The 55,573-nt window shown below is 70.9% G+C and carries 53 protein-coding genes, 1 other RNA gene and 1 pseudogene (1 of these 55 running past the window's edge); 34 read left to right on the top strand and 21 right to left on the bottom strand.

Features of this window, described 5'->3' with window-relative positions; genetic code table 11:
- On the top strand, window positions 1-256 hold the 3' end of the coding sequence (locus ACFYPH_RS08675; protein ID WP_387180561.1) for an FAD:protein FMN transferase. 467 nt of this gene lie to the left of the window's left edge; the window shows 256 of its 723 coding nt (coding positions 468-723); its start codon lies off the left edge, out of view; its stop codon occupies window positions 254-256.
- 320 nt (window positions 257-576) lie between these two features.
- On the opposite strand, the gene ACFYPH_RS08670 is transcribed toward ACFYPH_RS08675, so the two are convergent.
- Complete coding sequence (locus tag ACFYPH_RS08670) at window positions 577-1,248, bottom strand: bifunctional DNA primase/polymerase (RefSeq protein ID WP_354856687.1); 672 nt, start codon at window positions 1,246-1,248, stop codon at window positions 577-579.
- A gap of 249 nt (window positions 1,249-1,497) precedes the next feature.
- On the opposite strand from ACFYPH_RS08670, the gene ACFYPH_RS08665 reads away from it, so the two are divergent.
- From ACFYPH_RS08665 to mctP, 7 genes are all read left to right on the top strand, one after another.
- Window positions 1,498-2,727: a helix-turn-helix domain-containing protein gene (locus tag ACFYPH_RS08665; RefSeq protein WP_355064271.1), complete on the top strand. Its 1,230-nt coding sequence runs from the start codon at window positions 1,498-1,500 to the stop codon at window positions 2,725-2,727.
- A 16-nt stretch (window positions 2,728-2,743) separates the two neighbouring features.
- The gene (locus tag ACFYPH_RS08660; RefSeq protein WP_354856600.1) at window positions 2,744-3,316 is read left to right on the top strand and encodes a flavoprotein; all 573 of its coding nucleotides are present in this window, start codon (window positions 2,744-2,746) and stop codon (window positions 3,314-3,316) included.
- A 94-nt stretch (window positions 3,317-3,410) separates the two neighbouring features.
- Window positions 3,411-4,283 carry a Nif3-like dinuclear metal center hexameric protein gene (locus tag ACFYPH_RS08655; RefSeq protein ID WP_387180242.1) on the top strand — a complete coding sequence of 291 codons (873 nt, stop codon included), beginning with the start codon at window positions 3,411-3,413 and terminating at the stop codon, window positions 4,281-4,283.
- Window positions 4,273-5,010 (top strand): C4-type zinc ribbon domain-containing protein, encoded by a 738-nt coding sequence (locus ACFYPH_RS08650; protein WP_354856603.1) that lies wholly within the window; start codon window positions 4,273-4,275, stop codon window positions 5,008-5,010. The genes ACFYPH_RS08655 and ACFYPH_RS08650 overlap by 11 nt, the downstream gene beginning before the upstream one ends.
- Window positions 5,011-5,013: 3 nt before the next feature.
- On the top strand, window positions 5,014-6,174 hold the full coding sequence (locus ACFYPH_RS08645) for a bifunctional RNase H/acid phosphatase (RefSeq protein ID WP_355064275.1): 1,161 nt from the start codon (window positions 5,014-5,016) through the stop codon (window positions 6,172-6,174).
- A 176-nt stretch (window positions 6,175-6,350) separates the two neighbouring features.
- The gene (locus ACFYPH_RS08640) at window positions 6,351-6,593 is read left to right on the top strand and encodes a DUF3311 domain-containing protein (protein ID WP_354856610.1); all 243 of its coding nucleotides are present in this window, start codon (window positions 6,351-6,353) and stop codon (window positions 6,591-6,593) included.
- Window positions 6,593-8,242: a monocarboxylate uptake permease MctP gene (mctP, locus tag ACFYPH_RS08635; RefSeq protein ID WP_387180238.1), complete on the top strand. Its 1,650-nt coding sequence runs from the start codon at window positions 6,593-6,595 to the stop codon at window positions 8,240-8,242. The genes ACFYPH_RS08640 and mctP overlap by 1 nt, the downstream gene beginning before the upstream one ends.
- A 94-nt stretch (window positions 8,243-8,336) precedes the next feature.
- Here mctP and ACFYPH_RS08630 read toward each other — a convergent pair whose 3' ends face one another.
- The gene (locus ACFYPH_RS08630; protein WP_363940961.1) at window positions 8,337-8,792 is read right to left on the bottom strand and encodes a MarR family transcriptional regulator; all 456 of its coding nucleotides are present in this window, start codon (window positions 8,790-8,792) and stop codon (window positions 8,337-8,339) included.
- A 54-nt stretch (window positions 8,793-8,846) separates the two neighbouring features.
- Between ACFYPH_RS08630 and ACFYPH_RS08625 the strand changes: the two genes are divergently transcribed.
- The gene (locus ACFYPH_RS08625) at window positions 8,847-10,079 is read left to right on the top strand and encodes an MFS transporter (RefSeq protein WP_387180236.1); all 1,233 of its coding nucleotides are present in this window, start codon (window positions 8,847-8,849) and stop codon (window positions 10,077-10,079) included.
- A gap of 124 nt (window positions 10,080-10,203) precedes the next feature.
- On the opposite strand, the gene ACFYPH_RS08620 is transcribed toward ACFYPH_RS08625, so the two are convergent.
- A complete protein-coding gene (locus ACFYPH_RS08620) occupies window positions 10,204-10,965 on the bottom strand; it encodes a sulfite exporter TauE/SafE family protein (protein ID WP_354856618.1) in 762 nt (253 codons plus the stop codon).
- 127 nt (window positions 10,966-11,092) lie between these two features.
- On the opposite strand from ACFYPH_RS08620, the gene rnpB reads away from it, so the two are divergent.
- Window positions 11,093-11,510: RNase P RNA component class A (gene rnpB, locus ACFYPH_RS08615), an RNA gene on the top strand.
- 547 nt (window positions 11,511-12,057) lie between these two features.
- Here the strand turns inward: rnpB and ACFYPH_RS08610 are convergent.
- From ACFYPH_RS08610 to ACFYPH_RS08595, 4 genes and pseudogenes are all read right to left on the bottom strand, one after another.
- Complete coding sequence (locus ACFYPH_RS08610) at window positions 12,058-13,188, bottom strand: hypothetical protein (protein ID WP_355064281.1); 1,131 nt, start codon at window positions 13,186-13,188, stop codon at window positions 12,058-12,060.
- 70 nt (window positions 13,189-13,258) lie between these two features.
- Complete coding sequence (locus ACFYPH_RS08605; RefSeq protein ID WP_355064350.1) at window positions 13,259-13,747, bottom strand: GNAT family N-acetyltransferase; 489 nt, start codon at window positions 13,745-13,747, stop codon at window positions 13,259-13,261.
- Window positions 13,748-14,324: 577 nt separating this feature from the next.
- Window positions 14,325-15,173: an IS3 family transposase gene (locus ACFYPH_RS08600; RefSeq protein ID WP_355064283.1), complete on the bottom strand. Its 849-nt coding sequence runs from the start codon at window positions 15,171-15,173 to the stop codon at window positions 14,325-14,327.
- A pseudogene (locus ACFYPH_RS08595) lies at window positions 15,170-15,457 on the bottom strand (transposase); the annotation flags it as partial. The pseudogene ACFYPH_RS08595 and the gene ACFYPH_RS08600, both read right to left, overlap by 4 nt.
- A gap of 154 nt (window positions 15,458-15,611) precedes the next feature.
- Here ACFYPH_RS08595 and ACFYPH_RS08590 point away from each other — a divergent pair.
- The 3 genes from ACFYPH_RS08590 to ACFYPH_RS08580 all read left to right on the top strand — a co-directional run bounded on the left by ACFYPH_RS08590 (window position 15,612) and on the right by ACFYPH_RS08580 (window position 19,272).
- Window positions 15,612-15,845, top strand: a complete 234-nt coding sequence (locus ACFYPH_RS08590) for a hypothetical protein (RefSeq protein WP_355064285.1) — start codon at window positions 15,612-15,614, stop codon at window positions 15,843-15,845.
- Between the two features lie 319 nt (window positions 15,846-16,164).
- Complete coding sequence (locus ACFYPH_RS08585; RefSeq protein ID WP_355064287.1) at window positions 16,165-17,838, top strand: DUF6119 family protein; 1,674 nt, start codon at window positions 16,165-16,167, stop codon at window positions 17,836-17,838.
- Between the two features lie 891 nt (window positions 17,839-18,729).
- Window positions 18,730-19,272 carry a hypothetical protein gene (locus tag ACFYPH_RS08580; protein ID WP_387180230.1) on the top strand — a complete coding sequence of 181 codons (543 nt, stop codon included), beginning with the start codon at window positions 18,730-18,732 and terminating at the stop codon, window positions 19,270-19,272.
- Between the two features lie 93 nt (window positions 19,273-19,365).
- Here ACFYPH_RS08580 and ACFYPH_RS08575 read toward each other — a convergent pair whose 3' ends face one another.
- The 3 genes from ACFYPH_RS08575 to ACFYPH_RS08565 all read right to left on the bottom strand — a co-directional run bounded on the left by ACFYPH_RS08575 (window position 19,366) and on the right by ACFYPH_RS08565 (window position 20,658).
- The gene (locus tag ACFYPH_RS08575; RefSeq protein ID WP_355064293.1) at window positions 19,366-19,557 is read right to left on the bottom strand and encodes a DUF397 domain-containing protein; all 192 of its coding nucleotides are present in this window, start codon (window positions 19,555-19,557) and stop codon (window positions 19,366-19,368) included.
- A gap of 116 nt (window positions 19,558-19,673) precedes the next feature.
- Entirely contained in the window at window positions 19,674-19,865 is a 192-nt protein-coding gene (locus ACFYPH_RS08570; RefSeq protein WP_355064295.1) for a DUF397 domain-containing protein, read from the bottom strand.
- The gene (locus ACFYPH_RS08565; protein ID WP_355064297.1) at window positions 19,852-20,658 is read right to left on the bottom strand and encodes a helix-turn-helix transcriptional regulator; all 807 of its coding nucleotides are present in this window, start codon (window positions 20,656-20,658) and stop codon (window positions 19,852-19,854) included. Before ACFYPH_RS08565 ends, ACFYPH_RS08570 begins: the two co-directional genes overlap by 14 nt.
- Before the next feature lie 275 nt (window positions 20,659-20,933).
- On the opposite strand from ACFYPH_RS08565, the gene ACFYPH_RS08560 reads away from it, so the two are divergent.
- Together ACFYPH_RS08560 and ACFYPH_RS08555 are read left to right on the top strand one after the other, a co-directional pair.
- Window positions 20,934-21,206: a hypothetical protein gene (locus ACFYPH_RS08560; RefSeq protein ID WP_355064351.1), complete on the top strand. Its 273-nt coding sequence runs from the start codon at window positions 20,934-20,936 to the stop codon at window positions 21,204-21,206.
- Window positions 21,203-21,469, top strand: a complete 267-nt coding sequence (locus tag ACFYPH_RS08555; protein ID WP_355064299.1) for a hypothetical protein — start codon at window positions 21,203-21,205, stop codon at window positions 21,467-21,469. The genes ACFYPH_RS08560 and ACFYPH_RS08555 overlap by 4 nt, the downstream gene beginning before the upstream one ends.
- Window positions 21,470-21,537: 68 nt before the next feature.
- On the opposite strand, the gene ACFYPH_RS08550 is transcribed toward ACFYPH_RS08555, so the two are convergent.
- Both ACFYPH_RS08550 and ACFYPH_RS08545 read right to left on the bottom strand, forming a co-directional pair.
- Window positions 21,538-24,333 carry a TIM-barrel domain-containing protein gene (locus ACFYPH_RS08550; protein ID WP_355064301.1) on the bottom strand — a complete coding sequence of 932 codons (2,796 nt, stop codon included), beginning with the start codon at window positions 24,331-24,333 and terminating at the stop codon, window positions 21,538-21,540.
- A 168-nt stretch (window positions 24,334-24,501) separates the two neighbouring features.
- Window positions 24,502-24,903: a hypothetical protein gene (locus ACFYPH_RS08545; RefSeq protein WP_355064303.1), complete on the bottom strand. Its 402-nt coding sequence runs from the start codon at window positions 24,901-24,903 to the stop codon at window positions 24,502-24,504.
- 34 nt (window positions 24,904-24,937) lie between these two features.
- Between ACFYPH_RS08545 and ACFYPH_RS08540 the strand changes: the two genes are divergently transcribed.
- On the top strand, window positions 24,938-25,348 hold the full coding sequence (locus ACFYPH_RS08540) for a hypothetical protein (protein ID WP_387180224.1): 411 nt from the start codon (window positions 24,938-24,940) through the stop codon (window positions 25,346-25,348).
- A 114-nt stretch (window positions 25,349-25,462) separates the two neighbouring features.
- Here the strand turns inward: ACFYPH_RS08540 and ACFYPH_RS08535 are convergent, their stop codons facing one another.
- On the bottom strand, window positions 25,463-26,386 hold the full coding sequence (locus ACFYPH_RS08535; protein WP_387180221.1) for an expansin EXLX1 family cellulose-binding protein: 924 nt from the start codon (window positions 26,384-26,386) through the stop codon (window positions 25,463-25,465).
- Window positions 26,387-26,642: 256 nt separating this feature from the next.
- On the opposite strand from ACFYPH_RS08535, the gene ACFYPH_RS08530 reads away from it, so the two are divergent.
- The 4 genes from ACFYPH_RS08530 (at window position 26,643) to ACFYPH_RS08515 (ending at window position 30,761) form a co-directional block, all read left to right on the top strand.
- Complete coding sequence (locus tag ACFYPH_RS08530; protein ID WP_355064309.1) at window positions 26,643-27,869, top strand: epoxide hydrolase family protein; 1,227 nt, start codon at window positions 26,643-26,645, stop codon at window positions 27,867-27,869.
- Window positions 27,870-28,931 (top strand): redoxin family protein, encoded by a 1,062-nt coding sequence (locus ACFYPH_RS08525; protein ID WP_387180218.1) that lies wholly within the window; start codon window positions 27,870-27,872, stop codon window positions 28,929-28,931.
- Window positions 28,932-29,193: 262 nt separating this feature from the next.
- Window positions 29,194-29,769 carry a GNAT family N-acetyltransferase gene (locus tag ACFYPH_RS08520; RefSeq protein ID WP_387180216.1) on the top strand — a complete coding sequence of 192 codons (576 nt, stop codon included), beginning with the start codon at window positions 29,194-29,196 and terminating at the stop codon, window positions 29,767-29,769.
- A gap of 125 nt (window positions 29,770-29,894) precedes the next feature.
- Window positions 29,895-30,761 carry a helix-turn-helix domain-containing protein gene (locus ACFYPH_RS08515; RefSeq protein WP_387180214.1) on the top strand — a complete coding sequence of 289 codons (867 nt, stop codon included), beginning with the start codon at window positions 29,895-29,897 and terminating at the stop codon, window positions 30,759-30,761.
- Window positions 30,762-30,771: 10 nt separating this feature from the next.
- On the opposite strand, the gene ACFYPH_RS08510 is transcribed toward ACFYPH_RS08515, so the two are convergent.
- Window positions 30,772-31,269: an NUDIX domain-containing protein gene (locus tag ACFYPH_RS08510; protein ID WP_387180211.1), complete on the bottom strand. Its 498-nt coding sequence runs from the start codon at window positions 31,267-31,269 to the stop codon at window positions 30,772-30,774.
- Between the two features lie 59 nt (window positions 31,270-31,328).
- Complete coding sequence (locus tag ACFYPH_RS08505; protein WP_387180557.1) at window positions 31,329-32,594, bottom strand: M48 family metallopeptidase; 1,266 nt, start codon at window positions 32,592-32,594, stop codon at window positions 31,329-31,331.
- A gap of 208 nt (window positions 32,595-32,802) precedes the next feature.
- Between ACFYPH_RS08505 and ACFYPH_RS08500 the strand changes: the two genes are divergently transcribed.
- The 5 genes from ACFYPH_RS08500 to ACFYPH_RS08480 all read left to right on the top strand — a co-directional run bounded on the left by ACFYPH_RS08500 (window position 32,803) and on the right by ACFYPH_RS08480 (window position 36,772).
- Window positions 32,803-33,006: a hypothetical protein gene (locus ACFYPH_RS08500; RefSeq protein WP_354856657.1), complete on the top strand. Its 204-nt coding sequence runs from the start codon at window positions 32,803-32,805 to the stop codon at window positions 33,004-33,006.
- Window positions 33,007-33,088: 82 nt separating this feature from the next.
- Complete coding sequence (locus tag ACFYPH_RS08495) at window positions 33,089-33,991, top strand: histone (RefSeq protein ID WP_387180208.1); 903 nt, start codon at window positions 33,089-33,091, stop codon at window positions 33,989-33,991.
- Window positions 33,992-34,077: 86 nt separating this feature from the next.
- Window positions 34,078-35,508 carry an RNB domain-containing ribonuclease gene (locus tag ACFYPH_RS08490; protein WP_387180205.1) on the top strand — a complete coding sequence of 477 codons (1,431 nt, stop codon included), beginning with the start codon at window positions 34,078-34,080 and terminating at the stop codon, window positions 35,506-35,508.
- Window positions 35,509-35,601: 93 nt separating this feature from the next.
- Window positions 35,602-36,300, top strand: coding sequence for an NADPH-dependent F420 reductase (gene npdG, locus ACFYPH_RS08485; protein WP_354856662.1), 699 nt, complete (start codon window positions 35,602-35,604; stop codon window positions 36,298-36,300).
- Window positions 36,301-36,421: 121 nt separating this feature from the next.
- Window positions 36,422-36,772 (top strand): hypothetical protein, encoded by a 351-nt coding sequence (locus ACFYPH_RS08480; protein WP_387180202.1) that lies wholly within the window; start codon window positions 36,422-36,424, stop codon window positions 36,770-36,772.
- Window positions 36,773-36,972: 200 nt separating this feature from the next.
- On the opposite strand, the gene ACFYPH_RS08475 is transcribed toward ACFYPH_RS08480, so the two are convergent.
- From ACFYPH_RS08475 to ACFYPH_RS08465, 3 genes are all read right to left on the bottom strand, one after another.
- Window positions 36,973-38,223, bottom strand: coding sequence for a DUF222 domain-containing protein (locus tag ACFYPH_RS08475; protein ID WP_387180200.1), 1,251 nt, complete (start codon window positions 38,221-38,223; stop codon window positions 36,973-36,975).
- Window positions 38,224-38,629: 406 nt separating this feature from the next.
- On the bottom strand, window positions 38,630-39,475 hold the full coding sequence (panB, locus tag ACFYPH_RS08470) for a 3-methyl-2-oxobutanoate hydroxymethyltransferase (protein WP_387180198.1): 846 nt from the start codon (window positions 39,473-39,475) through the stop codon (window positions 38,630-38,632).
- Window positions 39,476-39,627: 152 nt separating this feature from the next.
- Window positions 39,628-41,385 (bottom strand): NAD+ synthase, encoded by a 1,758-nt coding sequence (locus tag ACFYPH_RS08465; RefSeq protein WP_387180195.1) that lies wholly within the window; start codon window positions 41,383-41,385, stop codon window positions 39,628-39,630.
- Window positions 41,386-41,623: 238 nt separating this feature from the next.
- Here ACFYPH_RS08465 and glnA point away from each other — a divergent pair, with 238 nt between their 5' ends.
- The 4 genes from glnA to ACFYPH_RS08445 all read left to right on the top strand — a co-directional run bounded on the left by glnA (window position 41,624) and on the right by ACFYPH_RS08445 (window position 44,750).
- Window positions 41,624-42,973 (top strand): type I glutamate--ammonia ligase, encoded by a 1,350-nt coding sequence (gene glnA / locus ACFYPH_RS08460; RefSeq protein WP_387180192.1) that lies wholly within the window; start codon window positions 41,624-41,626, stop codon window positions 42,971-42,973.
- A gap of 87 nt (window positions 42,974-43,060) precedes the next feature.
- Window positions 43,061-43,486, top strand: coding sequence for a DUF350 domain-containing protein (locus ACFYPH_RS08455; RefSeq protein ID WP_354856673.1), 426 nt, complete (start codon window positions 43,061-43,063; stop codon window positions 43,484-43,486).
- A 66-nt stretch (window positions 43,487-43,552) separates the two neighbouring features.
- The gene (locus ACFYPH_RS08450; RefSeq protein ID WP_355135025.1) at window positions 43,553-44,245 is read left to right on the top strand and encodes a YafY family protein; all 693 of its coding nucleotides are present in this window, start codon (window positions 43,553-43,555) and stop codon (window positions 44,243-44,245) included.
- Between the two features lie 127 nt (window positions 44,246-44,372).
- Window positions 44,373-44,750, top strand: coding sequence for a VOC family protein (locus tag ACFYPH_RS08445; RefSeq protein ID WP_387180189.1), 378 nt, complete (start codon window positions 44,373-44,375; stop codon window positions 44,748-44,750).
- Window positions 44,751-44,929: 179 nt separating this feature from the next.
- On the opposite strand, the gene ACFYPH_RS08440 is transcribed toward ACFYPH_RS08445, so the two are convergent.
- Entirely contained in the window at window positions 44,930-45,412 is a 483-nt protein-coding gene (locus tag ACFYPH_RS08440) for a hypothetical protein (protein ID WP_354862339.1), read from the bottom strand.
- Window positions 45,413-45,633: 221 nt separating this feature from the next.
- On the opposite strand from ACFYPH_RS08440, the gene ACFYPH_RS08435 reads away from it, so the two are divergent.
- Window positions 45,634-45,807 carry a hypothetical protein gene (locus ACFYPH_RS08435; RefSeq protein ID WP_355064328.1) on the top strand — a complete coding sequence of 58 codons (174 nt, stop codon included), beginning with the start codon at window positions 45,634-45,636 and terminating at the stop codon, window positions 45,805-45,807.
- 157 nt (window positions 45,808-45,964) lie between these two features.
- On the opposite strand, the gene ACFYPH_RS08430 is transcribed toward ACFYPH_RS08435, so the two are convergent.
- Window positions 45,965-46,900, bottom strand: coding sequence for an LD-carboxypeptidase (locus tag ACFYPH_RS08430; RefSeq protein WP_387180184.1), 936 nt, complete (start codon window positions 46,898-46,900; stop codon window positions 45,965-45,967).
- 153 nt (window positions 46,901-47,053) lie between these two features.
- On the opposite strand from ACFYPH_RS08430, the gene ACFYPH_RS08425 reads away from it, so the two are divergent.
- A complete protein-coding gene (locus ACFYPH_RS08425; protein WP_354862345.1) occupies window positions 47,054-47,821 on the top strand; it encodes a type 1 glutamine amidotransferase in 768 nt (255 codons plus the stop codon).
- Complete coding sequence (locus tag ACFYPH_RS08420; protein ID WP_387180180.1) at window positions 47,821-50,859, top strand: bifunctional [glutamine synthetase] adenylyltransferase/[glutamine synthetase]-adenylyl-L-tyrosine phosphorylase; 3,039 nt, start codon at window positions 47,821-47,823, stop codon at window positions 50,857-50,859. Before ACFYPH_RS08425 ends, ACFYPH_RS08420 begins: the two co-directional genes overlap by 1 nt.
- Before the next feature lie 6 nt (window positions 50,860-50,865).
- Here ACFYPH_RS08420 and ACFYPH_RS08415 read toward each other — a convergent pair whose 3' ends face one another.
- Window positions 50,866-52,524: a hypothetical protein gene (locus ACFYPH_RS08415; RefSeq protein WP_355064334.1), complete on the bottom strand. Its 1,659-nt coding sequence runs from the start codon at window positions 52,522-52,524 to the stop codon at window positions 50,866-50,868.
- A 44-nt stretch (window positions 52,525-52,568) separates the two neighbouring features.
- Between ACFYPH_RS08415 and mptB (ACFYPH_RS08410) the strand changes: the two genes are divergently transcribed.
- Together mptB (ACFYPH_RS08410) and mptB (ACFYPH_RS08405) are read left to right on the top strand one after the other, a co-directional pair.
- Window positions 52,569-53,969: a polyprenol phosphomannose-dependent alpha 1,6 mannosyltransferase MptB gene (mptB, locus tag ACFYPH_RS08410; RefSeq protein ID WP_355064336.1), complete on the top strand. Its 1,401-nt coding sequence runs from the start codon at window positions 52,569-52,571 to the stop codon at window positions 53,967-53,969.
- 56 nt (window positions 53,970-54,025) lie between these two features.
- Window positions 54,026-55,528: a polyprenol phosphomannose-dependent alpha 1,6 mannosyltransferase MptB gene (gene mptB, locus ACFYPH_RS08405; protein ID WP_355064338.1), complete on the top strand. Its 1,503-nt coding sequence runs from the start codon at window positions 54,026-54,028 to the stop codon at window positions 55,526-55,528.
- Window positions 55,529-55,573: the final 45 nt, after the last annotated feature.

Genomic DNA, 55,573 nt, shown 5'->3' with positions numbered 1-55,573 from the left:
GGCCGTGGCCACCTCGGGGGTCTACGAGCGGGGTCGGCACGTGCTGGACCCCCGTCGGGGCGCGCCGGCCAGCGGGCTGCGCTCGGTGACCGTGGTCGGCAGCGACCTCGGCGTCGCCGACGCCTACGCCACCGCCGCCCTGGCCATGGGGGCGGCGGGGATCGGCTGGCTGGACCGTGTCGGCGACCACACCCACGCGGTCGTCACCGACGACGCCCGCCAGTTCCACTCCACCGCGCTTCCGCTGACGGTCTAGACGCGTGTCTTCTGGATCCGGGCGCGAGCCGGCGACGATCCGGAGAGACGGTCTAGCGCAGCGGGCGACGGGTGCCGGCGGGGCGGGTGCCGGTGGGGCGGGGCCGCCCGGGGCGCGAGCCGGCCGGGCGGGTGCCCGCCCAGCGGTGCCGCGGATAGCTGCGACGGGGCGGTTCGGTGCCGCCGGGATACGGCGACCTGTCGTCCGTGGACATCGTTCCCCCGTTCGTGGCGCGCGTTCGCGCTGTCACCTGCTCAACGAGCACCGGCCGTCCGGCGACGCTGTCGGTCACCGGATCGAATCGTCGGCCGGGGCCCGGGTCACCTGCCCCGGCGGGGCAGGGGCAGGTGACCCGGGAGCAGGTCGGGGGCGAGCGTCACCCCGCTGGCCCGTAGCGCCTCGATCAGGGTGTTCTGCACCAGGTAGGAGTCCGGAAGCCGCCAGCGTGCCTGCTCCGGGGCGACCGCCCAGCGGACGGTCCCCTCGGGCAGCCGGGTGGGCGGCGCCGGGATCCACGAGCCCGGCCCGTGCCGGACGACGTGGAAGCAGTGCTCCAACTCCGGTCGGAGCGGGTCGCCCGGGCGGACCAGGAACATCCACCGGCCGGTGGGGGTGACCAGCACGGGCCCGCGTACGCCGGTGCCGGCCGGGTGGACCTGCACGGCGTCGAGCACGTGCCGGCCGAGGTGGGCCGGCACCTCCAGCACGTCGAAGGTCCGGCCGGTGGGCAGCAGCACGCCGTGCGGGCGGGTGCGCCACCAGGTGGCCACCCGGGCCGGATCGGTGGTGGCGGCCAGCTCCCAGTTCTCCAGGGCGGGGTGGCAGCCCACCGTGGGGCAGCCGGCCCGACCGCACACGAACCGGCTGCGGGCGAGGCAGGCGCCGGGGGTCACCTCCCAGCCGTGTACGGCGTACCGGATGGCGACCCGGCGCAGCCGGACGCGTTCCAGCGGCGACAGTTCGGCGACGCGCGGTACGACGTTCCCCCACATGTGTGCCATCTCCCCTCGTCGGGCCCGGCGAACGCCAGGTCGCATGTCGAGCACCGTCACTGCCGTAACCCACGATCGTTGAGGTTGACGAACGGCTCGTGCAACTTGCACGAAAAGTACGAGGACTGGCTGTCCGGCTGACGTACAGGCTGTGCGACCAGCGAAAACTGCAAGACGAACGACGGATCGCCGCACCCGCGGACATCGCCGCCAACCGATGGGTGGCGGCGGCAGGGGAGGGATGGGGAGATGGACGAGCTACCCATTGGACGGCGAGTGGCCTACTGGCGGGGGCGACGCAAGATGTCGCAGCAGGTCTTCGCCGACCGTCTGGGCAAGTCGAAGAGCTGGGTGGACAAGGTCGAGCGGGGCGTCCGCCGGCTGGACAAGTTCTCCGTCCTCTACGAGATCGCCGACATCCTGCAGATGGACGTGCAACTGCTGCTGGGCCGTGACCCGGAGCGGCGTACCGACGCGCTGAACTGCATCGACCAGGTCGAGGTGCAGGAGATCCGGGCCGCCCTGGAGCGGTACGACTCGATGAGCGCCTACTTCGACGCCGTGCCGTACCCGCCTCCGCTGGACGACATGCGCAAGGCCGTCAACCACGCCTGGCTCACCTACCAGTACGGCCGCTACGGGATGCTCACCCGGGCGCTGCCCAAGCTGCTGCGCGACGCTCAGGCGGCCGACGCCGCCTACGGGGGAGCGCAGGCGCCGGAGGCGGCCCACCTGCTCGGGCAGGTCTACCAGATCGCCTCGTCGGTGCTGCGCAAGCTCGGTGAGTGCGAGCTGGCCTGGCTGGCCGCCGACCGGTCGATGGCGGTGGCCCAGCGGGCCGACGACCCGCTGCTGGCCGGCATCGCCACCACCCGGGTCTGCAACGCCCTGGTCGCCATGGGGCGGGCCCGGCCGGCGCTGGAGCTGAACGTCCAGATCGCCAACCGGCTGGCTCCCGGCGGCAGCAACGAGGTCTCCCCGGCCCGGCTGTCGGTCTACGGGATGCTGCTGTTGCAGGGGGCCATGGCCGCGTCCCGGATCGGTGACTCGGCAAGCGTCGACGACCTGATCAACTGCGCGCAGGAGGCCGCCACCCTGCTCGGCGGCGACCACAACCACTACTGGACCTCGTTCGGCCCGACGAACGTCGAGTTGCACCGGGCCGCCGCCGCCGTCGAGTTGGGTGACGGGGGCCGCGCGGTGGAGGTGCACCAGGTACGCATCGTGGAGCCCGCGTTCAACGCGTTGCTGCCCGAGCGCCGCGCCCACCACCTGCTCGACATCGCCCGGGGGTACGCCCAGATCGGCGACGTGGCGAACGCCGGCGAGATGCTGCTGCTCGGCGATCGGCTCGCGCCGTCGGAGATCCGCTGCCGGCCGATCGCCCACGAGGTGATGTCGGACGTCCTTCGTCGCACACGTGGTGCGCCGCCTTCTCCGGTAGCGGAGTTGGCTGAGCACATGGGAGTAGGGGTATGAGCGCGGAGCCGGCTTGATGACCGGCGCACCACACACCAGCGAGCACCGTGCGGTGCTCTACGTCATCGCCTGCGGTTCGCCGCTGGCCCGCCACGTCGGCCGTCTGGTCGAGCTGGCCCAGTCGGATGACTGGGACGTCTGCGTGATCACCACGCCGGACGGCGCCAAGTTCGTCGACCGGCCGGCCCTGGTCCGGCAGACCGGCCACCCGGTGCGGACGCACTACAAGAATCCCGGCGACCCGGACGTGCTGCCGCCGGCCGACGCCATGATCGTCTGCCCGGCGACCGTGAACACGGTCAACAAGTGGGCGGCCGGCATCGCCGACACCCTCGCTCTCGGGCTGCTCGTCGAGGCGCAGGGCAAGGGCGTTCCGATCGTCGCGGTGCCGTACACCAATGTCGCGATGGCCGCCCACCCGGCGTTCCGGGCCGGTGTGGCCCGGCTGGCCGACTGGGGCGTCACGGTGCTCTTCGGTGATCATGTGGTCGCCCTGCACCCGCCCGGGACGGGTGAGCAGCACCTGCACGCGTTCCCCTGGCAGATGCCGCTGGCCGCGCTGCGGACCGTCGCGTACCGGGCCGCCTGAGCGCCCGCCGGTCGCCTCCCACGGGTCGACAGACCGGCGCGGCCGGGCCGGGCGTCGCCGCCCGAAGGTCCCCGCGCCGGTAAGCTGGCCCGCCGTGAGCATCAGCGCATCCACAGCCACGGTGACGGACGTCGTCGCCGAGTTGGAACGGCGCTATCCGCCGAGCTGGGCCGAGGAGTGGGACCGCGTCGGCCTGGTGCTCGGCGAGCCGAGCGCCCCGGTCCGCCGGGTGCTCTGCGTGGTCGACGTGGTGCCCGAGACGGTCGCCGAGGCGCTGACCGTCGGCGCGGACATGATCGTCGCGCATCACCCGCTGCTGCTGCGGGGGGTCTCCTCGGTCGCTGCGACGACAGTCAAGGGGCGGATCGTCCACCAGCTGATCCGGGCCGGCGTGGCGCTGTACGTGGCGCACACCAACGCCGACGTCGCGTCCCCCGGCGTCTCCGACGCCCTCGCCGCCCGGTTCGGCCTGACCGGCCTGCGCCCGTTGCAGCGGCCGGCGGCCGGCTCGGCCGCTCACGGCGACGACCGGGGCATCGGCCGGATCGGGGAGTTGCCCCGCCCGATGACCCTCGCCGAGCTGACCCGGCACGCCGCCGCCGTGCTCCCCGTCACGTCCTGGGGAGTTCGCGCCGCGGGGCATCCCGGGCGTAGGGTTCGTACCCTCGCCGTCAGCGGTGGGTCGGGGGACAGCTTCCTCGGCGCCGCGACCGCCGCCGGGGTGGACGCGTTTCTCACCTCCGACCTGCGGCACCATCCGGCCAGCGAGCACCTCGCCGCCGATGGTCCCGCCCTGATCGACGCCGCCCACTGGGCGACCGAACGACCGTGGCTGGACGACCTGGCCGCCCTCCTGCGAGAGGCGCCGGGCGTCGAGACGCTGGTGTCCGACCTGGACACCGATCCGTGGACCATGCACGCCGCCGCACCCGTTGTGGACGACAAGGAGCCCGACCGTGAAGGCTGACCCCCAGGTCCAGCGCCGCCTGCTCGACCTTCAGGCGATCGACACCAACCTCGCCCAGCTCGCGCACCGCCGCCGCTCGCTGCCGGAGCGGGCCGAACTGGAGGCGCTGGCCCGGGAGCTGTCGTCGCTGGAGGACGAGCGGGTTCGCGCCCAGGTCGCGGTCGACGACCTGGACCGGGACATCGCCCGCCTGGAGAAGGACGTCGAGCAGGTGCGGGCCCGCAAGGAGAAGGACCAGAACCGACTCGCCGCCGGCACCGGCCCGGCCCGGGAGTTGGAGGCGCTCCAGCACGAGCTGGCCTCGCTCAACCGGCGCCAGGGCGACCTGGAGGACGCCGAGCTGGAGCTGATGGAGCAGCGGGAGACCGCGCAGGGCGTGCTGGACGGCGTGGAGCAGCGGCTGGCCGACACCCGGGAGAAGCGGGCCGCCACCGAGCAGCGCCGTGACGACGCGCTGGCCGAGATCGCCAAGGACGAGGAGTTCAAGCGGGGGGCCCGGCAGCCGCTCGCGGCCGACCTCCCGGCCGAGCTGGTCACCCTCTACGACAAGATCCGCGCGGACACCGGGTTGGGCGCGGCGCTGCTCACCGCGGGCCGCTGCGGCGGCTGCCGGCTGGACCTCTCCGGCGCCGACCTGGCCCGCATCCGCAAGGCGGCCCCGGACGACGTGGTCCGCTGCGAGGACTGCCGGCGGATCATGGTCCGTACCAACGAGTCGGGCCTGTAGGTCGTGGCGCCGCGCGTGGTCGTCGTCGAGGCTGACGGCGGGTCCCGGGGCAACCCCGGGCCGGCCGGCTACGGCGCGGTGGTGCGCGACCCGGAGACCGGCGAGGTGCTCGCCGAGCGCTCCGAGTCGCTGGGTACGGCGACCAACAACGTCGCCGAGTACCAGGGCCTGATCGCCGGTCTGCGGGCCGCCGCCGAGCTGAATGCCGCCGAGGTGGACGTCCGGATGGACTCCAAGCTGGTGGTCGAGCAGATGTGCGGCCGGTGGCAGATCAAGCACCCGGGCCTGCGGCCGCTCGCCGCCCAGGCGGCCACGCTGGTGGGCCGCTTCGGCGCGGTCCGCTTCACCTGGATTCCCCGCGAGCAGAACCGGCACGCCGACGCGCTGGCCAACGCCGCCATGGACGCCGCCGCCGGCCGGCCCACCCCGCCGCCGGCCTCCCTCGGCGCACCGGCCTCGGCCAGCGCCCCGGCCGGGGGCGCCACGACGGGCAGCGACCCGGCCACCGCGCCGGCCTCCTGGGAGCCCCGCCCGAGCTTCACGGCCACCCGCCTGATCCTCGTGCGGCACGGCGAGACCGCGTACACCGAGCAGGGCCGCTACTCCGGCCGCGGCGACGTGCCGCTCTCCGAGCGCGGCCGGGCCCAGGCCCGCGCCACCGGCGCCCGGGTGGCCGCGCTGGCCCCGTCCGTCGCGGCCGTGCTCAGCTCACCCCTGTCCCGGTGTACGGCCACCGCCGCGGCGATCGCCGGGGCGCTCGGTGACGTGCCGGTCCGCACCGAGACCGACCTGATCGAGTGCGACTTCGGGCAGTGGGAGGGGCGCACCTTCGCCGAGGTACGCCAGGAGTGGCCGGGGGAGATGGACGCCTGGCTCGCCTCGCCACGGATCGCCCCGCCGGGCGGCGAGTCGTTCACGCAGGTGGCCGAACGCGTCCACCGGGTCGTCAACGCGCTGCCGGCGGCGTACCCCGGGGAGACCGTGGTGGTCGTCTCGCACGTCTCGCCGATCAAGCTGGCGCTGCGCGACGCCCTCGCCGCCAGCGACGCCTTCCTGCACCGGCTCTTTTTGGACGCGGCCGGCATCTCGGTGCTCGACATGTGGCCCGACGGCGGCATCGCGGTCCGCACGGTCAACGACACCGCGCACCTGCCCGCCGCCTGAGCCGCGCCCCTCCGGCACCGGTCGCACCTCGCCCGCCAGCGGAACTGTCGCGCCGTTCGGCGCAGCCGGTGCGCCGTTCGGCGCAGAGCCGTCCGGGCGCTGATCGTGACGGCGGTCACAGAGTCGTAGCCTCCGGCCGTTACATCGAGTGCCTCGACTCCCCGGAGGTGTGTCAGATGCCTGCACCGGAACCGGAGGCGCCCACCACGGCGCCAACCCGGGCGAAGGACCACAGTCCCTGGAACTGGTTGCTCTTTCTCCCCATCGTGGTGCCGCTGATCCCGGCGTTCTTCAACGGCGACGCGCCCCGGATCTTCGGGTTCCCGCGCTACTACTGGCTGCAACTGGCCTGGATCCTGCTCGGTGTCTCCACGACGACGCTGGTCTACCAGATGACCAAGAAGCGGGGTGAGCACTGATGTGGCGTGACCATCTCACCGAGATCATCGTCTTCTCCCTGCTGTTCCTGCTGGTCAGCGCGATGGGCTTCGTGGCCGCGCGGTGGCGGCGGCCGAAGGACATGGCGCACCTCGACGAGTGGGGCCTGGGCGGGCGCAGCTTCGGCGGCTGGATCACCTGGTTCCTGGTCGGCGGTGACCTCTACACCGCGTACACCTTCGTGGCGGTGCCGGCGTTGATGTTCGGAGCCGGGGCGGCCGGGTTCTTCGCGGTGCCGTACACGATCGTCGTCTACCCGCTGGTCTTCCTGGTGCTGATCCGGCTCTGGTCGGTCTCGCACCGGCACGGCTTCGTCACCCCGGCCGACTTCGTCCGTACGCGGTTCGACTCGCCGGTGCTGGCGCTGCTGATCGCGATCACCGGCATCGTGGCCACGATGCCCTACATCGCGCTGCAACTGGTCGGCATCGAGGCGGTCCTCAAGACGATGGGCGTCACGGGTGAGAGCACCCTGGCCCGGCACCTGCCGATCATCATCGCGTTCGCGATCCTGGCGGCGTACACCTACCAGTCCGGGCTGCGCGCTCCGGCGCTGATCGCGTTCGTCAAGGACAGCCTGATCTACATCGTCATCCTGGTGGCGGTCATCTACCTGCCGTACAAGCTCGGTGGCTGGGGCGACATCTTCGACGCGGCGGACGCGAAGTTCCAGGCGTCACCGAACCCGAACGACGGCATCCTGCTCAACGGCAACAACCAGCTGCAGTACGTCACGTTGGCGTTCGGCTCGGCGCTGGCGCTGTTCCTCTACCCGCACAGCATCACCGGCGTGCTGGCCAGCCGGAACCGCGACGTGATCAAGCGCAACATGTCGGCGCTGCCGGCGTACAGCCTGCTGCTCGGTCTGATCGCGTTGCTCGGCTACATGGCCATCGCGGCCGGGGTGAAGCCGCTGGCGGGGGCGAAGGCGGGCAGCGTCGACAACAACACGATCGTGCCGCTGCTGTTCGACAAGCAGTTCCCGGACTGGTTCGCCGGGGTCGCGTACGCCGCCATCGGCATCGGCGCGCTGGTGCCGGCGGCGATCATGTCGATCGCGGCGGCGAACCTGTTCACCCGCAACATCTACAAGGAGTACCTGAAGCGGGACGCCTCCCCGGCGCAGGAGGCGAACGTCTCGAAGATCGCCTCGCTGGTGGTCAAGGTCGGGGCCGTGGCCTGCATCGTGTTCCTCGACCCGCAGTTCTCGATCGACCTCCAGCTCATCGGCGGCGTGATCATCCTGCAGACGCTGCCGGCCGTGGCGCTGGGCCTCTACACCCGCTGGTTCCACCGGACCGCCCTGATCGCCGGCTGGGTCGCCGGGATGGGGCTCGGCATGTGGATGCTCTACCAGGTGGCCAGCCCCACCCGGAAGCACTTCGGCGGGTCGGCGTTCCCGCTGGAGAAGTTCGGGTTCGACACGCCCAAGACGATCTACGTCGGCATCGTGGCCGTGCTGGTCAACCTGGCGGTCGCCGCGCTGTTGACGCTGGTCCTGCGGGCCGCCAAGGCGCCCGAGGGAGTCGACGGCACCACGCCGGACGACTACTTCGCCGACGAGGGCGACCCCCGCATCACCCCCGGCGCCGACCGCGACGCCGACTCGGCCCGCGAACCGGTCGCCTGACCCCGTTCCCCGGGCGCCCGCCGCGAGGTCGGCGCCCGGGGCGACGGTGGGGCGTTGGCGCGCCGTCCGGGCGCACGCCACCGGGGAGGCGGGCTCAGCGGCGGTTGCGGTTCACCAGGGCCTGGTTGAGGCGGCCCAGTAGGGTCGCCAGGGTGGCCCGGTCCTCGGTGCTCCAGTCGGCCAGCATGTCGCCGTAGAGCCGGGTGCGGGCGGCCTGCACGGCGGCCATCCGCTGTAGCCCGGCCGGGGTGGGGGAGATGACCGTGCCTCGGCCGTCCGTCGGGTCGGGGGCGCGGACGATCAGGCCGTCGCGTTGCAGGGCGGAGACCTGCCGGGTCACCGTCGAGCCGTCCAGGTTGAGTCGCGCGGCGAGGGCGGAGACGTTCTGCGGGCCGGCGGCGTCCAGGTGCCGCAGGATGACGTACGCCGCGCGGTCGAGCACTCGGTGCTCGGCGGTGCCGGTGGCCCGCCGGGTGGCCTCGCCGAAGCGCATCAACAGGGCCACCTCGGTCTCGATCCGGCCGAGGGTGCTCTCGTGGTCGTCGCTCATAGCTGTATGATACAGGGTAAATACCTGTACGATACAGCTAATTGGGGAGTCGGAGTGGATGGGTCATCCGAACCAAACCGCAGTGCCATCTACGCCACCACACTGGTGGCCTTCCTCGCGATCGCCGGCATCGCCGTGGTCGACCCGATCCTGCCGGCCATCGGCGACGCGATCGGGGTCACCGCCTGGCAGGTCGAGTTGCTGTTCACCGCGTACATCGCGGTCATGGCCCTCGGCATGATCCCGGCGACGCTCGCCAGCGGCCGGTTCGGGTTCAAGCCGGTGCTGATCACCGGGGTCTCGGTGGTCGGGCTGGCCGCCATCCTCGCCTCGTTCAGCGACAACATCGTGCAGCTGTCCGTGCTGCGCGGCGTCTGGGGGCTGGGCAACGCGATGTTCTTCGCCACCGCCATGGTGGTGCTGGTCAACCTGGCCGTCGACCGGGAGTGGGTGGTCGGCCTGTTCGAGACAGCCCTCGGCCTCGGCTTCGCCGTCGGACCGCTGATCGGCGGCCTGCTCGGCCAGGTCAGCTGGCGGCTGCCGTTCTTCGTCTGCGGCGTCTTCATGGTGCTCGCGCTCGGCGTGGCCGCCCGCAAGCTGCGCGAACCCACCAACCGGCAGGCCCCGGTACGCGTCGGCCAGATCTTCGCCACCTACCGCCGACCGGCGTTCATCGCCCTCTGCGTGGTGACCGCCGCGTACAACTTCGTGTTCTTCGTCGTGCTCGGCTACACGCCGCTCTTCCTCGGCCTGGACGTCGTCCCGCTGGGGCTCGCGTTCACCGGCTGGGGGCTCGGCCTGGCCACCGGCATCCTGGTGATCGGCCACCGGCTGGCCCACCGGATCGGCGCGGTGCAGACCGTCGGCGTGGCCATCGCCGGGCTGCTGGTCTGCATGGTCCTCTTCGCCACCTCCACCAGCACCGCCGAGGCGCTCGTGGTGCTCGTGCTCGCCGGCCTCTGCATGGGCCTGGCCAACGCCAACCTCACCGACCTGGCGCTCGGCCTCGGCTCCAGCGACCGCAGGCTCGCCACCGGCGCGTTCAACCTGGTCCGCTGGGGCGCCGCCGCGCCCGCGCCGATCATCTCCGGAAAGCTCGCCGAGCGCTCGCTGTCGCTGCCGTTCTGGGTCGGCTTCGGGGTGCTCGCCGTCGGCGTGCTGGTCTACCTGGCCTTCGCGCACGTGATGGCCGCCGGCTACGGCGAGCGGGTGCTGTGGTCCCGCTGGAACCGCAGCGCCGCGAGTGCCGAGAACACCGCCGAGGAGCCGGTCGGCGAGGCGTACTGACCCCCGGCTCCCGCCGGTCCGCTGCGCCGTTCGAGATCCGCGCACTTTCGGGGATATTGCTGCCTCCGGGCTCGCTGAGGCAGCAACATCCCGGAAGTTGCGCGGATCTTGGCGTTGACGCCGCTCAGTGCAGGGCACGCCAGAGCAGGTAGAGGCCGATCGTCGTACCGAACACCACGATCAGCGTCTTGAGCAGCACCGGCGGCAGCCGACGGACGAGCCGGGCGCCCGCGTACCCCCCGATCAGCGTCGCCGGCGCGACCACCGCGACCGCCGCCCAGTTCACCGGGCCGAACAGGGCGAACACCACAAGCGTCGTGAGCCCCACCAATGCGGAGAGCAGATTCTTGATGGCGCTCACCCGCGCCAGCGTCGCGTCCAGCACCAGAGCCAGGCCGGCGACCAGCATCACCCCGAGCGCCGCGCCGAAGTACCCGCCGTACACCGCGCCGAGCGCGACCATCGTCTGCACCGCGACCGTCCGCCGCCGTGGCGACAGGTCGCGGGGGTGACCGACCAGCCGGCGCAGCGGGTCCTGGAAGGCCAGGACCGCGGTCGCGCCGAGCACCAGGAACGGTACGACCAGCTCGAACGCGCGGGCCGGGGTGGCCAGCAACAGCAGCGCCCCGACGATCGTGCCCACGATGGTGGTCGGCACCAGCGTGGCCAGCGCCCGAGGGCGCGGCAGGTCCTGCCGGCTGCCCGCCACGCTGGCCACGTACCCGGGGAACACGGCGACGGAGTTGCTCACGTTCGCCGGCACCGGCGGCAACCCGACCGCGATCATCGCCGGGAAGGTGATCAGCGAACCGCCACCGGCCACCGCGTTGACCGTGCCAGCGGCGAGACCGGCGGCGAGCAGCAGCGCGGCGTGGGAGAGATCCATAGCCCCACGAGGCTAGCCGCCGCCTTTTAGGCTGGCGTCGCCGGATCGCCTATGAGCTGCCCGATCTTGCCCAGGCGGGGCGGCAATACTGGAAGAGCGTCCGTCGTTAGGATGGGAGCGCGACGGACGAGTCGACCGGGCGGTCGCGTCGGCGGGCTCCGGCCCGCCGCCGAGGAACGTCCGGACTCCACAGGGCAGGGTGGTTGTTAACGGCAACCCGGGGCGACCCGCGGGACAGTGCCACAGAAAACAGACCGCCGACCCCAACGGGGACGGTAAGGGTGAAACGGTGGGGTAAGAGCCCACCAGCACCCCGGGTGACCGGGGTGGCTCGGTAAACCCCACCCGGAGCAAGGCCAAGCAAGGGCCGTCACCGCAAGATGACGACCCGGCGCAGACGCTTGAGGGCTGCCCGCCCGATGTCTGCGGGTAGGCCGCTAGAGCCTGCCGGCAACGGCAGGCCGAGATGGATGGCCGCCGCCGGCGCGGAACCCCTTTGGGGTACGCGCCGCGCACAGAATCCGGCGTACAGGTCGACTCGTCCGTCGCCCCCCAGCTCAGAGACCTGATCAAGGCTTGAGCTGGTTCGATGTTGAGGCGTCATTCATGGTCAAACGTCGGGCGGCATCCGGTGCCCTGGAGACGCCCTGAGGGTCGACTGAGTCGAACCTCGTCTCAGATCGGGCTGGCTGTGCCGTCGTGGGTCATCTTCAGGCCCCCGCTTGATAGTCCCCGAGTCGGGCAGCAGCTGTGGGGGAGGGGCGGGAACGTCCCGCCGGTGGAGATGGCGCCGCGACCTGTGATCCAGCGGCAAGCCAGTCCCAGGGTGGGACTGGCGCGGCAGACGGCGCCCTGTCGGCCTCAGTTCTGTTCAAGAGTGTGCCCGATGAAGTTGATGAGCGGAGTGCAACCTATCCCCAACGCCCGCCGGCTCACACTGAGGTTAAGGGGCCGTGTGACCGGATGAACGGACCTCCACCCTATGGCCGGGTCGCCTGCTCCTGTCGTGCTACCTGGTCCGCCTGATGAGCCAGGGCTGGTCCATCCCTGCCGACAGGCTCGACAAAGAGATTGCCAGTACCCGGCCTGAGGCTAGCCATTTCTGTATCTGCGGCTCCGGTATATCTTCTGCTCCACTCCGCGCGCCCACTTGGGCAACTTCTTCAGAAGAGGGATGTATCGCAGAGCCGGTGCAGCAAATTTGCTAGCAATTAGCAGAGTGCCGGCGCCGCCGCCGAGGAGCAGCAGATGACTGCGCATCGCCGTCCAGGTCCCACTGAATGCCCTAAAGAGGTAGCTCCGCTCAAATGTAACCGGGTCCTGGGTAAGAAACAGGAGAACGGAAACGAAGAGAGCTGCGGTCATAGCCGTCCGCATGACCGAACCACCGCGAGCTCTCGAAAACGCCGCAAAGGACCGGAACTCGTTATCTCGAGAAACTACGCCCTTGCTTCGCCAGAAGTAGACGAGGACCTTGCTTTTGCTGAACAGGTTTATCGCACGATCGAGATATGGTTCCCACACGAGGCCCTCGAGAATTCGCGTGTAGTGCATCTCGGGCGCCTGCTGGTAGCTCTGCAGTGAGGCAGGCACTACGGCAAGACAGTTGACATGCTGCACGTCCACGACCAGATGTGACCAGTCAAGGTCCGATGAAACCGCAACCGTCTCGCGGAGCTCATTTACTCGCATATCGAGAAGTGCGCCCGCACGGCGGTGTCCGAGGCGGTGCCAAGTCCACATCCGCCCAGGGTTCCTGACCGGAAGGCGAAATCTGAGGTAAACCTCCTCCTCTGCCTCTATCGCTCGAGCCGGGAAAATCTCCCACAGTGAGAACTCTGCCGTGCTTATCTTCGAGTCGCGAACGCATTTTCTTGTGTCGAGTGACATAAGGATCATCGGCCCATCACCGTCGTCGTAGACCCGCTCTCCGTTCCCGTCTGTGGCAACACTGACGGCCGTATTGCCGAAGACAAGATTCAGGTCTGCGGTGCGATTCAGCATCCGGGGAATTACGTCTGTCAACTCCCCTTCAGCGGTTCCGAAAGGTACGGCGATCCGGAAGGAGTCCAACGCTGAGGAGGATGGTCTTACCTTCAAGCCGATGTCACACAAGAACAAGGACCTGCGAAATAGGCCCGGCAGGCACCACAGATTGATGTCAAGCTTGCAGACTTCGAATGCAGGTGGCCTGGGATGGCGGACGACCGCGAAGAAGCCCATTAAGCTTCACCTTCGAAGAACCGAGGGGTGTAGCCGAGCGTGAGGGCACTCGACGGGGGGTGCAGGTGCCTTACTTTAGTTCGGCGTTGTCAAGCATGGAAGGTGTTGCGAAGTCCGCCGCCGCGAGCTGCTCCGCCAGTGACCACTGCAGGACAAGCTCATCCTCGCCAAAGCCGTATCTGTTCAACTCAAGAGAAGCTTGGTCAAAGCCGAACGGTACCAGAAGTGAGCGTACGCTCGCGGAGTGCTGGTTCCGCACTGTCAGAAATCCGACTTCCGTCTCTTCTCGAGCCCATCTGCAAAGACAATTCTGCACCAAACGACGGCCCACGCCTCTTCGGCGCATTGTCGGGTCAACCCAGAGCGTGCTGAGCTTGAAGCGGTCCGGGCCCTTTGGCGTTTCAACCGCTACCCCGACCAGATGTTGGCCTCCGGCACGCCCGAGGGCTACGGCGACGGTGCACCTAGCTTGCCCGTCTAGAACCTCGCCTAGCCTCCGGAAGAGTTGCTGGTCCCCCTGAGGATAGAGCTGCCTCACTGTGGGTCCTACCGACTGCATGACTGGCAGCAGATCGATGCCTTGAAGTGGCCGGATCAGGATGTCGTAGCAGGGCAGTTGGGCCAGCGAGGCATCGGGGGCGGTAGCGATAGCATCGACCAGAGGGGTTTGGGCGACTTTGGGCGTAACGGCCGAGACAGTGCCGTTTGGGCGGTGACCTGGAAAGAGTGCCACCGCTACCCCCTAACCATTCCGGTAGCCTCTGGTTGCCCGCGGCTAACGACTGCATGCCGCACGGCGATGTGCGCGCTGCCTAAAGATCGCGTCCGAAGGACGGCACCGTACCATGCCCGCGTTAACGGCAGCTACCACCCACAGTCGAGGCCTACCCGTAGTGCTGGCGTCCAAACAGAGCAGGGTTTGCGGCTCAACGCGGCATCCGCGACCTCAAGCGTACCCAACCTTGGTAAACGACCCGGTCCTTCGACGGAAACGCGCCTATCGGTCAAAGCTGGAATCCGAGGTGCGAATGAGTTCCCCCGCTTTGATGGAGCGGTGGTTACCTGCTCCCGGCTGGTGCAGGGATGGCGATAGGTGGCTCGGAGGGTTGCGTCTGGCGGCTGTGCCAGGCGGTCTCCTACTCGTCCGGGCTGAGGTAGCCCAGTTCCTTCTGGATGCGGCGGGTGTTGTACCAGCCGTCGATGTAGGCGAAGATCGCGTTCTCGGCCTCGTCGCGGGTCCGCCAGCTCGTGCGGTAGACGAGTTCGATCTTCAGCGTGGACCAGAAGTTCTCCATCAGGGCGTTGTCGTAGGAGTCGCCGACGGAGCCCATCGACGGCAGGATCCCGTTGTCCTGTAAGCGTTCCGCGAAGCGAAACGACGTGTAGTTCGACCCACGGTCCGAGTGGTGGATCAGTTGGCCGTCGCGGACGTCGCGGGACCAGATGCCGTATTCGAGGGCGGCGAGGATCAGGTCGGTGTCGCAGCGGTCGGAGGTCTTCCCGCCGACGGTCCGGCGGGAGAACGCATCCCGGACCGCGGCGAGCCAGAACACGCCCTCGCCGCAGGGGATGCGGGTGGGGTCGGCGACCCAGAGCCGGTTCGGCCCGGCGGCGGTGAACTGCCGGTTGACCAGATCTGGCGCCGGCGTGTGCCGTGGATCCTGCCGGGTGGAGCCGCCGCGCCAGCCTCGACGCAGGAACGCACCCTGCCAGCCGTGGGCCGCCATCAACCGCTCGACCCGCTTGCGACCCACACCGATGCCGTCACGGCGTAGCTGCCGGTGCACCCGGTCCGCGCCGTAGGTGCGTCCGGAGGTCTCCCAGATCTCGTAGATGTTCGACAACAGGCCCAGGTCGACCACGTCGCGGTCGCAGGGCTGCTCGGCCTGCCTGACCCACGCGTAGTAGGTCGAGGCGTCGATGTTCAGGACCCGTAGCAGGAGCGCGACCGCGAATTGGTCACGGTGTTCATAAATGAACGTCATGACCGTCGCCGGGTCGGGTCGAGCTCCGCCGCGAAATACGCGCTCGCCGCTTTCAGGATCTCGTTCGCCCGCCGCAGCTCGGTGACTTCTCTGCGCAGCTGGCGGTTCTCCTCAGCCATCTTGCTGGTCGGCCGGTCGTGACGCTCGCCGGCGTCGGCCTCGGCTTGGCGGATCCAGTTCCGCAATGCCTCGTGATGCACGCCCAGCTGCTCGGCCAGGCGCCGGATCACCGGCTTCGGGTCCGACTCGCGGTACAAGCGCACAGCGCGGACGTAGCTCGTCGGGGTACTTCTTCGGTGCTGCCACGGACGACTTCCTCCCCATGGCCATCAGGCCATGGTCAAGAAGCTCCATAAAGCGGGGGTGGCTCAGAAGCCCTGACGCACGACCGGACCGACCGGCTGGCTTCCGTAGCGGTCTTGGTGGTCCCATTCGTGGATGAGGTGGGACGAGTGCGTGCTGGAGGTGCTGGAGCACCTGGGGGAGATGGGTCTGGTCGGGCTGGTCAAGATTGACGGGGAGCGGGAGCGCAAGCCCTGGACCGTGGTGATCTCGGGTCAGGGGCTCGACGGCGCGTCGATCAGGGTCGACGGCCACAGCCTCGACTACTGCCTGAAGGATGCGGTCGCCGCGCTTCATGAGCGCTTCCCGGACGAACTCGCGCTGCGCTGAGATCCGACCGTGGGGGCGGTTTCCCGGCGGCTTGCCGCCGGCCGGGCTTGCCGCCCGCACCGCGCGGAGCGCGGTGCCTTGATCTACAACAGGCCTATTCGGCAATTCCTCGCCCAGGATGGATGCCCCAGGATGGATGACCAGGGCGGATCGGTGGGGTGGACTTGTCCGCTGGCTCCATTGCCACAGCGCGGTTGTGCGTTTGGCGTTGGCGAGCCGTCAAGAGCGCCGTCATTAATCCGACTGAAGGGCGATCGCATCCTTCACCGACTACGACTGGTCCGTTAGCCTGGCCTATTCCTTGTCGTTGGGAGGGGAAGTGGATCTAGTCCTATTCAAGCTTCGCGATGATCTCGACGAGGGTGATTGGGGTCTCAGGGCTGTGGTCGACGAGGAATATAAGCCAGTCCCCGTCAAGGAGATAGTTGGCCTAGAGATCGGCCTGTACGTTAAGACTGCCAAGGTTAATGTACCCAAATGGCAGAAAGACTTGATGCTTTTGGCGCTCGACCAGACTGCAGAGGAAATAATTGGGCTCAAGAATCAGAGCACAGGGGCGGTAGTCCGAATAGAGCGAAGCGGCCACCGCTTCCTGCTCGTCTACGGCACAGGTCGTCACGCGGTTGATTCAAGTTCGATTGAGGCTGGATTTGGCCTGAGGGTGGCGGCGAATGTAGTTGACCCTGAAGCGCTGAGGGGTGTAGATACACGGGCGATCGTCGGCTCGGGACGAAGTCAAGTTATCTCGATGCCGTCGGCTGGCTCTCTGCACAAGCTTGGCATCGAACCCACCGCTGATCTCGTTCGATACTTAGAAGGAAAGCCACCAGAAGAGCTTGGCACGGGTGTGGCGGGGGGTGATTCCCTACGGCTCACGATGAAGTCCTTTAGTTATAGATCGTTGCCGGAGAAGCTTGATGAAGTAATCGCGGCGTATGATTCGCGGGAGTACAAAGAGAAGTTTCCGTTCTTGGATTACTTTACTCGCGTTCCCCGCACAAGAGGCGAACTCCACTTGAAACTTAAAGCGGAGTTGGATAAGAAGATCCTGTCGGGTGGCGAGGACATCGAATTTATGAATCCCGACTCGGATCGGCTGGCCAGGCCTGATCGTGTTCTTCTTAAATGGGGTCGCAAGTCTTACCAAGTTCAAGGTGAGATAAACAAGGATGCCGTCTTGGGGGCCGTTTCTCAATGGGACATCCCCGATCCGATGGCATCAGTTCAAGTTCATGCCTTTTACGAGGGCGTCGAGAAGCCTGTTAAGACCTCGCTCATGCCCTACGTTGTGGCAGAGGTGGAGCTAGGCGAGGGGATTTATGCGCCATGCGCTGGCGCATGGTATCGCATCGATAGAGACCACCTTGCGGGCCTGCAGGAACGGATCCGGCGAATTCCTGACCTGACTGAAGAATTGTCGCTGCGCTCCTGGTTTGCTGGAGCGGAAGATGAAGGCGATTACAATCTCGAGGCGTTGGGTAGTAACATCGACCACGTGGTTTTGGATCAGTCCCTTTTCTACAGCAAAGGAGGAAGGAATCTAAAAGTAGAAATTTGCGATCTGCTGACGCGTCGCAAGGAGCTGATTTGTGTGAAGAAAATGAAAGAGTCCTCGCCTACGCTTTCTCACCTTTTTGCGCAGGGTGCGGTTTCGGCTCGACTCTTTAGTGACAGTAGGCAGTATCAGAGCGCTGTTCTACAACACTTCAACAAAATGGCTCAGGCTGCCAGGGTGGGAGCCTTGGGGGACTGGAAGATTGTTTTTGCAATAGCTACTGACAAGCCTGGAAAGCTTGCGGATTCACTGTTCTTTTTCAGCAAGGTCAATCTTGACCTTGCTGAGCGTGCTATCCGTGGCGCTGGACTGGGTGTCGCGCTAGCGAAGATCGATCTTGTTAAGCCTGGGGTGGTCCCATCCACCCGTCGGAGTGCAGGTAAAGACAGGGTGATACGTCGTGGTGACGATCGCAGCGAAAGACCGCGGCTCTTTTAGGGGCGCAAATAGCTCGATGGTTGGAATTTGCTCATCTTCGAAGCCAGCGGTGGTGGATCGCAATCGGGTCGAGCGGCGCGGCGGCACGTTAGGCGCGAAGATCCGGTGTGTGCTCCTAGCGGCCTGGATGGGAGTTGAGGCGGAGGGCCGGCGAGTACAGTTCAGGTTGGTCCATCTCCCGGTGCCTTGAGGGCTTCAAACTGCTATTGGTGGGGCTTTTCGTTGTCCAATGGCAGTATCTGCACGCCCTTTCTAAGAGCAAACAACTCCCTGCGGGCTATAGCTTCGCCTTCTTGGTGCAGTTGGTAGCCCGTCAAGCCACACCCACCCGTCATAAGTGTGGAGATCCCTGCGGATTTTAATCAGGCGGCAGAGGATCGGTTGTGCGAACTGTGGGCTTGCTGAAGTGGTCAGATACAACACGTCACCGGCCTTCACGTCGGCTCTTCCGGTACCTCCAGGCGCGTAGGGTCTCGCCGGCCGCCGTCAGTCGCGGGCATCCGTCGTCAGAGCACTTCGAGCAGACTGACCGGTGATGGAAGTCGATGACGTAGCCAGCCATCAGGACGGGGAACGAGGGCTCTGGCTGCCGCTGAGGAGTCAGCATGGTTCACCGCTGGTTGAGGCGCTTGAGGGCCTGCGACGAGCGCCAGGCGGCGGCCACGGTCATCAAGGGCTGCTCTGGGACCGGGACAGAGGCCTCCTCGACGAGGACTGACGACGGGTGGTGCGTCAGCTCCAGGCTCTCAGCTGCCACCTCGGCAGTTCTGTCGAGGTGGCAGAGGAAGGTGCTCGACAACCTGTTCGGGCTACAGACCGGGGGTCACTAATCGTCATCAGTCTGTGACGGAGTTGGGGTCGCAGGTTGACGCGGCGCTGCGACCGTCGGGCATGGCCGTTCAAATGCTGCTGAAGGCGCGGCGGCTCAGTGTCTTGCTGGCGGCTGCCATTCTCGTGCTGGCCGGGTTGACCGCTTGCACGCCTGAGATCAAAGGCGTTACCGGCGTGGGCGTGGATGCCGATGGGCAGCCCGTTGCGGTTTTGTCCTGGTGCGCGGACCGTCCGCCAGACGTTGTTATGTTCTTTGCCGAACGGGCGTCGATCTCGCCATCCCCGTCCGCCGTGGCGACTTCCACGAGCTGGCCCTACTGGCCGGGACGACGGTACGCCGTACCGCGTGCGGCGACCTCGCCGACGACGGTGCGTCTGGAGGGCTTCCCACGTGACCCGGCCCCCAGCCCGAACGCGGCCTTCCAGCTGTTCGGTGTCGCCAGCGACAGCAGCTTCACCTCGCGTTCGGTGACCTTCCGGCTTACTGAATTGGAAGACATGCGGCCCGGATCGGTTCTGATCACCGAAATTGTGGGCAACGGCGAGGTGCAGAGAAGCGTATCTGTCGATGAGTTCGCGAGTCTCGGAAAGGACGCATGCTGATCAGCGGTAGTGGGCCGCAGTTGTGTATGTGGGGAACCCGCCCGGTTTGTGGACTCCCCGATGCGCCGGGTGAGGCCGTAGTGCGTCGCGGCGCTACGGCCGCCCAGCGACCTGGGCGACGAACCTGGCCCAGGCTGCCGGGGTGAAGGTCAGTGCCGGACCGGCAGCGTCTTTCGAGTCGCGTACCGCCACGACACCGGGCAGGTTGCGCGCCACCTCGACGCAGTTGCCGCCGCTCGCGCCGCTGCGGGTGGACTTGCGCCACCGGGCGTTACTGAGGTCCATGATGGCTCTCAACTTCCTTCAGCAGGTGGACTAACGGCGCGGTAGCGCGGCGATTTGAGCCATGGTCGAACGCGGCGCATTGATCCGGCGCAAAGGGCTCGCGCGCCTGACTATAGTTACGGCCGCCCGGCGACCTGGGCGACGAACGCCCGCCAGGCTGCCGGGGCGAAGGCCAGGATCGGGCCCGCAGGATCCTTGCTGTCTCGGACACCGATGACGCCGGGCAGGTTGTCAGCAACTTCGACGCAGTTGCCCCCCGACGATCCGCTGCGCCGGGACTTGCGCCAGATGGCGTTAGTGAGGTCCATGGTGGCCGTGCACTTCCTTCATCAGCTCGTCGGACTGTCGGCGCGGGAGTGCTTCGTTCCGAACGTTCTCCCACCTCGCATGAAGAGTATGTAGCCCATCTTCGTTGTCGACCACGATCCCGCCCAGCTGATTTTCGAGGTGCCCGACCCAGGACCCGTCGCCAGCCCGCGCCAGCGCGAACGGCCCGGACAGCCCAATGTGGAGGCCGGCGCTTGCCGGGATCACGTGGATGTGAACGTGCGGCAGCTGGGCGACGGTGATGAGGTGGGCGACCTGTTCGGCCATGATGCCGGCGTGTTCGTCGCCCGCGCGGCGGAGCGTGGATTCGTCCAGCACAGCCACCACCTGCGGTGGGCTGTCGCCGGTGAGGATCTTGTGTCGACTCATGCGGGCGCTTACCTGCTGGTCGACCTCGGTGGCCGACATGAGGTCGTTCAAGCGCATCACGACATGGGCGTAGTTCTCGGTCTGAAGCAGGCCCGGGATCAGTAGCGGCTCGAAGAGACGAAGCTGCCGAGCGCCGCGCTCGGCGTCCAGCCACGGCAGAAACCACGACGGCGCGCCGAGTTTCACCACCAGGCGTCCGAACAGCCCGTCGTTGTTGAAGGCGCGGTCCGCTCCCCGAATGAAGTCCATCGTCAGCGCTCGGGTGCCGCTCTCCACGGCGCTGACATGCGAAGCGCTGAAGCCCGCCGCCCGGCCGAACGACTCCTGCGTCATCCCGGACGCTCCACGAGCACGGCGGATCTCGCTCACGATGAAGTCCGCGAGAGGACTCGGCACGTCAGCCATTCAACGCTCCTCAAATCGGAGATCGACTACCCGAGGTGCCACACGCCTGGAGCCTGTTCTGCCAGCTCCGGCCCGGACACCTGGAACACCTTCCGAGCGTAGTGGCCTTCACAGCAGAGTGTCACCAGGCGGCGCGGCTGGCAGGCCCACGAGATCCGGTGGTCGCGTGCGTAACGGGGCCGCTCCCGACGGGCGAGCACTCACGGGAGCGGCCCCTTCCCAACAGCACCCAGGGGAAGACCGTGCCCGACGACAAGTCCGAGAAGTTCGGGAAGATGAAGGCTGGCGACGTAATCCACCTGACCACCGCGGCGAGCGTGCAGTTCCTACGCCCGATCTTCGTACGCGTTATCCGCGAGTTGCCCGAGCGGCACACGTACGACGGGTGGGTCTGGATTGAAGGCTACGAGCTGAACGCGGCGGGCGACGCGGTCGCGCGGCGCGAGTTGTACGTGATGCGCGCGGGCGTACGGCTGCAACCCCTGCCCGCCGTACCAATCAAGCCCGTCAAACGCGGAGCGACCCGGCAGCCGGTGCGGGTCGGATGACCGTCCGCCCTCGCCCGCACCTGCCGATGCGTCCGGCGTGGCTGTGCCGCAACTGCGCCGCGCCCTGGCCGTGCGCCCCGGCCCAACTCGCCCTCGCCAACGAGTTCTACGGTCACTCCATTGCTCTGGCGTTCTACCTGGCCGCGTCGATGCACGACGCCATCGACGACGCGTACAACCTGGGGTTGCGCCCGGACCTGCCCACGCTGCACGCCCGCTTCCTCGGCTGGCTGTCGCTGGCCCGCCGACCCCGCCGACACTGAATCCAGCCCAATCAAACGAACCGGCCGGGCGGGGTTGCCCCCACCCGGCCGTCCGGATCTCTAAAAGTTCACTGCTTCTTGAACACCGGCATGGTGTCCAGCGTGGTGGTGATGTTCTGCGTGGTGCCGCCCCGGTACGTCTTCCCGGTGAAGATGTCGGTCCAGCTGTTGCCTGGCGGGAACCACACCGAGGTGGTGGCGGTGCTGCCGGGCGTCGTCACGGGTGCCACCAGGTAGTCCGGCCCGTAGAGGTACTCGGAACCGGCGGTGGCGTACGCGGCCTGCTCATTCGGGTACGCCAGGTACATGGAGCGGACGATTGGCGTACCCGTGCGGGTGGCCTCCTTCGCGGCGGCGTAGGTGTACGGCTGCAGTTCCTTACGCAGGTTGAGGAACTTCTTGGCCGACGCGTTCGCCGCCGGGCCGTACTGCCAGGGCAGCCGGTCGCTGTGGTTGGAGTGCAGCCGGTCGATCGGCTGGAACGTGCCGAACTGCACCCACCGGGCGTACAGGTCGTCGGGCAGCTTGGTGCTGCCCGGTTCGCTGCCCGGCTCCTGGAGGCCGCCGGTGTGCCCGCCGATGTCGTGGCTGACCGCGGCCAGTCCGGTCGCTGCCGACTCGCCCGGCGTGTAGCCGACCTCCATCTGCAGGGTCGACCAGTCGGAGGTGGTGTCGCCGGTGAAGTGCAGCGTGGTGCGCTTGTCGGCCCACGGGCCGGTCGCCACCGGGGTCGGGCTGCCGTAGCCGCCGGCCTGCAACGAGCCGTACGCCCGGGAGAACGCGAAGCCGGTCTTGTCGGCGTACTGCTGGTTGATCCACGCGTCCGCCGTCACCCCGGCGAGGGAGGACTTCGTGTTGTCGCAGCACCAGTCCAGCCACCAGAGGTCCGGGCCCTTGGTGCCCTTCGGGATCATCCCGTCGTGCAGCTGCATATATGCCTTGAGCTGGTCCGGGTCGCCGAAGTCGAACGCGTAGCAGTCGGGCCCGCCGTTGCAGCCGACGCGCTGGAGCTTGCCCTTCGCGGTGGCCTGCGCCTGGGCGAACTTCGGGTCCGAGCCGAGGATGCTGGGGTGGATGTTGATGCCGGTGTGCAGGCCCTGCTTGCGGGCCCAGTCGAAGAACGCCTTCGGGTCAGGAATCCGAGTGGGGTCGATGCTCCAGCCGTTCCACTTGTCCGGCGCCTTGATGTCGGTGTCAAGGACAAGAACATCCATGGGTACGCCCTCAGCCCTGGCCCGGGCCACCAGGTCCTGGAATTCGCTGGCGGTGCGGTCGTAGTACTCGGAGTACCACACCCCGTACGCCCACTTGGGCAGCAGCTTCGTGGGCCCGGTCAGGGTGGACAGGTCCTTGAGGCCACGGGTGAAGTCCTGCCCGTACGCGAAGACGTAGCCGTCCTGCTCCGAGGCGGGCCGGGGCTTGGTGGTGCGCAGGGCCGAGGCGGAGTCGTCGAGCAGGTACCAGCCGTCCTGGTAGAGCAGGCCGGGGGCGGTGAGCGCGGCACCGGTCACGCCGTCCAGACCCCGGCGGTAGCCGCCGAGCGGCGCGTGCGGGGCGAGCAGCGGGGAGTCCTTGCTCGTGACGGCGACCGTGTCGACGTTGACGTTGCAACTGGCGTCCGTGGGGCACCCCAGCGTCACCGTGTTGGTGCCACGGTCGAGGTGGACCGGGACGGAAACGGTGTTCCAGTAGTCCCACCCGCTGGTCGGCGCAAGGGTCGCCGTGACCGGCGCCGCCGTTCCGGCCGTGACCGACATGGTGCGCGCCTGGCTCGGCTGGGCACCGGCCTGGCCGTTGGCGTAGCGGATCTGCACCTGGTAGTCACCCGGGGCCGGGACATCCGTCACGGTGAGCGCGACTGCCGACGTGGTGCTCTCCAGGCCGGCCAGGAACCCCGTACCGGAAGCGCCGTTGTGGTCGTTCGCGGGCTTCGCGCCGCCGGTCAGCGCGCCGGTCTCGGCCTCACCCAGCGTGCCGAATCGCAGGGACTGCGGCTCGGGCGCGGCCGGCGCCGGGAACGGATCACCCGGGTTGACCACCGCGAGGCTGTCGATGTTCACATTGCCGGAGTCGTTGGGGCCCCGCACGACGCTGATCTCGTGCCGGCCGGCGGCGAGGTCGACCGGCACGGTGGCCAGGCCCCAGGTGTCCCAGTTTGCGGTGGGCGGCAGCGTCAGCGAACGGCCGGCGTCGCCGTCGATGAGAACCGTCAGGGTGCGGGTCACGTTCTGGCCGTCGCCGCCGGTGCTGTTGGCGTAGCGGACGGCGAGCTGCTTCGTGCCGCCGGCCGGCGCGTCGAGCGCGAACGTGACCGAGTCGCCGGACGAGGCGAAACCGGCCGCGAAGCCGCGCCCGGTGTACCCCCGGTGGTCGGTGGCCACGCCGGGACCGCTCAGCTGTAGTGATTCGGCCTCGCAGAGCGCGCCGAACGCGCACGCCGGAGCAGTGTGGCCGGCCCAGGGCTGGCCCTGCACGAGTTGCTTGCCGGTCTTGAGCCGCACCGTCAGGTTGTCGGCGGTGAACGCGCCCGAGCCGACCTGGTACCGCAGCGTCATCGCGCCGGTGTCGATGGTGAGCCAGCCGTGCTCGACGTGCTTCGTGAAACGCGTACGGGGGAAGTCATCGCGCCCGATGGCGTTGAACGTGGCGGCGTCGGTGAACCTGCCGTCCTTCTGGTACTCGGTGCGGATCAGGGTCGGGGACAGCACCTCGAAACGTGCGTTGCCCGACCGTACGGCTGCGTCTTGGTCCTTGTTGGAGCTGGCCTGGGCCGGCCCGGCCGGAGCGAGCGCCAGTCCCGTGATGAGGATGCCGACTGCGGCGGCTGCTGTCGCACGCCGGCGCGGTGAGTTCCGATAGAGCAAGGTGCGCTCCTCGTCTCATATGGAGGAAATGAGTCGATGACAACGCTGTCACTCGCCTGAAACACCTGTCAACGGGCGTCAGAGAGTGTCTCTTCTCTCTTTCGTGGGCCTTCGGCGTGCCCCAAAGCAGCTCGGCGAGTTCACGCAGCACCGCGTCCACGCGGGTAGCTACCAGATGTGTCCGCGTTCGTCGATGGATCGAGGCGGATCGCCGAGGAAGGTGTCGACCGGAACCGCACCGTGCGCCAGGTTGAGGGTGTCCAGCCGGTACAGCCACGTGCCACCATTCATCCCGGTGAAACGGTAGTTGATCTGCCAGCGCAGCCATTCGCCGTGTGCGAGCCGCACTGCGGGCGGCCGGCGGTGACGGCGCGGCATACCCCAGGCCGACGCCAGCAGTTCAACCCGGAGTTGACCGTCCGCCAGCCGGAGACGCACCTCGCTCCGGTACGGCGCGCGTACCAGGTTCTCGCGAGGCTCGAACCCATCGGCCTCTGCCAGGTCGACCTCATGGGTGAGCGGCGCCGCCCGTCCGGCTGCGTTGCTGGGCCCTTCTAAAGTGCCGACCATGCCCCGTCGACGGCCGAGCCGAACTTTTCTACGAGTGTTCTCGGCGTTCTATCTCGCCTTCGCGATGACGGGCGTGGCGCTTGTCGCCTGGTCGCTCGCAGGCGAGCAGCGGGGATCGGAGACATCGGCCGAGGTGCTGGACGTCGAGGGGCGCGGGACGCGAACCATCCTGACGGTTCAGTTCAGCACCGAGCGTGGCGAGGTGTGTGAGGCGAGCTTTCGCTCGTCGGTCGCTGCGAACCGAGCCGTGACCATCGGCGAGCGTATCCGCGTCACCTACGGCGAGACCCACCCCTGTCTAGGAGTGCGCGAGGTCGGCGACCGGTCGCCTTGGTACATCTTCATCATCGCGGTGGTGATTCTGACCGCCGCCGTCATCATGGCCTACGTCGTCTGGCGCCGGCCGCGACCTCCGCTGCCCCTCCGCTACGCGGGCATGCCCTAGCGGTCCGACGTTCGGAGGTTTTCCAGCGCAGGCCAAGGCAGTGCAGCAATTTCACGCTGACCCGGAACACGTATCCCTCTCTGCGGGCCAGCGTCGCCCTTCTCGTTCGCCTGGTCAGCAGCGGGGGCGGTCGAGTGGGGCTGCGCCGGCGATGGCTTCGACTGTCGCCGGTGGTGCGGTCGGCTCCGCCGGGGTCGGCGAGGGCGCGATGGTGGGGCTCGGCGAGGCCGACGGTGAACTGCTCGGCGTCGACGTGACGAGGGAGGCCGTGCTGCGTTGGACCTGCTTCGTGACCATCTTGATGCCGGTGGCGGTCGTCTGGTGGCCGTACACGTCGGTGACCCTGATGGTGTACGGCCCGGGACCGATCCCGTCCTCGATGGTCCAGTAGTTGTCGACCTGGCGGGCCGCCTTGCGAAAGCCCCCGCTCGACCCCTGCGCCTCGACCGAGCGCAGCGGGTTGCCGTGGTTGCCGACCTGCACGGCGAACCACCACTGCGACGCGCCGCCCTTCATCCGGAAGGTGAGGCCGCCGTCGAGCGGTGGGTCCACCACCGCCCGGTACGTCACCTGCGCGATGCCCTGCGCCCGGTCGGCGATCCGGGCGAACGCCTCGTCGGAGAGGTCGATCTTGCTGGGTCCGCACCCGACGCACTGGTCCATGACCATCACCCGGACAGTGCCCTTCGGGCCGCTGACGTCCAGGTAGCTGCCGCAGGCCGCCGCCCCGGCGTACTGCGAGGCGCCGAGGGCCACGTAGAGCCGGTCCGCGGGAGGGCCCGGGAAGGAGCAGGTGCCGCCTGAGCGGCCCGCGTCGTAGAAGCTCGCAGTTCCCTTGTGGACGGTGTTGCCCGCGGGCGGCGCGGCGCAGGCCGGGGCGGCGCCGCCGCGTACGGCGAGCGTTATGCCGAGTACGGCGGCCAGGGCGGCGATCCCGGTACCGGCCAACCAGTGCCTGACCCGCCGATTCAGCCGGGGCGTGAGGTTGTCGCCGGCCGGGTTGGCGTTCTCCGGATCCGTGCTTGGTGCTGCCGTCACGGCGGCTGATGTTGCCGCACCGTGCCACGGCAGCGCAAAGCCGTCGAGCGGACCGTCACGCCCCGGAACCGGCGGGTGCGCAGTCCGTTGCGTCCGCCGTGACTTCTCGTATGGCCACGGCGCCTGCGTGCGGCGTTCTAGGCTCCGAGATATGGCGGTGGCGTGCCCTTCTCGACATTGGCGCACAAGTCCGGGCAATGCCCTCACCCGATGATTCCCCTCGCGAGGCGCGAACTCAGACAGGGAGGAAGCACGCATGGCGGTCAAGACGAAGACACGTCCCGGCACCACGGAGATTCGCCCGGTCCAGGTGGAAATCCCGCAAGCGGACCTGGACGACATGAAACGACGGATCGCGGCCACCCGTTGGCCGGAAAAGGAAATCGTCGACGACCAGTCGCAGGGCGTGCCACTCGCGACGATCCAGGCCCTCGCCCGTTACTGGGAAAATGAGTACGACTGGCGCAAGGTCGAATCACGGCTGAACGCCCTACCGCAGTTCATGACCACCATCGACGGGGTGGACATTCACTTCATCCACGTGCGCTCGAAGCACGAGGACGCCCTTCCGCTCATCATCACGCACGGGTGGCCCGGTTCGGTGATCGAGCAGTTGAAGATCATCGAGCCGCTCACCGACCCCACCGCACACGGCGGCAGCGCGTCGGACGCCTTCCACGTGGTGATCCCGTCGCTACCCGGCCACGGCTTCTCCGGCAAGCCGACAGCGCTGGGCTGGAACCCGCAGAAGATCGCGACCGCCTGGACCGAGCTGATGACGCGCCTCGGCTACTCGCGGTTCGTCGCCCAGGGCGGCGACTGGGGCGCGGTCATCGTGGACCAGATGGGCGTGCAGGCGCCGCCGGAACTGCTCGGCATCCACACCAACATGGCCGGCGCGGTGCCGCCCGAGATCGACCTGCTGTTCCAGGGCGACACCACCGGCGCGAACAACGCCATGGGTTCGCTGCCTTCGGGTCTGTCCGACGACGAGATGCGCGCGGCCACCGAACTGGACTACGTCTGGAAGCACGTCGCGTACGCCCTGATGATGGCGACGCGTCCGCAGACGCTGACCGGGCTCGCGGACTCTCCGGTCGGCCTGGCGGCGTTCCTGCTCGACCACGACGCGAAGAGTCTGGCCCTGATCGCGCAGGTCTTCGACGGCGCCCAGGCGGGTCTGACCCGCGACGACATCCTGGACAACATCTCGCTCTACTGGTTGACGAACACCGCGATCTCGGCGGCCCGCCTGTACGCGGAGAACAAGCTCTCCTTCTTCGCCGCCAAGGGCGTCAACGTCCCGGTGGCCGTGAGCGTCTTCCCCGACGAGCTGTACGAGGCCCCGCAGAGTTGGGCGGAGCAGGCGTACCCGAACCTCATCTACTTCAACAAGCTCGACGTCGGCGGGCACTTCGCGGCCTGGGAGCAGCCGAAAATCTTCTCCGAAGAGCTTCGCACCGCCTTCCGGTCGCTTCGCTAGATGGCGGTGCACCTGCCCCCGCTGAACGGGGCGGTCGAGTGGCTCAACTCCGAGCCGCTCGGCCCCGCCGAGCTGCGGGGTCGCGTCGTCCTGGTGAACTTCTGGACGCTGACCTGCATCAACTGGCTGCGCCAGGAGCCGTACGTCCGGGCCTGGTCGCAGGCCTACCGCGACGACGGCCTCGTCGTCGTCGGGGTGCACACGCCGGAGTTCACCTTCGAGCATCAGGTCGACTGGGTGCGCCGGGCGGTCGCGGCGCGCTCGATCGACTACCCGGTCGCGGTCGACAACGACTACGCGATCTGGCGTGCCTTCGACAACCAGTACTGGCCAGCGCTGTACTTCGTCGACACGGACGGCGTCATCCGCGACGAGCACTTCGGAGAGGGGCGCTACGAGCAGTCCGAGCGCAGGCTTCAGCAACTGCTCGGCGTCGAGCGCGACCCCGTACCCGTCAACGGGCTCGGCCCGGAGGCGGAGGCCGACTGGGGCAACCTGCGGACGCCCGAGACGTACCTCGGGTTCAGTCGCGGCGAACACTTCGCGTCGCCGAACGGCCCCGCGCTCGACGAACGCCGCGCCTACGACCTCCCCGATGCCCTGGCCCTCAACCAGTGGGCCCTGGCCGGGGAGTGGACGATCGGGTCGGAGAACGTCGTGGTCGATCAAGCCGGCGGCAGCATCGCCTTCCGGTTCCACGCCCGCGACGCGCATCTCGTGCTGACCCCCGGGGCGGGACGGTCGATCCCGTTCCGGGTGCTCCTCGACGGCGAGGCTCCCGGCCCCTCCCACGGGGTCGACGTCGACGCCGATGGCAACGGCGTCCTGGAGGACGGCCGCCTGCGTACCTCGGGGCCGGGGCGTAGGCGGGCGTCCGTCGCGTACCGGTCGGCGAGTGTCTTCTCCGCGGCCTCGTCGCCGTCGTCGGCGGCGAGCAGTAACGCGGCGATCTCGTCCACGAGGGTGAGGTCGGCGTCGGCGAGGTCGTCGGTCATCGCGCCGAAGCCGTCCCAGAGCAGCAACTCGTCCTTTTGCCGATGGGCCAGCTCGTGCAGGACGTAGTCATGGATGAACCACGGGCCGCGGGTCGGCAGTTCCGGGCTCACGCCGTAGGAGTCGGGATCGATCGCCCCGGACCGGTACGCCGACCAGACCCGCGCCGCCGAGTCGAAGAGCCCTGCCGTCGGATCGATGTCGTAGCCGTCGAACCGCCGGGGTCGCTGTACGGGGAGTGCTGTCGGTAGTTGTCGATGTCCATGGGGCAAGTCTTCGTCCTGCCACCGTGTCAGGGTCAAGGCGTCCGCACGCGATAGTGTCGCCTGCTGTGACAGCGCCCGAGATCTCCATCGCCACGCCAGCAGACCGTTCCGCGGTGGTCGACTCGCTGGTCGCCGCGTTCGTCAAGGATCCCATCCTGCGGCACCTGTTCCCCGACGAGGCGACCTATCCGCGCTACGCCGCCACCTTCTTCGGGAACCTCTTCGACAGGCGGGTGCACCGGTCGTCGATCTGGACGATCGGCGGGGGTGCGTCCGTCGCCATCTGGGAGCCCCCGGCCGAATCCCCGGCGGCTGGGCACGGATCGCCGGCGGAAGCTCGATACCCGGCTGACGTGTGGGCCCGCGTTCAGGGCTACGACGAGGCCGTGCACGCGGCCCTGCCGACGTACCCGTTCTGGTATCTCGGTGTCCTCGGCACCCACCCGGACAGCGCCGGACGCGGCTGGGGCCGCGCGGTGATGCGGGCCGGGCTGGCCCGCGCCGCCGCCGACGGCCTGCCGGCGATCCTGGAGACCAGCAACCCCGCCAACGTCGAGCTGTACCGCCGCGCCGGCTGGGAGGTGGTGGGGTCGCTGTCGGAGCCCAGGCCCACCTGGATCATGCAGCAGTCACCCCGCTGAGCCGTGGCCGCCGCCGGCTGCCAGCCCTGCCTCCCCGCCCACCCGACCGTTGCGGGCATCGGATGTCGGGTGGGCCACCTGCCCTGCCTCCTAGCGTTGCTGCTCGTAAGGGGAAGGAGGTCCGGGTGCTGGAGCGGCTCAACGAGGCCATGGCGCACATCGAGCGGCACCTCAACCAGCAGATCGAGGTGGCCGACCTGGCGCGGATCGCGCTGACGTCGGAGTACCACTTCCGGCGGCTGTTCTCCGCGCTGGCCGGCATGCCGCTGTCGGAGTACATCCGTCGGCGTCGGCTCACCGTCGCCGGAGCGGACGTGCTGGCGGGGGAGCGGACGTTGCTCGACGTCGCCGTGCGCTACGGCTACGGATCGGCCGAGGCGTTCGCCCGGGCGTTCCACGCCGTGCACGGCGTGGGGCCGGGAGAAGCTCGGCGTACGGGGGCAGCGCTGCGCGCCCAGCCCCGGATGTCCTTCCGACTCACCGTGGAAGGGAGTGGCAGCATGGAGTACCGCATCGTCACCAAGGACGCGTTCGCGCTGGTGGGGCGCAAGGCCCGCGTCCCGCTGGTGCACGAGGGGATGAACCCGGCGATCGTCGCGTTCATCCGCAGCATCGACGCGGGAACGACGGCCCGGATCGAGGCGCTCTCCGATCAGGAGCCGGCCGGGATCGTCAACGTCAGCGACAACCTCGCCGACGATCGGGCCGAGGGCAGCGAGCTGGACTACTGGCACGGGGCGGTCACCGGCGCCACGCCGCCGGAGGACCTGGACGCGCTGCCGGTGGCGGCCGGAACGTGGGCGGTGTTCACCACCTCCGGCGCGTTCCCGCAGGCCGTGCAGTACCTGTGGCGGGACGTCTTCACCCAGTGGTTCCCGTCCAACCCGTACCGCAGCCGACCGGGACCGGAGATCTCCCGGGTCCGGGTGTCCACGGACGGGACCACGGCGGACGCCGAACTATGGATCCCCGTCGAGCGCGTCGCGGCCTGACGGACGCGGCTCAGGCGGGGACGTCGTCCCAGGTCGTGCCGGGCGGGAGGTAGCCGGCTGACGGGTTCTCGCGCAGCGCGTAGGCGAGGACCAGCAGCGCGTGCTTGTCCAACTCGGGCAGCCGATCGAGCGGGAACCACCGCACGGCCAGCGAATCGTCGTCGTTGACCCGGGCGGTGCCGGCCACGACCCGGCAGACGAAGCCCAGGTTCAGGTATTCGCAGTGGTCCCCGTTGGGGTAGGTGTGCGGGTGCGAGACGGCACTGGACAGCCGTACCGGCGTCACGTCCAGGCCCGTCTCCTCCCGTACCTCCCGGACGAGCGCGGTGGCCGGCTGCTCGCCCGGCTCCACGAAGCCGCTGATCACCGACCACCGTCCGTCGTCGGAGCGCTGGCCGAGCAGCACCTCGCCGGCGTCGTTGCGGATCACCGCGCTGACGCTGGGCAGCCACAGCAGGTCGTGGCCGACGTGTTTGCGCATCCCCACGATGTAGTCAGGTACCGCCATCGGGCGATCATAGGCCGCGCGTGGGCGCCCGCCGCCGTCCCGGCAGCGCCGCGCCGCGCTCAGCCCGACCAGGCGACGGTACGACGAAAGCGCGCGTACTCCCCGGCCAGCTCGGCGTCGATCCGCTCCATCCGGGCGGGGGTGAGCACCACAGCAGGGTCCTGCCACGGGCGTCCGGCGAGCATCCGGCGGCGTAGCCCGATCGGCGGGTGGGCGGCGAAGAGCGAGGCCTCGTCGCGGACCGACAGTTGGCGCAGCAGCGGCAGCCGGTCGCTGCTCGCCGCCCGGGCCTCGGCGAACGCCGATCGCCAGCGGTCCGGGCCGTGCCCCGCCCGCGTCTGGACGCGCACCGCCAACGCCATCGACTCGCCGGCCAGCAGGGCGTCGAGCAGGCCGGTGGCGGCCGTCGTGCCGGCGACCCGGGCGGCCAGGTCGTCGGCCAGGTACTCGGCGCGCTGGCTGTCCCGCAGCGCCACGCTCACCAGCACCAGGTGCGCGCCGAACAGCACCCGGGACACCACCCACTGGAACGCGCGGCCCAGCGCGTCACCCACCATCTCCACCAGGCCGGCGCCGATGGTGGTCCGTACCGGCCGGAACAGGTCGGCGGCCGACGCGAGCATGGTGAACGCGGGTTGGGTGAGCAGACCCCGACGCGGGTCGCCGTTGACGAAGTGGCCGAGTTCGTGCCCGAGCAACGCCACCCGTTCGCCGGCGGGAAGCGAGCCCCACAACGGCAGCCCGAGCCCCAGCACCCTGCGGCGTCGCACCCCGACCGCGTTCGCGTACGCGTTGATGTCGCCGTCGACCCCGACCACGTGCGGCGCTGGTGCGCCGATCGCCGCGGCCACCTCGTCGATCAGCCCGAACAGCTCCGGCGCCCGGTCGCGGGACAGCACCTCCAGATCCGGGTCGACGCGGCCGAAGCGCGGCCGGAGAGCGACCGCCAGGCCGACCATCGCCACGCCCGGCAGGATCGCCAGGTTGGGAAAGGGGAACGCCACGATCAGCCACCCGCCGACGACCGCGAGGGCGAGCACGGCCGCGACCAGCAGCAGGGACACCACCGCGGTCAGCACCCGTGCCCCGCTCGACCCGTCATCACCGAGCGGACGGCCAACCAACTGGCGGAACTGCCGCCCGGTCGCCTGGAACGCCAACCGGTGGGTCCACCGGTCGACCCAGGTCCAGCCGAACTCGCGCTCGCGCCGCCGGGGGTCGTAGGCGTCCAGGTTCCACTCACAGCCGGGGCACCACGGCACCGCGTCCCGAAGCGATGCGGTGGTGGTTCCGCATCCCGGGCACGCCCCCGCGCCGGTCGCCATGTTGATCACGGCCACGAATCCTGCCCCGGACCGCCGCACGCGGGAATCGACCGTTCGGTCACCGGCGTTCTCGCGCGCCCAGTGCCCCCACCTGCACTTCTTTCGGTGTTTTCGCCCGGAGCGCGGTAAGCGTCTCTACTGTGGAGAGGGTTCGGCGACTTGTGTGATCCGGTGGCGGTCAGCCGGTTCGCGGTGCACAGTGATTCCCATGAGCGACAGCGGACGTAATGGGCAGTTCTACTGGTGCACCCGGCACCACCGGGTCGAGACGGACACCGACGTGTGTCCGGCGAAGCACGTCCTCGGCCCGTACAACTCGGCAGCCGACGCGGAGAACGCCCTGCAGCGAGTGCAGGAGCGGAACGAGGCGTGGGAGGCCGAGGACGCCCGTTGGGCCGGGGACGACAGGTAGACGGCGCGGGACGGCCCGCGTCGCGGTAGTTCGTGCTCCGCGAGGACGCACGCGAGAGCACGTCCCCGAGGAGGGAACCACGATGGCCGAAGCACAGCAGGCCACCACCCGTCCGGCCGCCCGACGCACCACCGCGAAGAAGACCGCCGCGGCGGAGCGCAACACGGCGGCGAGCCGGACCACCCCCGTGCGCAAGTCCACCACGGGCGCCGCGAAGGCGCCGGCCCGCAAGGCGGCCGGCGGCGCGGGGCGTGCCCCGGCCAAGAAGACCACCACGGCGGCGAAGAAGGCCCCGGCGAAGAAGGCCGCTCCCTCCAAGACGGCCGCCACCACGACCGCCGCCAAGACCGCTGCGGCGAAGAAGACAGCGGCGGCGAAGAAGACCGCGACCAGGACCAGCGCGGCGGCGAAGAAGGCTCCGGCGAAGAAGGCCCCGGCCAATACCTCGCCCGCCACCCGCAAGACGACCACCGCCGCGAAGCGGACCACGACGTCCCCGGCGCGCAAGAGCACCACCGCCGCGAGCAGGACGACGGGTACGGCGAAGAAGACGACAAGCGCCGCCAAGAAGACCACGGCGTCGGCGGCGAAGAGGACCACCGCCGCCGCGAAGGCGCCCGCGCGCAAGGTCGCGACCAAGGCGTCCCCGGCGAAGAAGACGGCCGCCAAGAAGGCCCCGGCGAAGAAGACGGCGGCGAAGAAGGCGCCCGCCAAGAAGACGGCGGCGAAGAAGACCGCTTCCACCCGCCCGAGCGGCGGCGCCCGCAACGCCCCGGCGAAGAAGGCCCCGGCCGCGAAGGCGACCGGCACCTCGTCGATCACCGCCCGCAAGGCGGCGGCGAAGAAGGCCCCGGCGAAGAAGACCACCGCGGCCAAGGCGCCAGCCCGCACGGTGACCGCCCGCAAGTCGCCCGCCCGCCCGGTCGCCGCACGAGCCACCACCCCACGGGGTACGCGCAGCACCGCCCGCAAGGCGACCGGCTGAGCGCAGGCAGCCTCGGCTCGACACCCACGGAGATCTCGGCCGGTCACCGGAAGCGGATCACCGGTGGCGCTGTCAGGATTGACCCCGTGGTCATCCGACGCGTACTCGCGCCCCGCATCGACTTCGGCGCGCTGCGCCGCGAACTCGGCCTGCCCGAGGGTTTCCCGGCGGCCGCCCAACGGGAGGCCGACGCGGCGGCTGCCGCGCCGCCCCGGCCGTCCGTCGACCGCACCGACATACCGTTCGTGACGGTCGACCCGGCCACCTCACGTGACCTGGACCAGGCGATGCACCTCGCCCGCCGCCCAGGCGGCGGCTACCGGGTGCGGTACGCGATCGCGGACGTCGCGGCGCACGTCGAGCCGGGCGGCGCGCTCGAGGAGGAGACCTGGCGGCGCGGGCAGACGGTCTACCTGCCCGACGGCAACGTGCCGCTGCACCCGCTGACGCTCAGCGAGGGCGCGGCCAGCCTGCTGCCCGACGACGACCGCGCCGCCGTGGTGTGGACCATCGACCTGGACGCCGACGGCGGCACCGTGGCCGTCGAGCTGGAGCGCGCCCTGGTGCGCAGCCGGGCGAAACTCGACTACACCGGGGTGCAGGCGGCGGCCGAGGCAGGCCGACTGCCCGAGCCGATCGCGCTGCTGCCCGAGATCGGCGACCGGCTGACGGCCCGCGGCCTGCGCCGTGGCGCCATCAACCTGCCGCTACCCGAGCAGGACGTGGAGCCCGACGGCGACGGCTGGCGGCTGGTGCTGCGCGGGCCGGTGCCGATGGAGGAGCACAACGCGCAGATCTCGTTGCTGACCGGGATGGCCGCTGCCGACATCATGCTGGCCGGCGGGGTGGGCCTGCTGCGGACGATGCCGGCACCGAGGCCGGAGGCGGTGCAACGCCTGCGGGCGGCCGCCGCTCCGCTGGGCGTGCACTGGCCGGACGGCGCGGGCCCCGGCGAGGTGATCGCCGGCCTGGACGCCGCGCAGCCGCGCTCCGCCGCGTTCATCGACCAGGCGGCCGAGCTGATGCGCGGCGCCGCGTACACCGCCTTCGACGGCACTCGGCCGGAGCAGCCGGAGCACGGCGGGGTGGCCGCCGCGTACGCCCATGTCACGGCGCCGTTGCGGCGCCTCGCCGACCGGTACGCCACCGAGGTCTGCCTGGCCCTGCACGCGGGCCGCGAGGTGCCCGACTGGGCCCGCGCGGCGCTGCCCCGGCTGCCCGAGGTGATGGCCAGCACCGACCGGACCGCCTCGGCGGCCAGCCGCGGCGCCGTCGAGCTCACCGAGGCGGTGCTGTTGGAGCACCGGGTGGGGGAGACCTTCGACGCGGCGGTGCTCGACGTCGACGCCCCGCCCAACGGCAAGTCCCGTCCCCGCCCGCCCGGCGGAACGGTGGCCCTGGACGCCCCACCGGTACGCGGCCGCTGCCTCGGTGCGCTGCCGCTCGGCGAACGGGTCCGGGTCCGCCTGGTCACCGCGGACCCCACGGCCCGCACGGTGCTGTTCGAGCTGGCCTGAGCGGTGTCGTTCGGGAGTGCTTCGCTCGGGTAGCGGGGATTGTCACAGCGGCTCGCGCTGCTGACGGACCGGGCGGTTTGCGAGGATGAGCCCATGGCATACGACGCGAGCACGCTGCCCGACGTGTCCGGGCTGACGGTCGGCATCATCGGCGGCACCGGCGACCAGGGCCGTGGCCTCGCCTACCGGCTCGCCCGGGCCGGGCAGACGGTGCTGATCGGCTCCCGATCGGCGGAGCGGGCCGCCGAGTCCGCCGCCGAGATCGCCGCTCTGCCCCGGATGCCGGCCGACGTCCGCATCACCGGCGCAGCCAACGACGAGGTCGCTCGCCGCAGCGACGTCGTGATCATCGCGGTCCCGTGGGACGGGCACGCCGCCACCGTCGCCGCCCTCGCCGAGCCGCTCGCCGGAACGATCGTCGTCGACTGCGTCAACCCGCTGGGCTTCGACAAGCAGGGCCCGTACGCCCTCCCCGTCGCCGAGGGCAGCGCCGTCCAGCAGGCCGCCGCGCTGTTGCCCGACTCCCGCGTCTGCGCCGCGTTCAACCATGTCAGCGCCCCGCTGCTGGCCGACCCCGAGGTCGACCGGATCGACCTCGACGTGCTGATCTGCACCGAAGACCGGGAACTCGTCGACATCGTCGGGGCGCTCGCCGCCCGGATCCCCGGAATGCGCGGCATCTACGCCGGCCGGCTGCGCAACGCCCACCAGATCGAGGCGTTCACCGCGAATCTGATCGCCATCAACAAGCGCTACAAGGCGCACGCCGGCATCCGCGTCACCGACCTCTGAGAGCGCACGTCCGCTACGGGTAGGGACGGTCGGGCGCACGGCTCTTGGCCGGACGGCCAGGCTCTGCCCGGTCGCTCTGAATCGGCTGGTCAGATGACAGCGCCCTGAGGGACCATGCGGCGTGACCGATGCTGATGGGGTGCTGAGGATCGCGGATCTGCGCCGAGCGTGCGCGTTGCTCCTGGACGCGGCGGAGAGCCGATTCGGTCCGCAGATCCAGCTATCGCACCTCGACGTCGACTACTACTGGAACGTGGCCCTGAGTGCGGCATTTGGCATGGTTCAGCGGCCCGAGTTGGAGATCGACTGCGGGCAGAGTAGCGACGACCTCGCAGAGCTGACGAGCCTCCTACAGCGAGATGATCCGGAGGTCGTCGTGTCGCTGTGGCACGACCTTTCGCATGTGAGCGGGCTCTTGCGGCTGCTGGCGTACCTCGACCTGCCCGACACTCGCCAGGTGCGCGAAAACTAGGTGTCGCTACCGATCGAGCCAGGTGTCGCTACCGATCGAGCCGCCCATGCCGGTCGCGCCGAGGCCGGGCGGCTCGGCCCATGCGCCGCCAGGTTGCACCCCGCGGCACCCCTTGTCGGGTCACGCACGCGCAGCATCTGACCACGAGCTAACGAGGCTGAACGACGGCCCTACTGGGGTGATTGGCTGTCTCGGTGTGGTCACGTCCGCCGGTGGTAGTGGTTGCGGCGGGGGACCTGTTCGGGGTCGAGCCAGGCCGGTGGGATGAATTCGGGGTGGCCGTCGCCGCTCAACTGGACGGTCCAGTCGCTGTGGTGGATGTGTCGGTGGTGGTGGCCGCAGAGGAGCACTGCGTTGGGCAGGCTGGTGTTGCCGCCGTTGGCCCAGTGTCGGATGTGGTGGGCGTCGCACCAGCGGGGTGGGCGGTCGCAGCCGGGGAAGGCGCAGCCGCGGTCGCGGAGCACGAGGGCGCGTCGGAGTGGGCCGGTGATGAGGCGGCGTTGCCGGCCGACGTCGAGTGGTTGGCCGGCGCTGCCGAGGACGGCGGGGAGGATGGCGGCGTCGCAGGCGAGGCGCCGCACGGTCTCCGGGGCGAGCTCGAAACCGGTGTCCAACGTGCCTCCGCCGAGCTGCCGGCCGAGACCGTCGTAGCTGGTGGTGACGACGATCTGCGCGGGCTCGCCGCCGTGCTCGGGTAGCTCGCCGGTACGCAGGCTGAGTCGGCACAGGTCGGCGAGGGCGTCGTGGCGGCGTTGGCCGGGGGAGCGTTGGTCGTCGGGGCCGGACGGCGCGGTCAGTGGGTCGATGGCGGCGCGGAGCAGGCCGGCGGTTTCGGTGTCGAGGGTGCCGGTGAGGCGCAGACGGCCGTCGGTGAGGGTGGAGAGGGTGAGGTGGCGGTCGCGGGCGGCTCGTCGGGCCTCGGCGTCGAGAGCGGCCTGGGCGGCGGCGTCGGCGATGTCGGGGGCGACGTGGTCGACGATGCGGGTGCCGAGTTTGCGCAGCAGGGTGGGGTCGAACTGCCCAGCCCACTCGACCAGCAAGCCGACCGCCTTGTCGGCCGCCGCGCTGCCGGCGGCGGCCTCGACGGTGGTGACGGTGTCGGCGATGACCCGGGCCTGGTCGAGCGTGATGTCGGCGTCGGCCAGTGCCTGTCGTATGCCGGGGTTGCCGGTGTCGAGGGCGGTGGCGAGGTCGACGAGGCGGCGGGCGGCGGGGACGGTGAGGTGCAGGCGCTCGCGCAGCCACACCGCCGTGGAGGACGCGCCCTGCGCGGTCGCCGCGCGCCGGCCGTCGAACTCTCGGATCAGCGCCAGCTTGACGGCGGCGAGGCGCTGCTCGATGCGGTGCGTGGCGTCGAGCGCGGCGACGAGGTCGTCTGCGCAAAGGGCCCAGACCGCCGTGTCGGCGCAGGCCGTGACCGCGGCCTCTGCCTGCGCCAACCCCTCCATCATGGCCCGAGACTAGAACACCTGTACGACATTTTCAGCGACCAAGATCGATTGATCCGTCAGCGCTTCAGACTGGGAGCGGAGGGACCAGCCGGTGAATGGGAACACCGTGCCGCCGGCCCCGCCGCTCCCAGTCCCCTCTAGGCCGTGCCGCCCCTCGTCGTGCCCAAAGGAGGTGGGGCCGGCGAGGAGCGGGCAGCAGGCAATTCGGCCACACCGCCACGCAGATCGCCGGTGGTGACGGCCGCGGCCTGCGGCCCGTGGACTCGGCCTGCGGACTCGGCCTGCGGACTCGGCCTGCGGACTCGGCCTGCGGACTCGGCCTGCGGCCCAGGGACTTGGCCCGTGGCCCAGGGACTTGGCCCGTGGCCCACGGACTCGGCCTGCGGCTCGTGGCCCGTGCAGCGCTCTAGAAGGTGTGTTCGGCTGCCGGGAACTCGCCGCCGCGGACCTCGTCGGCGAAGCGGCGGGTGGCGCCGGTGAGGACGTCGGCCAGGTCGGCGTAGCGCTTCACGAAGCGCGGCGCCTTGCCGGTGCGTAGGCCGGCCATGTCCTGCCAGACCAGCACCTGGGCGTCGGTGTCCGGGCCGGCGCCGATGCCGACCGTGGGGATCGCCAGTTCGTGGGTGATCTGCTTGGCCACCTCACCCGGCACCATCTCCAGCACCACCGCGAACGCGCCGGCCTCGGCCACCGCCCGCGCGTCGGCCAGCACCTCGTCGGCCGTGTCGCCCCGGCCCTGTACGCGGTAGCCGCCCAGGGTGTGCTCGCTCTGCGGGGTGAAGCCGATGTGCGCCATCACCGGGATGCCGGCCCCGACGATCGCGGCGATCTGCGCGGCGCAGCGTCGGCCGCCCTCCAGCTTCACCGCGTGGCAGCCACCCTCCTTCATGAACCGTACGGCGGTGCGCAGCGCCTGGGTGGGGCCCTCCTCGTACGAGCCGAAGGGCAGGTCACCGACGACGAGGGCCTGCTGGGTCGAGCGCACCACGGCCCGTACCAGGGGAAGCAGGTCGTCGGCGGTCACCGGCAGGGTGGTCTCGTAGCCGAACACGTTGTTCGCGGCCGAGTCGCCGACCAGCAGCACCGGCACGCCGGCCCGGTCGAAGATGCCCGCCGTGTACTGGTCGTACGAGGTGAGCATCGGCCACCGCTCGCCACGCTCCTTGGCGGCGATCAGGTCGCGGGTGCGGACCCGACGGGTGGCCGGTCCGCCGTACAGCGCGGTCACCTCGTTGGGAGTGGACTCGGTCATGACTGTCTCCTTCCTCGAGGCCGCCTGCGCGGTCCCCGGGTTCCGTCGCGATCGTCGCACCGCCAGGCCCGGTGACGGCAGGGCGCAGTGGAAGATGTCACTCACGACCGCCGCGCCGGGCCGGGTCAGTCACCCGGCCCGGGAGGACGGGCTCAGCCGTGCTCGCGCCAGCGGTTGGTGATCGGCAGACGACGGTCGCGGCCGAACGCCTTCATGGAGATCTTCGTGCCGGGCGCCGACTGGCGTCGCTTGTACTCGGCGGTATCCACCAGCCGCAGCACCTTGTCGACGACGGCCGGGTCGTGGCCCGACTCGATCAGCCCGTCGCGGCCCAGGTCGCCGTCGACGTAGCCGATCAGGATCGGGTCCAGCACGTCGTAGTCGGGCAGGGAATCGCTGTCGAGCTGGCCCGGGCTCAGCTCGGCGCTCGGCGGCTTGCCGATCGAGTTCTCCGGGATCGGGGCGGTCTCGCCGCGGCGGGCCGCGTCCGCGTTGCGCCACTTCGCCAGCCGCCAGACCAGCGTCTTCCAAACGTCCTTGATCGGGTTGAAGCCGCCCACCGAGTCGCCGTACAGGGTGGAGTAGCCGACCGCCAGCTCGCTCTTGTTGCCGGTGGTGAGCACCAGGTGGCCCTCCTGGTTCGACAGCGCCATCAGGATGACACCGCGGACCCGGGCCTGGAGGTTCTCCACGGCGATCCCGGACAGCGACAGGTTGGCGAGGAAGGCGTCCACCATCGGCTGGATCGGCTCGACGCGGTAGTCCAGCCCGGTGCGCTTGGCCAGGTCGGCGGCGTCCTCACGGGAGTGCTCGGAGGAGTGCTGGCTGGGCAGCGACACCCCGACCACCCGGTCCGGGCCGAGCGCGTCGACGGCGAGGGCGGCCACCACCGCCGAGTCGATGCCGCCGGAGAGGCCGAGCGCCACCGACGCGAACCGGTTCTTGTTGACGTAGTCGCGCAGGCCGAGCACCAGCGCGTGCCACACCTCGGCCTCGTCGGCCACCGGCTCGATCAGCCCGCCGACGGCGGCCGGGCCGGACGGCGCGGGCGGGATCACGTCCACGGTGTGGTGCGCGACCCGCATGTCGTCCGCGACGTTCCGGCTGCCCGGGGCCGTGGTCGCGGCCGGCAGCTCGACGTCGTGCACGAGCAGGTGCTCGACGAACTGCGGGGCGCGGGTGAGCAGCTCGCCGTCGGAGGTGACGATCATCGAGTCGCCCTCGAAGACCAGCTCGTCCTGGCCGCCAATCATGTTGACGTACGCGATGGCGGCGTTCGCCTCGGCGGCCCGGCGGCGAACCAACGGCAGCCGGATGTCGTCCTTGTTCAGCTCGTACGGCGAACCGTTGATGTTGACCACCAGGCCGACGCCGGCCTGCCGGGCGGCGGCGAACGGGCCGCCGGCCTGCCACAGGTCCTCGCAGATGGTCAGCGCGACGTCCACCCCGCCGATCCGCACCACGGTCAGCTGGTCGCCGGAGACGAAGTAGCGGTCCTCGTCGAAGACGCCGTAGTTGGGCAGGTGGTGCTTGAAGTAGCGGGCGACCACCGTGCCCCGGTGCAGCAGCGCGGCGGCGTTGCGGGCACCCCGGCCCGGCTCGGCGTCCCCGCTGATCTGCGGCGGCCCGTCGGCGTCCAGGTAGCCGACCACGACCGGCAGGTCACCGAGACCGTCCTCGGCGAGGTCGGCGGCGAGCCGCTGGAGGGCGGCCTGGGACGCGGCGACGAAGGAACGCCGGAAGACCAGGTCCTCGACCGGGTAGCCGGTCAGCATCATCTCCGGAAAGAGCACGAGCTGGGCGCCGGCGTCGGCGGCCTGGCGGGTCCAGCTGCGGACCAGGTCGGCATTGCCGGCGAGGTCGCCGACGCTCGGGTTGACCTGGGACAGGGCGAGACGCAGGGTGGGCATGTCCTCATCTTGCCTCAGCATGACCGGAGCAATCCGTACCGTCGGACGAGATGGCGGCCACGCGCGAGCGCCGCGCGACGGCCAGGCCGGATCGGTACCGTTCGGCGGCGGGACGCGAGGGGACGGACGGCGGCGGTTCGCGTAACGTCTGCGTAACCAGGCCCGGGAACACTGGGCGGTCAGGTCGGGTACAGCCCGACCAAGGCGGACAAAAGAGTTGTCGCGAGGGGTTGGGGAAGTGGACCGTCAGCAGGAGTTCGTCCTCCGTACGCTGGAAGAGCGGGACATCCGGTTCGTCCGGCTGTGGTTCACGGACGTGCTGGGCACGCTCAAGAGCGTCTCGGTGGCGCCCGCCGAGCTGGAAGCGGCCTTCGAGGAGGGCATCGGCTTCGACGGCTCGGCCATCGAAGGCTTCGCCCGGGTCTTCGAATCGGACATGGTGGCCATGCCCGACCCGACCACCTTCCAGGTCTTCCCGTTCGAGGGTGGGGTCAGCGGCGAGAGCGCCCGGATGTTCTGCGACATCCTGCTGCCCGACGGCGGCCCGTCCTGGGCCGACCCGCGGCACGTGCTGCGCCGCGCGTTGTCCAAGGCGGCCGAGAAGGGCTTCACCTTCTACACCCACCCCGAGATCGAGTTCTTCCTGCTGGAGAATGGCCCGCAGGACGGTTCGGTGCCCACCCCGGTGGACACCGGCGGCTACTTCGAGCACACCACCCACGCGGTGGCCCGCGACTTCCGCCGCCAGGGCGTGCTGGCGCTGGAGCGGATCGGCATCTCGGTGGAGTTCAGCCACCACGAGGTCGCCCCCGGCCAGCAGGAGATCGACCTGCGCTACGCCGACGCGCTGACCACCGCCGACAACATCATGACCTTCCGGCACGTGGTGAAGGAGGTCGCGCTCTCCACCGGTGTGCAGGCCAGCTTCATGCCGAAGCCGTTCACCGACCAGCCGGGCAGCGGCATGCACACCCACCTGTCGCTGTTCGAGGGCGAGCGCAACGCCTTCCACGACAGCGGCGACCCGATGAAGCTCTCCAAGGTGGCGAAGTCCTTCATCGCCGGCCTGCTGGTGCACGCCCGGGAGTACACGGCGGTCACCAACCAGTGGGTCAACTCGTACAAGCGGCTGTTCCCGCAGGCCCTGCCGGACCGGATCACCGAGAGCCCGGCGTACGTCTGCTGGGGTCACCTGAACCGGTCCGCGCTGGTCCGCGTCCCGGCGTACGGCAAGCCGAACTCCGCCCGGGTCGAGGTCCGGTCGCTGGACTCGGCGACCAACCCGTACCTCGCCTTCGCGGTGCTGCTCGGCGCCGGCCTGAAGGGCATCGAGGAGGGCTACGAGCTGCCGGCGGGCGCCGAGGACGACGTCTGGTCGCTGAGCAGCGCCGAGCGCCGCGCCATGGGGTACGAGGCGCTGCCGGAGAACCTGGCCGAGGCGATCGACGTGATGGCCGGATCCGAACTGGTCGCCGAGGTGCTCGGCGAGCACGTCTTCGACTTCTTCCTGCGCAACAAGCGGGCCGAGTGGGAGCAGTACCGCCGCGAGGTCACCCCGTACGAGCGGCAGCGTTACCTGGCGCTGTAGTCGCGGGGCTGACGGGGTGGCGCGCTGCCGCTATCGTCTCGATCACCGCGCCGGTACCCCTCCGGGCGGAGAGTCGGGAGGCAGTCGGTGCTGGAGGACCTGCTCAGCGGTGCCTGGCAGAGCGTCGTGTTCGGGGTCGTGGGCGTCGGGCTCATGGCTGCCGGGTTCGGGCTCGTCGACCTGCTGACCCCAGGGCGGTTGCGGGAGCTGATCTGGGTCGAGCGCAACGCCAACGCGGGGTTGCTGCTCGCCGCCAACCAGCTCGGCATCGCCGGCATCGTCTTCACGGCGATCCTGACGAGCTACAGCGACTTCGGTCGAGGGCTGGCCTCCACCGTGGTGTTCGGGCTCGTCGGGCTGGCCATCATGGCGCTGGCCTTCTTCGTGCTCGACCTGCTCACCCCCGGCAAGCTCGGTGAGGTCATCTGCTCGTCCGAGCCGCACCCGGCGGCCCGGGTCAGCGCCGCCACGCACTTCGGCGCGGCTCTGATCGTCTGCGCCTGCATCGCCTGAGCGGGGTTGCCTGAGCGCGCCGCGTCCCGGGACCGGTCGTCGTACCCCGGCCGTAGCGTGCCGGGTATGAACCGCACGGACCGGCTCTACGCCCTGGTCGAGGAGCTGCGGGCGGTGTCGCCCCGGCCCCGCAGCGCCCGCTGGCTGGCCGCCCACTTCGAGGTGAGCAGCCGGACCATCGAGCGGGACATCGGCGCGCTCCAGGAGGCCGGGGTGCCGATCTGGGCCGAGCCCGGGCGCACCGGCGGCTACGTCCTGGACCGCAGCCGCACCCTGCCGCCGGTCAACCTGACCCCGGCCGAGGCGGTGGCGATGGCCGTCGCGCTGCACCGGCTCGCCGGCACCCCGTTCGCCGGGCCGGGCGCCACCGCGCTGCGCAAGCTGGTGGCGGTGCTGCCGGCCGCCGACGCCGCCGAGGCGCACCGCCTCGCCGGCCGGGTACACCTGATCGGCGACGGGCCGGCCACGCCCGTCCCGGCCACCGTCGCCGACGCGGTCACCGCGCGGCGGGTGCTGCGCATCCGGTACGCCGACCGCGCCGGCACCGACTCGGTGCGCGACGTCGAGCCGCTGGGCTACCTCGGCAACCCCCGACATTGGTATCTGCTCGCCTGGTGCCGGCTGCGCGACGAGCTGCGCTGCTTCCGTACCGACCGGATCGGGGACGTCCGGGCGCTGCCCGAGGTGGTGGTCCGGGAGCTCCGCCTGACGGATCTCGACATCCCCCGCGAACGGGTCCGCCCGCTGAGCCTGGTCTGAGTCGGGTCGGGCACGCGCCGATCTCCGTCGGGTGATCCGGAAACACCGACAGGACGGTGTCGCGGACGGCCCCGAAACTGCTCTGGACGACGGCGAACCGCCGTCCCGGCAACTCTGGAGGCAGCACGTGTCCACGACGCCCATCACCTGGTTCGAGATCGGCACCGACCGGCCGGAGGAGGCGGAACGCTTCTACGGCGAGCTGTTCGGCTGGACCTTCGAGGAGCAGGGCGCCGGTAGCGGCGGGTCCTATCGGGTGACTGGTGCCGGCGGTGACACCGGGATCGGCGGCGCGATCCGGGCGACCGACGGTACGTCCCCGAACTACGCGGTGTTCTACGCCGAGGTCGACGACGTGGCGGAGACCTGCCGGCGGGCCGAGGCCGCCGGCGCGAAGGTGCTGGTGCCGGCGCGGACCGCACCCAGCGGTCTCACGCTCGCCCACCTGCTCGAGCCGACGGGAAATCGCATCGGCGTGTTCGCACCCCCGCCCACCCAGGGCTGACGCGCGCGGCCCCCGCCACGCCGGGGCTGACGTCAGTCCCAGGGGCATGATCGACTCCAGGTCGCCGATGTGGCGGTGTCCGAGTGCGATGGACGCCGCCACATCGGCGAAACGGAGTGGATCACGCGGGACCCCTGGGGGCACGCCTGCCCGGGGTGGTCGGAGGCCGACCTGTCGGGCTACTTGCCCGGCGTACCCGCGGGAGCGCCGTGGCCGTCCGGCCCACGGTCGCCGCCCGGCCCACGGTGGCCGCCGCCGGGGCCAGGGAAGACGCCGGCCTCGACGGCCTTTGTGATGGCGTCGGCCTGCTCCTGGGTGAGCTTGCCGTCCTTGACCGCCTGGTCCAGCCGCTCCTTGAGCGCGGCCTGCCGGTCCTCGGCGGACGGGCGCGCCGGACGATCGGCGGGCCGGTGCTGCTCGCGGACCTTCTCCAGCGCGGCGGTCACCTTGTCGGTGGGGACACCCAGCTCCTTGGCGAGCGCCTCGGCGAACTCACCCTGCCGGTCCGCCTTCGCTCCGGGAGCGGTGGCGGTGCTGGCGCTCGGGGTCGGCGTCGGGGTGCCCGCGGCGAACGCGATCGTCGGGGCGGCGATCCCCACGCCGAGGACGCCCGCGGTGGCCAGGCCGGCCAGCAGGTGCTTCCTACGGATGGTGCGGGACATGCTGTCCTCCAGAAAGTCGGTGATGCGGCAATGTCGTCACCGACAGTGACGGCTGATTCTGGGCGCGACCCGTGGCGACCCTGTCAGCGAGCTGAAAATCGAGCAGCGGGCTGCCCGTCGAGCAGCGGGCTGCCGATCGTGGCGGTGCGCGGGGAAATCGGTTGTGTCGTCGTTGGTCAGGCGGTCAGGGTTGGTGGCCGCCAACGGAGGGACACCTCGCGATGACCGTCGAGATTCGGGAGATTCCTCTCACCGGGTCGGACACCGGCCCGTACGGCATCACGGTTGGGCCCGACGGCGCGTTGTGGCTGACGCTGGTCCAGGCCGGCGGGATCGCCCGCCTGGGGCCCGACGGCGAGACGGAGTCTGGGCAGCCCTGGAGATCGGCGCAGTAGCCCACCCGACCCCAACCCCCACCCCCACCTCCACCCCCTGACTCTGGTGATCAAGAGGTTTGCGTCACGATCCGGCCCGAAAATGACCCAAACCTCTTGATCACCGGGGCGGGAGGCGGCCGGGAGGCGGGCCGGGCGGAAGGGTGGGAGGCGGGGGCTAGCGGACGGCGGGGGTGGCCGTCAGGGTTCCGGTGTCGGTGTCCAGGGTTGCGGTGGTGCCTACCGGGACGGTCAGCTGGTCGGGGCCGTGGCCGATGGGGAGGCCGCCGAGGATCGGTACGCCCAGGTCGCCGAGGCGTTCGGTGAGGACGTCGACGATCGTGGTCTCCCAGCCGTCGCCGCAGTCGGAGAACTGCCCGACCGCCACACCGGCCAGCCCGTCCAACGCTCCGGCGCGGCGCAGGTGGGTGAGCATCCGGTCGACCTTGTACGGGGGCTCCTGCACGTCCTCGATCAACAGCACGGCACCGGTCAGATCGGGCAGGTCCGGAGTGCCGATCGACGCGGCGATCAGGCACAGGTTGCCGCCCAGCAGGGTGCCGGTGGCGCGACCCGGCACCCGTACGCCGAAGGTCTCCTCGGTGGGCACCGCCTCGACGGTCACCGGCTCGGTGGTCATCAGCGCCGCGTGCAGGGACTCGGCGGAGCGCAGCGACGTCCGCTCGTCCCGCCAGGCGGCCCCCGGGCCGTGCACCCCGGCCAGCCGGGCGCCCCGCCACAGGGCGAGCTGCAACGCGGTGATGTCCGAGAAGCCGGCCACCACCTTCGGGTCGCGGCGGACGGCGGCCATGTCGATGGCGTCCACGATCCGCTGGGCGCCGTACCCGCCCCGGGTGCAGATCACGCCGCGCACCTGTGGGTCGGCGAACGCCGCGTTCAGGTCGGCGGCCCGCAGGTCGTCGGTGCCGGCGAGGTAGCCGTGGCGGGCGTACGCGTTCGGCGCCGGCACCGGCCGCAGGCCCCACCCGGTGAGCAACTCCATCCCCCGGGCGACCCGCTCCGGCGAGGTCGGCCCGGACGGTGACACCAGCAGCACCGTGTCCCCGGGGCGCAGGACGGGTGGGCGGACGACTGCCGAATCCTCGTTGATCACAACCGCAGAGCCTAACGACACCGCGGAGCCTGACGAGCAGCGAACGCCGGCCGTCGACGCCGGTGGGCGCGCCGGCCAGCAACCCCGGCGCGCGGCGGGGGGATCCGAGTGGCGGGGCGTGGCGCTGCGGGACGTACCGGCTAGCCTCGACGCGTGGCAACCGCGCTGGTGATCGAGAACGACCCGACGGACGACGCACGCCGGTTGGGTGAGTGGCTGACCGAGGCTGGGCTGGAGCTGTGGGTGGTCCGCCCGCACGCCGGCGACGAGCTCCCCGCCGACCTGGAGGGGTACGCGGCGCTGGTGGTGCTCGGCGGCGACCAGCAGGCGTACCCGCTGCCGGACGGCTCGCCCGGCGCACCCTGGTTCCCGGCCGTGGAGGGGCTGCTGCGCAAGGCGGTCCGGTACCGCGTGCCCACCCTGGCCGTCTGCCTGGGCGCGCAGCTGCTCGCCACCGCGCACGCCGGGCTGGTCGAGCGGAGCCCGTCCGGGCCGGAGATCGGCCCCGGCGTGGTCGGTCGGCGTGACGCCGCGGAGGGCGACCCGCTGTTCCGGTACGTGCCGCTGATCCCGGACGTGCTCCAGTGGCACTCCGACGAGATCACCGAGCTGCCCCGGGGCGCCACCCTGCTGGCGGCCTCCACCCGGTACCCGCACCAGGCGTTCCGGCTCGGCGACCGGGCCTGGGGGCTGCAGTTCCACATCGAGTGCGACACCGCGATGATCGCCGACTGGGCCACCGACTCGGCCCAGCTCGCGGAGCTGGGCTACGACCCGGAGCTGGTCGTGGCGGCCTGCGACTCGGTGATGGTCGACGTCGAGGAGGTCTGGCAGCCGTTCGCCGCCCGGTTCGCGGCGCTGGCCCTCGGCGAGCTGGACGACAGCACGACGCGGCGGGGCCTGCCGCTGCTCGGGCACTGATGAGCCGGCCGACGAGGGCGCCGGGCCGGCTCGCCCGCTACGGCTTCGGCGTCGCCGAGGGCGACGGCGGAGCCCGCGCCGCCGACCTGCTCGGCCCGGACGGGTTGGGCCTCTGGCAGCCGGTCGAGCAGGAGCCGGTCGACGAGCCGGCCAGGGAGCTGCTCGCCGCGCTGTCCCGGGCCGCCGACCCGGATCTGGCGCTGCGCCAACTGCACCGCATCGTCGAGGCCGAACGGCGCATCAGCGGCGACGGCGCGCCTGGCGGCAGCGGCGTGAGCTCGCCGCTGATCGCGGAGCTGCTCGCCGACCCTGGGCTGCGGCGTCGACTGATCGCCGTCCTGGGCGCGTCGTCGGCGCTCGGTGATCATCTGGTGGCCAACCCGGAGCACTGTCTGGCGCTGCGCACCGCCCCGGACGGGCTCGCGCCGATCGCCGAGGGTCGACTGGAACCGGCCGGCGACGGCAACCCCGTGGCGGTGCTGCGGACCGCGTACCGGCTGGCGTTGCTGCGGATCGCGGCGGCCGACCTCACCGGCGGCCGGGCCCTGGAGCAGACCATGGCGGCGCTGTCCGCGCTGGCCGACGCGACGCTTGCCGCGGCGTACGAGATCGCCGTCGACGAGCTGGCGGAGGGCACCGAGCGACCCCGGCTGGCCGTGGTGGCGATGGGCAAGTGCGGCGGCGGTGAACTGAACTACGTCTCCGACGTGGACGTGATCTTCGTGGCGGCCGAGGACGGCGACCTGCCCGCCGCGACCCTGGTGGCGACCCGGCTGATCCACATCTGCGGGCTTGTCGCCTGGCCGGTGGACGCCGCGCTGCGGCCCGAGGGCAACCGGGGCCCGCTGGTGCGCACCCTCGCCAGCCACCTGGCCTACTACCGGCGGTGGGCGCGCACCTGGGAGTTCCAGGCGCTGCTCAAGGCCCGTCCGGCCGCCGGGGACCTGCTGCTGGCACAGGAGTGGATCGACCAGCTCGCCCCGCTGGTGTGGCGGGCCGCCGAACGACCCGAGGCGGTCGAGGACGTCCGCGCGATGCGCCGCCGGATCATCGACAACATCCCGCCGAAGGAGCTGGAACGCGAGATCAAACGCGGTCCCGGCGGGCTGCGCGACATCGAGTTCGCCGTCCAGCTCCTGCAACTGGTGCACGGTCGCGGCGACGAGACGCTGCGGGCGCCGGGCACCATCCCGGCGCTGCGTGCGCTGGTCGCGGGCGGCTACGTCGGCCGCGCCGACGGCGAGTCGCTGCTGCGCGGCTACCGCTTCCTGCGCAGCGTCGAGCACCGGCTCCAGTTGCAGGCCCTGCGGCGTACGCACACCGTGCCCACCGAGCCGTCCGCGCTGCGCTGGCTGGCCGCCGCGCTGGGTTTCACGGCCACGCCGGGACGCAACGCCGTGGAGAGCTTCCGGGCCGAGTGGGTCACCCACGCCACCGAGGTACGCCGGCTGCACGCCAAGCTGCTCTACCGGCCGCTGCTGGAGTCGGTGGCCCGGGTGCCGGCCGACGGGCTGCGGCTCACCCCGGAGGCCGCCCGGCACCGGTTGGAGATCCTCGGCTTCGCCGACCCGGCCGGGGCGCTGCGTCACCTCCAGGCGCTCACCGGCGGGGTGAGCCGTACCGCGGCCATCCAGCGGACCCTGCTGCCGGTGCTGCTGAGCGAGTTCGCCGACGCGCCGGAGCCGGACCGGGGGCTGCTCAACTACCGCAAGGTCTCCGACAAGCTGGGCAGCACCCCCTGGTACCTGCGGCTGCTGCGCGACGGCGGTCCCGTCGCGCGGCGGCTGGCCCGGGTCCTGGCCCTCTCCCGGTACGTCGCCGACCTGCTCGCCCGCGATCCGGAGGCGCTGCGGCTGCTGGCCGAGGAGAACGAGTTGGCGCCGCGCCCACGGGCGGTGCTGCGGGAGGGCTTCCTGGCGGCGGCGGCCCGACACACCGACCCGGTCGAGGCGACCCGCGCGGTGCGGGCGCTGCGCCGCCGGGAACTGGTCCGCGTGGCGTGCGCCGACGTGCTCTGCCGCGCCGGCGCGCTCGCTCCCACCCCGACCCGGCCGGACGGCACGACGCGGCCGGCCGTCGGCCTGGCCGACATCACCGAGGTCGGCACGGCGCTCTCCGACGTCACCGACGCCACTCTCGCCGCCGCGCTGCGCGCCGCCCGGGCCAGCCAGCCGGCGCCGGCCGGGCTGCGGTTCGCGGTGATCGGGATGGGCCGGCTGGGCGGGTACGAGTCGAACTACCTCTCCGACGCCGACGTGCTCTTCGTCTACGACCCGCCCGCCGACAGCGGCGAGAGCGCGGCCAGCGCCGCCGCGCACGCGATCGCCGAGGAGCTGCGGCGGCTGCTCGGGGTGCCCGCCCCCGACCCGCCGCTCGGTGTCGACGCCGACCTGCGTCCGGAGGGCCGGCAGGGTCCGCTGGTGCGCAGCCTCGCCGCGTACGCGCAGTACTACGCCCGCTGGTCGCGGGTGTGGGAGGCGCAGGCGCTGCTGCGTGCCCGGTTCGTCTGCGGCGACGCCGACCTGGGCGCCGAGTTCGAGGCGATGATCGAGCCGGTGCGCTACCCGGCCGAGGGGCTGACCCGCGAGCAGATCGTTGAGATCCGCCGGATCAAGGCCCGGGTGGAGACCGAGCGGCTGCCGCGCGGCGCCGACCCGGCCACCCACACCAAGCTGGGCCGGGGCGGGCTGGCCGACGTGGAGTGGGCGGTCCAGCTCGTCCAGCTCCGGCACGCCGGAGCGATCCCGGAGCTGCGCGGCACGCGTACCCTCGATGCCCTCGCGGCCGCCGAGCGGGCCGGCCTGATCGACCCGGCGGACGCCGCCGAGATGGCCGCCGGCTGGTCCCTGGCCGCGCAGGTCCGCAACGCGTTGATGCTGGTCCGGGGCCGCGCCGGTGACCAACTGCCCCGGCACGGGGTGGAGCTGGCCGGGGTGGTCCGGCTGCTCGGCCGCGACGACCCGGGGGAGTTCCTGGACGAGTACCTGCGCACCGGCCGGCGCTCGCGCGCCGCCGCGCAGCGGGTGCTGGAGGCGTAGCGCCGGTCAACTGCCGACGGTGTACTCGCCGGCGTGGGGAACGGTGACGACGCTCCAGACCCCGTCGGCGGAGACGGTGGCGCCACCGGACGCGGCCAGCCAGCGGCTGTAGCGGACGCGGACCGCGACCGGGCCGGCGGTCGGGGCCCGGAAGGTCAGCGCCGCGCCGTCGGCGCGGACCAGCTCGGCGGGCGCGGCGACCAGCGGCGTCGGGTCGGCCACCGCCCAGACCCGCCAGTGCGCGCCGGACCAGACCGGCGTCAGGTACGGCAGGCCGCCCTCGACCAGCTCCGCCTCGGCCCGTCCCACCCAGGACAGCGGGGCGTCCGGCACCGCCACGTACTGCACGGCGTTCTCCGCCAGCCAGGCCCGGTAGCTGGCCGGGGTCAGCGGCACGCCGGTGCCGGTCGCGCCGGGCACGGTGGTGAAGAACAGCGGGTTTCGGTCGATGTCGGCCTGCCGCAGCCAGCCCCGGGCCAGTGGCACCTCGCCGAGGCGGGCCGCCTCCCAGTAGTTGCGCGTCGGCGGCACCTCGACCCGGCCGGTGAGCCGCTGCCCGGCCAGGAACGCGCGCAGCGGCGCGTGGTAGCCGGGCGCGCTGATCGGGTCGCCGATGCCGCGCAGGTCGGCGGGGACCACCGGCGGCTGCCACCCGCAGACGGCCACCAGCAGCGCGGTCAGGCCCACGGCGCCCAGCAGGCGAGCACGCCGCGACCGCTCGGGCGTCGCGGTGCTGGGCGGCGCGGCGTCGGGCCGGGCGGCATTGGGCGGCGCGGGGCGGTCGGCGTGCCGGCGGGCGAGGCGGGCGAGGCGGGCGGTGAGCCAGGCTGGTGGCCGGGCGGCGGCGGCCAGCACCGGCAACGCGAACATCGTCGCCAGCCGGGTCGCGTTCAACCCCACCGGGGTGTGGACCAGCGCGGCGGCGAGCACCCCGGCGGCGGCGAGGAGCGCGCCGACCCGCACCGGCCGGTACGCCACCAGCGCCGCCACCACCAGGCTGGTCACCACCGCGCGCAGGGTGTCGGTGCGGCTGATGTTCATCCAGCCGCCGTCGCCGAAGAGCAGCGCGGTCGCGGCCAGCGGCACGGCCGCCGCGACAGCGAGCGTCAGACCGTCGGCGTAGCGGCGGGTGAGCAACAGCGCCACGCCCGCCAGGCCGACGAACAGGCCCGCCACCGGGCTCGTCGCCGACGCCAGCAGCGCGCCGACCGCGGCGAGCGCGAGCCGCCGACGCGGGGGTACGCCCCGAGTCAGCGCCAGCAGCGCGGCCAGCCCGAACGCCACCCCCAGGGCGTACGTCACCCGGCCGGAGACCAGGTTGCCGGTCAGCGTGACCACGCCGACCAGGCTGCCCAGCAGCGCTCGGGGCACCGGGCTGCGGACCAGCAGCGCGGCCAGCGCGGCGGCCGACGCCACCAGCGCCAGCGCACCGGTCACCCGCACGCCGAGCAGGGCCATCACCGGCTGGGACACGAGGCTGTAGCCGAACTGCTGCACCCCGCCGTACCAGCGCAGATCGATCGGTGTCAGGCCGTGGGCGGCGAAGAAGTCCGCCCGGGCGACCTGTGCGGCCAGGTCCGAGCCCATCAGCGGCAGGGCCAGCCAGAGCGCGCCGAGCACGACTGCGGAACCGGTGGCCACCGCCACCACCCGACTGCGCCGCATGCCCACCTCCGTACCGCGACAACCGTACTGGCAGCATGTCCGGCGTGCCTCACCACCTCGCGCGCTGGACCGGACTGGCCGGATCGGCGTTGCTCGCCGTCGCCGCGTTCCTCGGCGGCGCCCTGCCCGGGTCACCCCTGCGCCCCACCCCGGTCAGCATCTGGCAGGGCCCGAACGGGCCGCTGGTCCTCGCCGCCTGGCTGGTCGGCACCGCGCTGCTGGCGTACGCCTGGTGGTCGTTGCGCGAGCGCGTGCCATCGACCCGCTGGGCGCTGGTCACCGTCGGGCTCTGGCTGCTGCCGGTGCTGATCGCGCCGCCGCTGGCCAGCCGCGACGTCTACGCGTACGCCTGCCAGGGCGCCAGCTACGCCGCCGGGATCAACCCGTACGAGCAGGGGGTGTCCGCGCTGCCCTGCCCCTGGCTGGACACCATCTCCTACATCTGGCGCGACACGCCGGCGCCGTACGGGCCGCTGTTCGTGGTGCTCGCCGGCGCGGTGGTCAAGGCCACCGGCTCGCTGACCGGCGCGATCGTGGTGTTCCGGCTGATCGCCGTGGCCGGGGTGGCGCTGACTGCGGCCAGCCTGCCGGTGCTGGCCCGTCGCGCCGGCGTACCGGCTCCCCGGGCGGTCTGGCTGACGCTCGGCTGCCCGCTGGTCGCCGTGCACCTGGTCTCCGGCGCGCACAACGACGCCCTGATGGTCGGCCTGCTGGTCGCCGGGCTCGCGGTGATCGCCTCGCGGCCCGGCCGCCCCGGTCCGCTGCTCGCCGGTGGCGCGCTGCTCGGGCTGGCCGCCGCGATCAAGGTGACGGCGCTGGTCGTGGTGCCGTTCGCGGCGCTGGCGGCGATCGTCGGCGGGTACTCGATCCGCGCGCTGATCCGCCACGGCGGCTGGGTCGTCGGCGGCGCGGTCGCCGTCGTGGTCGGGGTGACCTTCGCCGCCGGACTGGACTTCGGCTGGGTCGGCGGCCTGGCCCGAGGCGGCGACGTGATCGCCTGGACGTCGCCGTCCACGGCGGTCGGCCAGACCGTCGGCTACCTGGCGGTGCCCTTCGGCGGGCACCTCGACGCCCTGCCGGTCACCCGGGGGATCGGCATGGCCGTGCTGGTGCTGCTGCTGGTGTGGCTGTGGTGGCGGGCCCGCACCCGGGAGCCGCTGTGGCACGCCGCTCTGGCGCTGGCCGCCACGGTCGCCCTCGCGCCGCTGTTCCACCCCTGGTACTGGATCTGGCCGCTGGCCGTGCTCGCGGCCACCGCCCGGCGTACCGGATGGTTCACGGTCGTCGCGCTTGTCGCGTCGTTCCTGGTGCTGCCCGACGGCACCGGGCTGCCCCGGTTCACCAAGTCGGTCGGGGCGCCGCTGATGACGCTGTTGGTGATCGTGCTGGTCATCCGGTTGGTACGGTCGGCTCGGGCGGCCCGTCAGCCGGTCGCCGCCGACTGAGGGACGGTGCGCCGGTAACCACTCCCGGCGTACCGCCGCCGCTCTACGGTCTTTCGGTGGCCCGTTTTGCCCGGTATGCCGGCCTGGTCGGCGCGATCCTGCTCACCGTTGCCGGGTATCTCGGCGGGGCGCTGCCCGACGCCCCGCTGGGCGCGACACCGGCGTCGATCTGGCGAGCCCCGCACGGCCCGACGACGCTGACCTGCTGGCTCATCGGCACGGCGCTGCTGGTCGGCGCCTGGTGGTCACTGCGCGCCGGTGCGCCGTCGGGTCGGTGGGCGTACGTCACCGCCGGGCTGTGGGCCCTCCCGCTGCTGGTCGCGCCGCCGCTGGGCAGCCGGGACGTCTACTCGTACGCCTGCCAGGGCTGGACGTACGCGCACGGCGTCGACCCGTACGCGGTTCCGGTGGCGGCGGCCGGCTGCCCGTGGCTGGAGACGGTGGCGCCGATCTGGCGGGACACGCCTGCTCCGTACGGGCCGGTCTTCGTGCTGCTCGCGGCGTTCGCGGTGGGTGTCGGCGGCGGCCTCACCGGCACGATCGTGGCGCTGCGGGTCATCGCCGTGGCGGGCCTGCTCCTGGCGGCGTACTGCCTGCCCGGCCTGGCGCGGGCGGCCGGCGTGCCGACCCGGCGAGCGGCCTGGTTGGCGCTGGCCGCGCCGGTGGTCGGCGTGCACCTGGTGGCCGGGGCGCACAACGACGCCGTGATGCTCGGGCTGCTGCTGTGCGGGCTGCTGGTGGTGGTCCGCCGGCCGGGCCGGCCCGCGGCGCTGCTGCTCGCCGGCGTGCTGCTCGGCCTGGCGGTCACGGTGAAGGCCACCGCCGTGGTGGTCGCCCCGTTCGCCGCGCTGGCCGCGGTGCACGGCCGGCACACCGTACGCGCGCTGCTGCGCGACGGCGGCTGGCTGGCCGGCGGGCTGCTGGCCGCGCTGCTGGTCACCTCGGCCCTGTCCGGCCTCGGCTTCGGCTGGGTGGGCGGGCTGACCCGCAGCGGAGACTCCGAGCAGTGGACGTCACCGCCCACCGCCGTCGGCCTGGTGGTGGACTACGCCGGCGCGCTGGTCGGGCGGGACCCGCAGGCGGTGCCGGTGACCCGCGCGGTCGCGTTGGTGCTGCTCGCGGTCGTGCTCCTGGTGCTGTGGTGGCGCGCCTGGCGAGAACTGCGGGCTGGCCCGCCCGGAGCGCCGCCGCGAGAGCTGCGGGCAGATGATCGCGATCCGAGCGGCGTGGACAGGCCGGCGGCCGGCTCGGCGCGGTGCCGTGCGGCACTGCACGGCGCGGGCCTCGCACTGGTCGCCACCGTCGTCCTGGCCCCGGTCTTCCACCCCTGGTACGCGACCTGGCCGCTGGCGCTGCTCGCGCTCACCTCCGCCCGGACCACGTGGTTCGCGCTGCCGGTGGCGGTCGCGGCCTTCCTGGTCCTGCCCGACGGCACCAACCTGGCCCGCTTCACCAAGGCCCCCGGCGCCCTGGCGATGACCGTCCTGCTCCTCTTCCTGCTCCTTCGGGTGCGGGAGCGGGTGCGGCGGAACGGACCGGAGCGCCGGCCACGTTCCTGACCATCGGTCCGGCGCGCAAGATCGTGCTCGAACGTGGATGTAGTG

Origin of the sequence: Micromonospora sp. NPDC005252 (genome assembly GCF_042872475.1) — a bacterium.
Lineage (GTDB): Bacteria > Actinomycetota > Actinomycetes > Mycobacteriales > Micromonosporaceae > Micromonospora.
This window is presented reverse-complemented; position numbering and strand designations above follow the sequence as displayed.

Coding starts and splice junctions, on each gene's coding strand:
- ACFYPH_RS08670 (WP_354856687.1), bottom strand. CDS start 1,248: ATGTGGGGGAACGTCGTACCGCGCGTCGCCGAACTGTCGCCGCTGGAA.
- ACFYPH_RS08665 (WP_355064271.1), top strand. CDS start 1,498: ATGGACGAGCTACCCATTGGACGGCGAGTGGCCTACTGGCGGGGGCGA.
- ACFYPH_RS08660 (WP_354856600.1), top strand. CDS start 2,744: ATGACCGGCGCACCACACACCAGCGAGCACCGTGCGGTGCTCTACGTC.
- ACFYPH_RS08640 (WP_354856610.1), top strand. CDS start 6,351: ATGCCTGCACCGGAACCGGAGGCGCCCACCACGGCGCCAACCCGGGCG.
- mctP (WP_387180238.1), top strand. CDS start 6,593: ATGTGGCGTGACCATCTCACCGAGATCATCGTCTTCTCCCTGCTGTTC.
- ACFYPH_RS08630 (WP_363940961.1), bottom strand. CDS start 8,792: ATGAGCGACGACCACGAGAGCACCCTCGGCCGGATCGAGACCGAGGTG.
- ACFYPH_RS08620 (WP_354856618.1), bottom strand. CDS start 10,965: ATGGATCTCTCCCACGCCGCGCTGCTGCTCGCCGCCGGTCTCGCCGCT.
- ACFYPH_RS08610 (WP_355064281.1), bottom strand. CDS start 13,188: ATGGGCTTCTTCGCGGTCGTCCGCCATCCCAGGCCACCTGCATTCGAA.
- ACFYPH_RS08605 (WP_355064350.1), bottom strand. CDS start 13,747: ATGCAGTCGGTAGGACCCACAGTGAGGCAGCTCTATCCTCAGGGGGAC.
- ACFYPH_RS08600 (WP_355064283.1), bottom strand. CDS start 15,173: ATGACGTTCATTTATGAACACCGTGACCAATTCGCGGTCGCGCTCCTG.
- ACFYPH_RS08590 (WP_355064285.1), top strand. CDS start 15,612: ATGAGGTGGGACGAGTGCGTGCTGGAGGTGCTGGAGCACCTGGGGGAG.
- ACFYPH_RS08580 (WP_387180230.1), top strand. CDS start 18,730: ATGGCCGTTCAAATGCTGCTGAAGGCGCGGCGGCTCAGTGTCTTGCTG.
- ACFYPH_RS08575 (WP_355064293.1), bottom strand. CDS start 19,557: ATGGACCTCAGTAACGCCCGGTGGCGCAAGTCCACCCGCAGCGGCGCG.
- ACFYPH_RS08570 (WP_355064295.1), bottom strand. CDS start 19,865: ATGGACCTCACTAACGCCATCTGGCGCAAGTCCCGGCGCAGCGGATCG.
- ACFYPH_RS08565 (WP_355064297.1), bottom strand. CDS start 20,658: ATGGCTGACGTGCCGAGTCCTCTCGCGGACTTCATCGTGAGCGAGATC.
- ACFYPH_RS08560 (WP_355064351.1), top strand. CDS start 20,934: ATGAAGGCTGGCGACGTAATCCACCTGACCACCGCGGCGAGCGTGCAG.
- ACFYPH_RS08555 (WP_355064299.1), top strand. CDS start 21,203: ATGACCGTCCGCCCTCGCCCGCACCTGCCGATGCGTCCGGCGTGGCTG.
- ACFYPH_RS08545 (WP_355064303.1), bottom strand. CDS start 24,903: ATGGTCGGCACTTTAGAAGGGCCCAGCAACGCAGCCGGACGGGCGGCG.
- ACFYPH_RS08530 (WP_355064309.1), top strand. CDS start 26,643: ATGGCGGTCAAGACGAAGACACGTCCCGGCACCACGGAGATTCGCCCG.
- ACFYPH_RS08525 (WP_387180218.1), top strand. CDS start 27,870: ATGGCGGTGCACCTGCCCCCGCTGAACGGGGCGGTCGAGTGGCTCAAC.
- ACFYPH_RS08510 (WP_387180211.1), bottom strand. CDS start 31,269: ATGGCGGTACCTGACTACATCGTGGGGATGCGCAAACACGTCGGCCAC.
- ACFYPH_RS08505 (WP_387180557.1), bottom strand. CDS start 32,594: ATGGCGACCGGCGCGGGGGCGTGCCCGGGATGCGGAACCACCACCGCA.
- ACFYPH_RS08500 (WP_354856657.1), top strand. CDS start 32,803: ATGAGCGACAGCGGACGTAATGGGCAGTTCTACTGGTGCACCCGGCAC.
- ACFYPH_RS08495 (WP_387180208.1), top strand. CDS start 33,089: ATGGCCGAAGCACAGCAGGCCACCACCCGTCCGGCCGCCCGACGCACC.
- npdG (WP_354856662.1), top strand. CDS start 35,602: ATGGCATACGACGCGAGCACGCTGCCCGACGTGTCCGGGCTGACGGTC.
- ACFYPH_RS08475 (WP_387180200.1), bottom strand. CDS start 38,223: ATGATGGAGGGGTTGGCGCAGGCAGAGGCCGCGGTCACGGCCTGCGCC.
- panB (WP_387180198.1), bottom strand. CDS start 39,475: ATGACCGAGTCCACTCCCAACGAGGTGACCGCGCTGTACGGCGGACCG.
- ACFYPH_RS08465 (WP_387180195.1), bottom strand. CDS start 41,385: ATGCCCACCCTGCGTCTCGCCCTGTCCCAGGTCAACCCGAGCGTCGGC.
- ACFYPH_RS08450 (WP_355135025.1), top strand. CDS start 43,553: ATGAACCGCACGGACCGGCTCTACGCCCTGGTCGAGGAGCTGCGGGCG.
- ACFYPH_RS08440 (WP_354862339.1), bottom strand. CDS start 45,412: ATGTCCCGCACCATCCGTAGGAAGCACCTGCTGGCCGGCCTGGCCACC.
- ACFYPH_RS08435 (WP_355064328.1), top strand. CDS start 45,634: ATGACCGTCGAGATTCGGGAGATTCCTCTCACCGGGTCGGACACCGGC.
- ACFYPH_RS08420 (WP_387180180.1), top strand. CDS start 47,821: ATGAGCCGGCCGACGAGGGCGCCGGGCCGGCTCGCCCGCTACGGCTTC.
- ACFYPH_RS08415 (WP_355064334.1), bottom strand. CDS start 52,524: ATGCGGCGCAGTCGGGTGGTGGCGGTGGCCACCGGTTCCGCAGTCGTG.